The organism is Streptomyces sp. NPDC001410 (assembly GCF_042895235.1).
GTDB lineage: Bacteria > Actinomycetota > Actinomycetes > Streptomycetales > Streptomycetaceae > Streptomyces.
On the sequence record NZ_JBIAWE010000002.1, the window covers coordinates 113,758 to 169,585 of the forward strand.

Here is a 55,828-nt window from a genome sequence, read left to right on the forward strand (position 1 = left end):
CGCTCAGCCACGCCGGCCTGTTGCGGAGGCTGGGCGAATGAGCCGCCACCTCACCGTCGCCGACGTCACCGCCATCGCCGAGATCGCCTTCGGCGGCCGACCGCCCGAGGCACGGGAGCCCGGGCTGCTGGCCTCCGCCGTACACCGGCCGCGCGCCCGGATGTTCGGTACGGCCGCCTACGAGGACCTGCACGAGCAGGCCGCCGCCCTGCTGCACGCCCTCGCCGCCAACCACCCCTTGGTCGACGGCAACAAGCGCACCGCCTGGCTGGCCACGGCCACCTTCCTCGCCCGCAACGGCGTCGATCTCGCCGACGTCGACCAGGACATCGCATACGACCTGGTCATCGACGTGGCCTCCGGCGACCTCAGCGACATCCCGCAGATCGCGGGGCGGCTGCGGGAGTTGTGACGTGGGTCCCACCTACGGGCGACCCGGCCTCGTCCGGGCGTTGACGGGGATGGGGCGCCGGTAGGGTGGCCCGGTTGTCATACGTAGCCGAGCCGCCCGTCCGTCACCCGCCATCGCCCTGGCCGACGCCCTGCGGGCGGCCCCTTCGATCCGACCCCCATCCACGGAGACCGTGACTACCACCGCCGCTTCCTCGACGCACTCCCACCACCTCTCGCCCGCCTTCCCGGGCCGCGCGCCCTGGGGTACCGCCAGCAAGCTGCGTGCCTGGCAGCAGGGGGCGATGGAGAAGTACATCCAGGAGCAGCCGCGTGACTTCCTCGCGGTCGCCACGCCCGGCGCCGGCAAGACGACCTTCGCGCTGACCCTCGCCTCCTGGCTGCTGCACCACCACGTCGTGCAGCAGGTCACCGTGGTCGCACCGACCGAGCACCTGAAGAAGCAGTGGGCCGAGGCCGCGGCACGGATAGGGATCAAGCTCGACCCCGAGTACAGCGCGGGCCCGCTCGGCAAGGACTACGACGGGGTCGCCGTCACGTACGCCGGTGTCGGCGTGCGCCCCATGCTGCACCGCAACCGGGCCGAGCAGCGCAAGACGCTCGTGATCCTCGACGAGATCCACCATGCCGGTGACTCCAAGTCCTGGGGCGAGGCGTGCCTGGAGGCGTTCGAGCCCGCGACCCGCCGGCTCGCGCTGACCGGTACGCCGTTCCGGTCCGACACCAACCCCATCCCCTTCGTCACGTACGAGGAGGACAACGCCGGCATCCGGCGCTCCGCCGCCGACTACACCTACGGGTACGGCAACGCCCTCGCCGACCATGTCGTCCGGCCGGTGATCTTCCTCAGCTACAGCGGCAACATGCGCTGGCGTACGAAGGCCGGTGACGAGATCGCCGCCCGGCTCGGCGAGCCCATGACCAAGGACGCCGTCAGCCAGGCCTGGCGCACCGCCCTCGACCCGCGCGGCGAGTGGATGCCCAGCGTGCTGCGCGCCGCCGACCAGCGGCTGACCGAGGTCAGGAAGGCCATCCCGGACGCGGGCGCGCTCGTCATCGCCTCCGACCAGGAGTCCGCGCGGGCCTACGCCAAGCTGATCCGCGAGATCACGGGGACCAAGGCGACACTCGTGCTGTCCGACGACGCCGGCGCGTCCGGCCGGATCGACGAGTTCAGCGGCAACAACGACCGCTGGATGGTCGCGGTGCGGATGGTGTCCGAGGGCGTCGACGTGCCCCGGCTCGCGGTCGGGGTGTACGCCACCACCATCTCGACTCCGCTGTTCTTCGCGCAGGCCGTCGGGCGTTTCGTACGGTCCCGGCGGCGCGGCGAGACCGCCTCCGTGTTCCTCCCGACCATCCCCGACCTGCTCACCTTCGCCAACGAGATGGAGGTGGAGCGGGACCACGCCCTCGACAAGCCGAAGAAGGAGGGGGAGGAGGACCCGTACGCCGAGTCCGAGAAGGAGATGGACGAGGCGAACAAGGAGCAGGACGAGGACACCGGCGAGCAGGACATGCTGCCCTTCGAGGCGCTGGAGTCCGACGCCGTCTTCGACCGGGTGCTCTACGACGGCGCCGAGTTCGGGATGCAGGCCCACCCCGGGAGCGAGGAGGAGCAGGACTACCTCGGCATCCCCGGACTGCTGGAGCCCGAGCAGGTGCAGCTGCTGCTGCAGAAGCGGCAGGCCAGGCAGATCGCGCACAGCCGCAAGAAGCCGGACGACCAGGCCGACCTGCTCGAACTGCCCGCCGAGCGGCGGCCGGTGGTCAGCCACAAGGAGATGATGGAGCTGCGCAAGCAGCTCAACACGATGGTCAGCGCGTACGTCCACCAGAGCGGCAAGCCGCACGGGGTGATCCACACCGAGCTGCGGCGGGTGTGCGGGGGGCCGCCGAGCGCGGAGGCGACCGCGGGACAGCTGCGGCAACGGATCGCCAAGGTTCAGGAGTGGGCCACCCGTATGAGGTGACCCCACCTCCGTGTGTGTGGTGACCCTCACCTCCGTGTGTGCATCGCGTCCGTGTGTGTATCGCGTCCCGCGTCCGTGCGTGTATGCGGACGAATGCTGGCAGTCCGTCCCCGCCCTTGCCCGGATTCTGGACGGAGGCTTCCGCTCAGCGAACCGGCTTCGCTACTGTCCCGCTACGCACACGCCCCGTGGCAGCGCCGCCGCGGAGCGCAGCCGTGAAGCGACATGGTCCGGAGCCGCCGGGCCGTCCTGCCGATCGGCGGCCTCTGAAGCGCGTCGCCGACGGGACTCGGTCACGCATCTGCCGCTCAGAGGTTGCCGACCTCACCGCCGAAGGAGTGGGCGTCGTGACCGCGGAGACATCCCAGACGCTCGACCGGGGACTACGTGTCCTCAAGTTGCTGGCCGACACGGACCATGGCCTGACCGTCACCGAGCTTTCCAACAAACTGGGCGTGAACCGGACCGTGGTGTACCGGTTGCTCGCCACTCTGGAGCAGCACGCGCTCGTACGCCGTGATCTGGGCGGGCGAGCCCGGGTCGGGCTCGGGGTGCTGCGGCTCGGCCGGCAGGTGCACCCGCTGGTCCGGGAGGCCGCGCTGCCCGCACTGCGCTCGCTCGCCGAGGACATCGGGGCGACGGCGCACCTGACGCTGGTGGACGGGACGGAGGCGCTGGCCGTCGCCGTGGTCGAGCCGTCGTGGACGGACTATCACGTGGCCTACCGCGCCGGTTTCCGGCATCCGCTGGACCGGGGAGCCGCCGGCAAGGCGATTCTCTCCGCGCGCCAGTCGCCGTCCGCCGATCCCGGGTACACGCTGACGCACGGCGAACTGGAGGCCGGTGCCAGCGGGGCCGCCGCGCCGCTCGTCGGTGTGACGGGTGTCGAGGGCAGTGTGGGTGTGGTGATGCTCGCGGACTCCGTCCCGGAGAGGGTGGGGCCGCGGGTGGTCGACGCGGCGCGGGAAGTCGCGGAAGCGTTGCGCTAGCCGCGGGGGGCGTCCGTTTTCGAGTGCCGGTGCGTGGGGGCTGGTCGCGCAGTTCCCCGCGCCCCTTGCTATGCGCACCGCTAGCTGCCAGGGCGCCGTACGCACGGATGCTTTGGCCGTCGCTCCAATCCGTCCCCTTAAGCTTTGGCCGTTCCCCTCACCTCCTGCCGGACCCCCCTCCGCATCATCAAGGGCCATACAAGCCCCAATGCGGAGGGAGCGGCACGGTGGAGAGAGTCGGGACCAGGCCACGGGCCGAGGAACAGACAGGGAAGAGCAGGCTCACGCGGCGGCAAGCCGTGGGCACGCTCGTAGGTGAGGCCGCTGCCAGTCCGCTCAAGCGGACCATGGGAGTCGCCCAGCTCACGCTGCTCAGCGTGGGGGCCACGCTCGGTACCGGGATCTTCGTCGTGCTCGGGGAGGCCGTGCCGGAGGCCGGTCCCGCGATCGTCGTGTCCTTCGTGCTCGCCGGAGTCACCGCCCTGTTCTCGGCGCTCTCCTACGCCGAGCTGGCCGGCATGATCCCCGGGTCGGGATCGTCGTACAGCTACGCCTACGCCACCCTCGGCGAGCTGGTCGCCTGGGTGTGCGGCTGGTGCCTGATCCTCGAGTACGGGGTGTCCGTGGCCGCGGTGGCCGTGGGCTGGGGGCAGTACGTCAACGAGCTGCTCGACCTGGCCTTCGGTGTCACCCTGCCCGACTCGCTCAGCGCCCCGCCCGGTCTCGGCGGCACCCTCAACATCCCGGCCGCCCTCATCGTCGTACTCGCGATGGTGGTCCTGCTGCGCGGGGCCAAGGAGAGTGCCGTCGCCAACACGATCATGGTCGGCGTCAAGATCGCCGCGCTCGTGATGTTCTGCGCCGTCGCCTTCACCGCCTTCCGCGCCGGGAACTTCCACCCCCTCTTCCCGCTCGGCGCCGCCGGCATGAGCGCAGGGGCCGCCTCCCTCTTCTTCTCCTACATCGGCTTCGACGCCGCCTCCACGGCCGGTGAGGAGGCCAGGAACCCTCAGCGGGACCTGCCGCGCGCGATCATTCTCTCCCTCGTCCTGGTCACCGCGCTCTACGTCCTCGTCGCCGTCGCCGCGCTCGGCGCCATGCCGTGGAAGCAGTTCGCGGGGACCGAGGCGACCCTGAGCCAGGTCCTCGTGCGGTCCGTCGGGGGCGGGAACCTGTGGCCGATCCTGCTGTCGATCGGGGCCGTCGTCGCCACCACCAGCGTGGTGCTCACCGTGCAGTACGGGCAGATCCGCATCCTGTTCGCGATGGCCCGGGACGGGCTGGTGCCTCCGCTCTTCGCCAAGGTCCACCCGCGCACCGGGGTGCCGCGTGCCAACACCGTCATCGTCTCCGGCTTCATCGCCGTACTCGCCGCCCTCGTCCCGCTCGGCAGCCTCGCCGACGCCACCAGCATCGGCACACTTTTCGCGTTCATGCTGGTCAACCTGGCCGTCGTGATCCTGCGCCGGCGCAGCCCGGGCGCTCCGCGCTCCTTCCGGGTCCCGCTCTCGCCCCTCACACCCCTGCTCGGCGTCGGCTTCTGCGGCTACATGCTGTTCAGCCTGGGCACCGACACCTGGATCGCCTTCGGGGCGTGGATGGCGGCCGGGCTCGTGATCTACGGCCTCTACGGCATCCGGCACTCCAAGCTCAACGCACCGCACGAGGACCCCGCATGACCGCGCTCGATCTCACCACCGACGTCGTCACGCTCACCCGGGCCCTCGTCGACCTGCCCTCCGAGAGCGGAGGGGAGCAGCGGATCGCGGACGCCGTGGAGACGGCCCTGCGTGACCTGCCCCACCTCACCGTCGACCGGGTCGGCAACTCCGTCGTCGCCCGCACCACCCTCGGCCGGCCCGAACGCGCCCTGCTGGCCGGTCACCTGGACACCGTCCCCGCCGTCGGGAACCTGCCCTCCCGGCTCGACGGCGGGCGCGTCCACGGGCTCGGTGCCTGCGACATGAAGGGCGGGGTGGCGGTGGCGCTGCGGATCGCCGCGACCGTCACCGAGCCCGTCCGCGACCTCACCTACGTCTTCTACGAGTGCGAGGAGGTCGAGGGGGAGCGCAACGGGCTCGCCCGGATCGGCGCCGCGCGGCCGGAGCTGCTGGCGCAGGCCGGTCTGGCGATCCTCATGGAGCCCTCCGACGCCGGTGTCGAGGCCGGCTGCCAGGGCATCCTCACCGCGGACATCGTCGTCAAGGGCGCCCGCGCCCACACGGCCCGCGCCTGGCAGGGCGTCAACGCCGCCCACAAGGCCGCCCGGGTGCTCCAGCGGCTCGACGAGCACACGCCCGAGCGGGTCGTCGTGGACGGGCTGGAGTACCGGGAGGGGCTGAGCGCGGTCGCGGTGCGCGCCGGGGTCGTCGGGAACGTCGTACCGGACGAGTGCGTCGTCACCGTCAACTGCCGTTTTGCGCCCAGTCGTTCGGCCGAGGAGGCGGAGGCGTACGTGCGCGGGCTGTTCCCGGAGTACGAGGTCCGGGTCACCGAGGTCGTCGCGGGCGCCCTGCCCCGGCTGGACCGGGTCGGCGACCTGGTCACCGCGCTCGGCGCCGAGCCCCGGCCCAAGCTCGGCTGGACGGACGTGGCCCGGTTCGCCGCGCTCGGCGTGCCCGCGTTCAACTACGGCCCCGGGGACCCCTCGCTGGCCCACACGGCGGGCGAGTACGTGCCCGTCGAGCACCTGCGGCAGTGCGAGGAGCGGCTCAGGCGGTGGCTCCGCTGAGCCCGGCCAGCGCCCTCAACTGAAGCCACAGCACCAGCCGTTCGTCGGGGTCGTCCAGGTCGACCCCGGCGTGCTGCTGGAGTTGCTTGAGCCGGTAGCGGCAGGTGTTGGGGTGCACGGCGAGGAGCTTGGCCGCGCCCGCCATGTCGCAGCCCGCGTCGAACCAGCACACCAGCGTGCGGGCGTACTCCGTGCCGTTGGCGGCGTCGTACGCCAGCACCCGCCGCCATGCGCCCGCGCTCAACTCCCGTCGCTCGCCCATCACTTCGGCCAGCCGCAGCAGGGTCACGCGCGGGCGCACCTCGTCCACCGTGGCGAGGGGCAGCTCCGCGTCCAGCACCCGCAGCACCAGGTCCGCGTCCGCCCGGGAGTCCGCGAGGCCGGCCGCGTCCGGCACCACCTCGCCCAGCGCCGCCCGCACCGGCACCCGCAGCGCCTGCCCGGCCCGCCCGACGATGTCCTCGGCCAGCGACCTGTGCCGCTCTCCGGGCGCCGGGAGCACGGCGTACACCACCCCGTCCACCAGCACGCACGCGTGCCGGCCGTAGCGCGCCTCGCACTGCAGGCGTACGACGTCCAGCAGGCGCAGCGCGGTCCGTTCGGCGTCCGGGACGCTCGCGGCCGAGTCCAGCACGAACGCGGCCACCCGGGCCGGGCCCGGGACACCGAGCCGCCGGGCGGCCGTCGGCGCGTCCGTCGTGCCCTCCAGCAGGCGGCGCAGCAGGTCGCTGCCCCGGTGCCGGGCCAGTTCGCGGGCCGCGCGGGCCCGGAGCAGGAGCAGGGCGGCCGTGGAGGCGCCCTGCACGAGGGTGTCCTCGGCGTCGGGGGCGAGCGAGCCGCCGTCGATCACCCAGACGGAGCCGAGCGTCTCCCCGCCGGCCCGCACCGGCATCGCGAGCCGGGGCAGGCCCGAGGCGGTCAGCGCGGGCAGCCGCACCGGCCGGTCGGCCGCGAACAGCCGCCGGTACTGCTCGGTGTTCTCCGCGCTGGGCGGCACCTGGAGGCCGAGGATGCCCTGCCGCCGGTCCTCGTCCACCGGCTGCCCGGGGACGGTCGAGTAGGCCAGGATCCGCTGCCGCGGGTCCTCGATCGCCGTGGCCCCGCCGGTCCCCGCCGCGATCGCGTCGGCCAGCGCGAACAGGTCACCGAGGCCGGTGTCGGAGGCGGTGGCGGGCCGTGCGCCGATGGCCGAGGCCAGCAGCAGGTGCACCTGGTGCCAGGCCGCGTCCTCCGCGACCGACAGCAGTGCCACACCGTGCGCCTCCGCCTCCCCGACCGGCCCGTCCGGGCCCCGCACCACCACCCCGGTCAGCCCGGCCTCCGCCGCGGCCCGCACCAGGGGTCCCGCCTGCGCCGCAGGTACCCCGACCGCCAGCAGCAGCCCGCCGGGCAGCCGGGGGAGCGGGGTCCGGCCGTCGTGGAGCAACGCCTCGGTGACCGGTACGCCCTGCCCGGCGGGGGCGGTGTGCAGGTGCAGGGAGGGGCCGCCGACGACGTCCAGGAGGTCGCCGAGGGTGCACGCGTCCATGGGAGTCCTCGCGGGGTCGGCTTGGCTGATGCTGAAACGAACGTACGCATCCCTTGGCCGCTCGCACAACACACGGCTCTGCGCATCCTCCGAGACTCGTCGCATGACAGCAGGAGTCATGACCACAGGAGTCACCGTCCGCAGGGTCCACGACGCCGCCGGGCTCGCGGCCGTGGCCGACCACTTCAGCGACGTCTGGCACACCCCCCGTACCGCCCCGCCCTACCCGGCCGAGGTGCTGCACAGCCTGGTGCACGCCGGTGGCGCCGTGCACGCCGTGTACGACGGGCAGCGGCTGGCCGGGGCCGCCGTGGCCGTGCTCGGGGCGGAGCGCAGCACGTACTCGCTGGTGGCGGCCGCCGAACGGGGCCTCGGGTACGCCGTGAAGCAGGCACAGCGCGACTGGGCCGTCGGGCTCGGCGCCCGCACCATGCGCTGGACCTTCGACCCGCTGGTCGGCCGCAACGCCCGCTTCAACCTGGTCAAGCTGGGCGCCGTCGGCACGGAGTACCTGGTCGACTTCTACGGCGCCATGACGGACGGCGTGAACGACGGCGACGAGAGCGACCGGCTGACGGTCACCTGGGATCTGACGGCGCCGAGACCGCCGTACGACACGGACACGGACACCGACGCCCACGGCCCGGTGACCCGGACCGCCCCCGACGGCGGTCCGCTCGCCCGACGTGACCTCGCCGACCGGTACGTCTGGTGCCGGGTCCCCGGCGACATCGTCAAGCTCCGCGCGGCCGACCCCGCGCTCGCCCTGCGGTGGCGGCACGCCGTGCGCGAGGTGTTCCTGGAGGCCTTCACGGAGGGCTTCCGGGCGACGGGCATGTCCCGCGACGGCTGGTACACGCTCACCCGGACGGAGGCGGCCGCGTGAAGCTGGAGCGCGTGGAGATCGTGCACGTGGCGATCCCGCTGGTCACCCCCTTCCGTACGTCCTTCGGCACGATGACGACGAAGGACACCTTCCTCCTGCACGTCGTCACGGACGCGGCCGAGGGCTGGTCGGAGTTCGCCGCCGACCCCGAGCCGCTGTACTGCTCCGAGTTCGTGGCCGGCGCCGAGATCGTGCTGCGCGACTTCCTGCTGCCCCGCGTGGCCGCCCTGCCGCACCTCACCACGGCAGCGCTGGCCCCGGCCATGGCGAAGATCAAGGGGCACGAGCTGGCGAAGGCGGCCCTGGAGACGGCGGTGCTCGACGCCGAGCTGCGGGCGTACGGCATGCCGCTCGCGACCTACCTCGGCGCCGTACGGGACCGGGTGCCCGCCGGGGTCTCCGTCGGCATCAAGAACTCCGTGCCCGAGCTGCTGGACGACGTCGAGCGCTACCTCGCCGAGGGGTACGTCCGCATCAAGCTGAAGATCGAGCCCGGCTGGGACGTCGAGCCGGTCCGGGCCGTCCGCGAGCGCTTCGGCGCCGGGCTGCCCCTCCAGGTCGACGCCAACACCGCCTACACCCTCGCGGATGCCGAGCACCTGCGCAGGCTGGACGAGTTCGGGCTGCTGCTGATCGAGGAGCCGCTGGAGGAGAACAACCTCCACGCCCACGCGCAGCTCCAGAAGCGCCTGGCGACCCCGGTCTGCCTGGACGAGTCCCTGCACCACGCCCGGGACGCCGCCGCCGCGATCGCCATGGACGCCTGCCGGGTGGTGAACGTCAAGCCCGCCCGGGTCGGCGGCTACCTGGAGGCCCGCCGGGTCCACGACGTGGCCCACGCGCACGGGGTCCCGGTGTGGTGCGGCGGGATGCTGGAGACGGGCATCGGCCGCGCCCCCAACCTGGCCCTGGCCGCCCTCCCCGGCTTCACCCTGCCGGGCGACACCTCGGCCTCCTCGCGCTACTTCGCCGAGGACATCACCGAACCGTTCGTCCTGGCGGACGGCCACCTCCCGGTGCCGACCACGCCCGGCATCGGCGTCGAGCCGCTTCCGGACGCGCTGCGCCGGTTCACCCGGGAGCGCCGGGACCTGTACGCCGCATAGGAGACAGGGGGAGGCGGGTGGCCGTCACGTAGATTGATTACGTGCTCTCACGTCTCACGCGTTCCCAGGCCGTCGCCGTCTGCGCCGTGCCCGTCGTGGCCCTGCTCGCCACGGCGGTCTTCGCGCCGCTGCCGTTCTCGGTGGCGCAGCCCGGGATGACGGCGAACGTGCTCGGGAAGAACCAGGGCACCCCGGTGATCACCGTCTCCGGCGCGCCGACCCGGACGACCGGCGGGCAGCTGCGGATGACGACCATCGAGGCGACAGGCCCGGACGCCCGGGTGTCCCTCAAGGACGTGTTCGGCAACTGGTTCCGCACGGACCGGGCCGTGATGCCCCGCGACTCGGTCTACCCGAGCGGCAACAGCGTCAAGGAGATCGAGAAGCACAACGCGGAGCAGATGCAGCAGTCCCAGGACGCGGCGACCCGGGCGGCGCTGAAGTACCTGGACCTGAGCGCCGACAAGGTCAAGGTCGACCTGAAGCTCGCCGACGTGGGCGGGCCCAGCGCGGGGCTGCTGTTCACTCTGGGGATCATCGACAAGCTGAACGGCGACGGCAGCGGCGGCGACCTCACGGGGGGCCGCACCATCGCCGGTACGGGGACGATCGACGCCGCCGGGCAGGTCGGCGCGGTCGGCGGGGTGGCCCTGAAGACGCAGGCCGCCCGGCGGGACGGGGCCACCGTCTTCCTGGTGCCGAAGGCCGAGTGCGGCGATGCCAAGGCCGAGCTGCCCGAGGGGCTGCGGCTGGTCCCGGTGACCACGCTCAAGAGCGCGGTGGACTCCCTGGTGGCGCTGGAGAAGGGGAAGGGCTCGGTTCCGAGCTGTTAGGCGACGTCCCGGGCTGTTGGGCGACGTCCCGGGTTGCTAGGCGACGGCGGGTGTCGGCTTGGGGGTGGCCGCGAGCCGCAGGCCGACCTCCACGAGGGTCCAGCCGACGCGGGTGCGCAGTTCGACCGGGGGCTTGGCCTCGGTGGCGAGGCGGTGGGCGGCGGCCTGGGCGCGGAGGTCGGCGGCGCGGTGCTGGGCGAGCTGGGTCTCGATGTGCATGGCGTTGCCTCTCAGTCCGTCTCAGTCGGTCTCAGTCGGTCTCGATGGGGAACAGGTGCGTGTGGATGCGTACTTGCTCGGAACCGGGCGTGTCCGTGTCGGTTTCGCGGCTGCGGTAGTCGTTGATCAGGGCGTGCATCTTCGCGACGAGTTCGGCGGCCAGCTCGGGTGTGAGCTGGAACGTCGCATTGCTCATGTCGCTGGAGCGGGACCACTCCTCGGACCAGCGGTCCCGGGTGCTGAGCCAGGTGGACAGCTCGCGGGCGTGGGTGTTCGCGACCTCGTGGAGGTACATCTCGGCCATTCCCCGGACCTCGGGGCCGACGCCCTTGAAATCCTCGGCGTCGAAGACGATCCCCTGGTCCACGGCCCGCCACCAGCGCTCCCGGCCCTTGCCGTGCTCGGGTGCGTCCTCGACGAAGCCGTGGGCGGCGAGCTGGCGCAGGTGGTAGCTGGTCGCGCCGCTGGACTCGCCGAGCCGCTCCGCCAGTTGGGAGGCGGTGGCGGGTCCGCTCCGGCGCAGCGTGTCCAGCAGCTGCATCCGCAGCGGGTGTGCGAGCCCCCGCAGCGAGCGGGGATCCAGCCGACGCTGCTTGCGTTCCTCGTGCTCCGTCATGCGTACAAAGATAGCTATGCAAAGGGTCCTTTGCAAGGACTTCTTTGCATCGAATCCGGTCCGCGCGGCCGCAGCAGCGTCTCCGCCAGCGAGGCCAGCCAGTCGACCAGCAGGGCGAGGGCGAGGGTGAGGACCGAGCCGAGCACCAGCACCGGCATCCGGTGGTCGGCGATGCCCGTGGTGATCAGCACGCCCAGGCCGCCGCCTCCGCCGAACGCCGCCAGGGTGGCCGTACCGACGTTGAGGACCAGGGCCGTACGGACGCCCGCGAGGATCAGCGGGGCGGCGAGGGGGAGTTCGACGCGGGTGAGGACGGCGAGCGGGGACATGCCTCTGCCGCGGGCCGCCTCCAGCAGGGTCGGGTCGTTGGCCCTCAGGCCCGCGACTGTGTGGGCGAGGACGGGCAGGACCGCGTAGACGGCGATACCGATCAGGACCGCCCTCGTGCCCGAACCGAGCGCGATCACCAGCAGGGCGAGCAGGCCGATCGCCGGGGTTGCCCGGCCCAGGCCGGCGATCGTCATCGCCGCCGGGGTGACCCTTAGGAACGCCCGGCGGGTCAGCAGGACGCCCAGGGGGATCGCGACGGCCAGGACGAGCAAGGCCGAGAGCGCCGTCAGCCGCACGTGCTGCCACAGCGCCCCGGAGACCCGCCCACCGGACAGCGCGTCCGCGGAGACGGGGTCGAGGTCGGCCTGCCGGAACCACAGCCAGGTACCGAGCAGCAGGGCGACCAGGAACGCGGGCAGCAGGGTCAGCCGCCGCCAGCTCAGCCGGCGCGCGGGCTGGTCCGGCCGGGACGACGGAGCCTTCTGCTCTGCGGCGCCCGCGTCGCGGCGGGCGGACGTGGCCTTGCGTTTGCCCTCGTCGCGGGGGGTGCACCTGGCCTTGTGTCCGCCCGCGTTGCGAGGGGTGGGCCCGGCCTTGTGCTTGTGCCTGGCCGCGTGCTCGCTCTCGGGGTGGAGGGTGAGGCGGGGCTCGTACTCGCCCTCGTTGCGGCGGGCGATTCCGGCTTCGTGCTCGACCTCGTCGTGCCGGGCGAGCCCGGCCTCACGCTTGCCCTCGTTGCGGTCGGCGATCCTGGCCTCGTGGTCGACCTCGTTGCGGCGGGTGAGCCCGGCCTCATGCTTGCGCTCAGTGCGGCGGGCGAGCCCGGCCCCGCGCCTGCCCCCGACACGCCGGGTCGACCGGATCGCGTGCTCGCCTCCGGGGCGCCGGGCGGTGCTCATGCCCCGTGACGCCCTGTGACCGCGACCCGCCCCGCCCACGCGCTGCGGTACGTGACGATCCCGACGAGCCCCCCCCGACGGCGGCCGCCACGACCAGGCACAGCAGGACCGCACCCGCGTGCTCGTAGGCGTCCGTGAGCAGTTGCCGGCGGCGGCTGCTCAGGTACTCCCAGAGGCTCAAGGGTGCTCCAGGTCGGCTGGCTAGGTCCCTTCCCGACTGTCCTCGGCCGCCTGCTCCACCAGCGGGATGATCCGCAGCGGAACGGGGTTCTCCATGACGATCGCCGTGGAGGCCCGGACGATGCCATCAAAGCCGACGACCCGGTCGATCACCCGCTGAAGATCGGCGTTCGAGCGGGCCACCAGGCGGCACAGCATGTCCCCGCTGCCGGTGGTGGTGAGCAGCTCAAGCACCTCCGGCACGGTCGCCAAGTGCGCCCGGACATCGGGCCCTTGGCCCTGCCGGATCTGCAGCGTGGCGAACGCGGTGACCGGGTAGCCGAGGGCCGCCGGGTCCACCTGGGGCCCGAATCCGCGGATCACTCCATTCGACTGAAGCCGGTCCAGCCGCGCCTGCACCGTCCCTCGGGCGACCCCCAGCCGCCGGGACATCTCCAGCACGCCGATGCGCGGCTCCCGGGCCAGCAGCACGATGATCCGGCCGTCCAGATGATCGATCGCCACGGCGCCTCCTGGGGTGGTCATCCTGTACAGAGGGACTGCAGAAACGGTCACACCACTGAGCAGATTGCCCAGTGAACAAAGAAACTATTGCGCACCTTGCAGGGCGGGGCCACCCTTCCGGCATGACGCAGACCACACACCACACTCCCGACACCGCCCGGCAGGCCGACCCCTTCCCGGTCAAGGGAATGGACGCGGTCGTCTTCGCCGTGGGCAACGCCAAGCAGGCGGCGCACTACTACTCCACCGCCTTCGGCATGAAGCTGGTCGCCTACTCCGGACCGGAGAACGGCAGCCGCGAGACCGCGAGCTACGTGCTCGAGAACGGCTCCGCCCGCTTCGTGTTCACCTCGGTGATCAAGGCGAGCACCGCCTGGGGCGAGTTCCTCGCCCGGCACGTGGCCGAGCACGGCGACGGCGTCATCGACCTGGCCATCGAGGTCCCGGACGCCCGCCGTGCCTACGCCTACGCGATCGAGCACGGCGCCCGCTCGGTCGCCGAGCCGTACGAGCTGAAGGACGAGCACGGCACCGTCGTCCTCGCCTCGATCGCCACCTACGGCGAGACCCGCCACACCCTCGTCGACCGCTCCGGCTACGACGGCCCGTACCTGCCCGGGTTCGCGGCCGCCGCGCCGATCGTCGAGCCGCCCGCCCAGCGCACCTTCCAGGCCATCGACCACTGCGTCGGCAACGTCGAACTCGGCCACATGAACGAGTGGGTCGGCTTCTACAACAAGGTCATGGGCTTCACGAACATGAAGGAGTTCGTGGGCGACGACATCGCCACCGAGTACAGCGCGCTGATGTCGAAGGTCGTCGCGGACGGCACCCTCAAGGTGAAGTTCCCGATCAACGAGCCCGCGATCGCCAAGAAGAAGTCCCAGATCGACGAGTACCTGGAGTTCTACGGCGGTGCCGGCGTCCAGCACATCGCGCTGAACACCAACGACATCGTCGCGACCGTCCGCACCATGCGCGCGGCCGGAGTCCAGTTCCTCGACACCCCGGACTCGTACTACGACACCCTCGGCGAGTGGGTGGGCGACACCCGCGTGCCGATCGAGACCCTGCGCGAACTGAAGATCCTCGCCGACCGCGACGAGGACGGCTACCTGCTGCAGATCTTCACCAAGCCGGTCCAGGACAAGCCGACCGTCTTCTTCGAACTCATCGAGCGGCACGGCTCGATGGGCTTCGGCAAGGGCAACTTCAAGGCCCTGTTCGAGGCGATCGAGCGCGAGCAGGCCAAGCGCGGCAACCTGTGACGCGGCAACCCGCACCGCACCCGGGCAACCCGCACCGCGCCTAGGACAGGTCGGCGGGCAGGGGCTCCTCCGGCAGTTCGTCGAGCCCCTGCAACGCCGCCCGTGCCGCCGGGACCTGCAGCGGCGAGAAGTACGGGTTGATCCGCAGCGCCTCCTCCAGGTGCCGTCGGGCCGGCCCGTACAGGTCCAGCTCGCGCTCGATCATGCCCCGGTGGTACGTGTACAGCGCGCTGCGCACCCCGCCGCCCTTCGTCTTGTCCGTCGCGGTCGTGGCGTATTCCAGCGCCTCCTCGTCGTCGCCGGCCCGGTGCAGCGCCCAGCCGAGGGCGTCGGCCACCTCGATCCCGGGCTGGCGCTGCCACTCCTCCTCCAGGCGCGCCACCGCGTCCTCCGGGTCCTCGTGGTCGGCCTCGAACTGCCCGATCAGCAGCTCCTCGTCGACCCCGCCCGCGGCCGCCTGCCGTACCCGCTCGCGCAGCAGCGCGTACTGCTCCCGGGCCGGTCCGAACTGCCCCAGCGATTCGTACAACTCGCCGAGTTCCAGCGCGACCTGCGGGTCCGCCCGCTTGGCCAGGGCCGCCCGGTACGCGGCGAGCGCCTCGTCGGTGCGGCCCAGCGCCGCCAGCGCCCGCCCCTGCCCGGCGAGCGCCGCCCGCTGGTCCGGGTCGAGGCGTACGGCCGCCCGGAAGTGCCGCAGCGCGTCCTCCCGGTCGCCCCGCTCCCAGGCCAGCTGCCCGACCCCGGTCAGATAGGCGGCCTGCTCGGCGGGGGTGCGGGCGGTCGACGCCGCGTCCGTCAGCTGGGCCACGGCGTCCTCGCGCCAGCCCCGGTCCCGGTAGACCGCCGAGGCCTGCGCCATCACCGCGGGCCGCTCGGCCGCGCCGGTGCGCAGCCCCATCAGCTTGTCCAGGGCGCCGCGGGCCGCCTTGTAGTCGCCGAGCCCGTTGTAGGCCTCGATCAGCGGTGCGTACGACGTCCACTGCTTCGGCGCCAGCTTCAGCGCCTGCTCCCCGTACCGCTTGGCCGCCGGGAAGTCCCGGCGCGCGTTCGCCAGCGCGGCCAGCCCGCCCAGCGCCTGGGCGTTGCCCGTGCCCCGCACCTCCAGCGAGGTCTGCAGCGCCCGCTCGGCCTTCGGATAGTTCGCCGCGTCGGCGCTGTGCCGCCCCTGCTCCAGGTACGCGCTCCCCAGCACCGCCCACGCCCGGGCGTCCCGCGGCTGCGCCCGCACCCGGCTCTCCTGCTGCCCGATCAGCGCCGCCAGCTCCGGCAGCGCGGCCGGCAGCCCGGAGGTGACCGCGGCCAGCGTCTGCGCCTGCGCCCGCGCCTGGGCCTGCGGGCCGGGCGCGGCCGGTGCGGCCCGGTGGTGCGGCTCGGCCGGCAGCAGGATCAGGGTCACGCCCGTGGCGACCCCGCAGACACACGCGGTGACCAGCATGCGCCGCAGCCACCGCCGGGGGCGGCGCGGCGGAGGCGGCTCGCCCACCAAGGGCGTACCGGGGACGGAGTGGTCGTACTGTCGGATCTCCATGCCGCTCACTGTGCGGCAGTACGACCGGCACGTCCGGGTGGCCCAAGGGCGGCACGGACGGGGTTCACACCGATGGCCCCGGGTGCGACGCTGTGATCATGAGCCGTATCGAAGCGCGTCGTGACGAAGACGCAGCACACACCGGTAACCTCACCGACCGGCTCCTGGCCGGCCTGCCCGTCGAGGCCGTCCTCACCGACCCCGACGTCACTTCCTCCTACGCCAACGACATGGCGAGCTTCTGCCCGGCCGGCGCCCCGGCCGTGGTGGTCCTGCCGCGCACCGTCGAAGAGGTCCAGCACGTCATGCGCACCGCCACCGAGCTGCGCGTCCCGGTGGTCCCGCAGGGTGCCCGCTCCGGTCTGTCCGGGGGCGCCAACGCCACGGACGGCTGCATCGTGCTGTCCCTCACCAGGATGGACCGCATCCTGGAGATCAGCCCCGTCGACCGGATCGCCGTCGTCGAACCGGGCGTCATCAACGCCACCCTCTCCCGAGCCGTCGAGGAACACGGCCTGTACTACCCGCCCGACCCCTCCAGCTGGGAGATGTGCACCATCGGCGGCAACATCGGCACGGGGTCGGGCGGCCTGTGCTGTGTGAAGTACGGCGTGACCGCCGAGTACGTCCTCGGCCTGGAGGTCGTCCTCGCCGACGGCCGCCTGATGTCCACCGGCCGGCGCACCGCGAAGGGCGTGGCGGGCTACGACCTCACCCGGCTCTTCGTCGGCTCCGAGGGCTCGCTCGGCATCGTCGTCCGCGCGGTCCTCGGGCTGCGGCCCAAGCCGCCCCAGCAGCTCGTCCTGGCCGCGGAGTTCGGCTCGGCGGCCGCCGCCTGCGAAGCCGTGTGCCGGATCATGGAGGGCGGCCACGTGCCCTCGCTCCTCGAACTGATGGACCGTACGACCGTCAAGGCGGTCAACGACCTTGCCCACATGGGTCTCCCGGAGACCACCGAGGCGCTGCTGCTGGCCGCCTTCGACACCCCGGACCCCACCGCCGACCTCGCCGCCGTCGGCGCGCTGTGCGAGGCCGCCGGCGCCACCCAGGTCGTCCCGGCCGAGGACGCCGCCGAGTCCGAACTCCTCCTCCAGGCGCGGCGGCTCTCGCTGACCGCGCTGGAGGCGGTGAAGGGCACGACGATGATCGACGACGTGTGCGTGCCCCGCTCGAAGCTCGGCGCGATGCTCGTCGGCATCGATCAGATCGCCGCCAAGTACGGGCTCACCATCGGGGTCTGCGCACACGCCGGCGACGGCAACACGCACCCCACCGTCTGCTTCGACGCCCAGGACCCCGACGAGTCCCGGCGGGCCCGCGAGTCCTTCGACGAGATCATGGCCCTCGGCCTGGAACTCGGCGGCACCATCACCGGCGAACACGGGGTGGGCGTCCTGAAGAAGGACTGGCTGGCGCGGGAGATCGGCCCGGTCGGCGTGGAGATGCAGCGGGCGGTGAAGCAGGTCTTCGACCCGCTCGGCATCCTCAACCCCGGCAAACTGTTCTGACCCTGTCTTCTCAGACCCTGCCTTCTCAGACCGTGCCTTCTCAGACCGTGCCTTCTCAGACCGTGCCCTCACTGGGCGAGCAGTTGGTCGAGTGCGTCGTCGATGCCCAGCTGCCCGGCCTCGCTCCCCGGGGGCACCACGCGCAGCGTCCGCTCCAGCCAGGCCGACACCTGGGCGGACGGCGCCTCCAGCAGGGCGTCCCCGTCCGGCGAACTCAGCGCCATCAGCACGACGCTGCGCCCGTCGGTCTTGGTCGGCCACACCCGCACGTCCCCGTGCCCGCACGGCCGGAACACCCCCTCAACCAGCAGTTCCCGGGCGAACGTCCAGTTGACGGGGTGCTCGGAGTTGATGTGGAAGGTGATGTGGATCGCATAGGGGTCGTCGGAGCGGTAGCTGAGCCGGGCCGGGACCGGGATGCTCCGCTCGGGCGACAGGATGAGCCTCAACTCCAGCTCCCGCTCCACCTCGGTGTGCTGCATGACCTGCTTCTCCTCTGTGCCGGGGCCCTTCGGACCGGGCCCGTACCAGGGGAGAGGGGGCAGGGGCACGGGCATTACGCGGGTTCGGGAAACTTTTCGGGCCAGGTGTGGGACCCGTGCACGGCGTTGCCCGGAAAGGGGTGGGTACGGCGGGACTGGCGGTGCGGCGTGCCCCGGTCTGATAGATGTGGGGGACCCGATTCCACCCCCGAGCAGATACGGGACGACGGACATGAGCGCCCCAACCCCGGCCCCCGGTGACGACAGGCCCCGCGAGGGCTACTACCCGGACCCGTCCATCCCCGGCTACGTCCGGTACTGGAACGGCGCCTCCTGGGTGCCGGGCACCAGCCGGCCGGCGCCGAAGGACGGCGAACCGCTCACCCCGCCGCCCGGCGCCCGCCCGGCGGCGCCGTCCGTCGAGGAGACGGGCCCGCACTTCTTCGACGAGGACCCGCAGCCGGAACCCTCCGGGCAGGACCAGCCGTCCGCCTGGGGCACCGACCCCCGCGTCCCCGCGGACAACCCCGCCCAGCCGTCCGGCCACGCCGCCCGCACCGACGGCACGGCGTCGATCCCGCCCGCGGACGACGGCGCTCCCGATCCCGGCACCTTCATCTTCCGCCGCCCGGTCCCGGGTCCCGCGGCGGTCACGGACGACGGCACGATGACGTTCGGACCGGGTCAGGGCCGGCAGCCCGGCGCGGCCGGCTCCTCGGGCCCGGCGGCCTCGGGCTCCCCCGGCACACCCGGCTTCGGCCCACAGGCCTCCGCCCCGGCGGCCGCGGGCGGTCCCGGCGCGGGCGGCTTCGGCCCGGGGTCGGCAGGGCCCGGTGCGGGCGCGGGCGCGGGCTTCGGTGCGCCGGCCTCCGGTCCGGGGGCGGCGTCCGGTGGGTCCGGTACCGCGAGCCCTGCCGCGCAGGCGTCCGGCTCGGCGGCTGCCGGTGGCTTCGCGGCCCAGGGGCCGGTCGGGGCGCCGCACACGGGGCCCGGTGGCCCAAGCGGTGCTGCCGCGGGCGGACTTGGCGGTCCCGGTGCGCAGGGCCCGACCGGGGCGCCCGGCGCAGGGCCGGCGGCGCCCACCGGTCCCGGGTTCGGTGCCGGAAAGGCCGCCGCCGCTCGCGCCGCGGCCGCACAGCCCCCTCAGGCGCCCCAGGCCTCCGCCGCCGTGGCCCCCTCGGTGCCGCAACAGGCCGGCCCCGGCACCCCGGTGACCTCGGGGGCGGGTGGTGGGCAGGCCTCCTGGGCCCAGCAGGTGCACCAGCTGGCCGGGGGCGCGGACGAGCAGGTCGCGCCGTGGAAGCCGCCGGTGGAGGACATCTTCCAGGCGGCCGCCCGCCGGCAGGCCGCGGCCCGTCCGGCCGGCCTTGGCAGACGGTTCGCCGCCCGCCTGATCGACAGCCTGGTCGTCGGCGCCGTGACCGCCGCCGCTGCGGTCCCGCTCGGCGCACCGGCGGTCGACCACGTCCAGCAGAAGATCGACGAGGCCAAGCTGTCCGGCCGTACCGTCACGGTCTGGCTGCTCGACGGCACCACCGGCACCGCCCTCGGCATCGTCCTCGCCGTCCTTCTCCTCTTCGGCGTCCTGTACGAGGTGCTGCCCACCGCCAAGTGGGGCCGCACTCTGGGCAAGAAGCTGTGCGGCCTGGAGGTCCGGGACATAGAGGCGCACGAGCCCCCGACGTTCGGCGCGGCCCTGCGCCGCTGGCTGGTCTACAGCATCCCGGGCCTGCTCGGCATCGGGATCGTCGGCGTGCTGTGGTGCCTGTTCGACCGGCCCTGGCACCAGTGCTGGCACGACAAGGCGGCTCACACCTTCGTCGCGAGCTGACCCGACGGGCGGCCCCGTACCCCGTACGGCCGCCCGCCGGATGCGGAGCCGGGGCGTTCGCGGTCAACTCGGGCCATGAGCAGTGAACCGCCCCCCGGCTCCGGAGAGCAGCCCCCCGAGGACGACCCGTTCAGGAAGCGGCCCCCCGCGGACCAGGGGTCGGGCTCGCCGTACGACACCCCGTCCGGAGCCCAGCAGCCCCCACCGCCCGGCGGCCCGCCCCCGCCCCCGGGCGGTGAGCAACCCCCGCCCGGAGGGCAGCAGCCTCCGCCCTGGGGAGGCCGGCAACCCCCGCCCTACGGCGGCCAGCCACCCCCTTACGGCGGTGGTGGGCCCTACGGTGGCGGTGGCCCGTACGGCGGTCCCGGGGGTCCCGGCGGCCCGGGCTACCCGGCCGACCCGCTCGCCGGCATGCCCCCGCTCGCCGACAGCGTCAAGCGGACCATCGCGCGCATCATCGACATGATCCTCGTGGGCATCGTCGTCTGGCTGGTCACCTGGCCCCTCGGGGTCCACCAGTACTCCATGAACGGAGAGCGGGTCGAGGTCAGCCGGTCCCTGTGGCAGTCCTTCGCCGCCGCCGTGCTCTACGTCGCCTACGACACGATCATGATCGCCAGGACGGGGCAGACCCTCGGCAAGAAGTGGTTCAAGATGCGGGTGGCCAACCTGAACGACGGCGCCACGCCCTCGATGCAGACCTCGCTGATCCGCGCCCTGGTGCTGTGGCTGCCGTTCGCCTTCTGCTGCGCCTGCATCTGGACGGTGATCTGCGGTGGCTGGAGCTACTTCGACAAGCCCTACAAGCAGGGCCTGCACGACAAGGCCGCCAAGACCGTGGAGGTCAGCACCGAGTGAGCACCGCCGTGTGAGACGTGCGGTGTGAGAAGTACGTCGCATCGTGCACACGAGAGCGGCGGGTCCGAACTCCCACGGACCCGCCGCTCTCGTGTGCGTCGTGCGTGCGTGCCGTTCACAACGTGGTCGGGACCCGCTCGCTCTCGGGCGCGGTCTCGGCCGGCGGGGCGATCGTGCGCGGCCTGGGCAGTGGCACCGTCATCGCGACGAGCAGCCCCAGCGCGAGCGCGGCCAGGGCGATGACGGTGACCCCGAGGCCCGAACTCGTCTGGGACAGCAGCAGCATGGCTAGCGTCGAGAAGATCACGGTGCACGAACCGTAGGCGAGCTGTGCGGCGGTCGGACGAGGCATGGCAATCGTGTCCTCGGAAGAAAGGTGGGGGCGCCATTCGACTCTTATCGCGTGCATGCCCGAGCCGGACGCTTGGTAAGCGTGACCTAACCCACGGTACCGTTGCACGGGGGGCGCACGGAGTCATGGGGTCCGGGAAGTGGACGGGCGCACGCGCCCGTTGACCGACAGGCAAGCGCGTTCGTAAAGCGAACGTCGGCTCCGCATAGTGCACTTGTCCTGCTCAAGTCAAGGTCTGTCTTTTCTTCTAAACCTCTAGTCAAATGTCGTCACTTGATTACACGCGTTGATCGTGCGTGCACGGACCCCTTCCCATGACCGAGGACCCCCCTGTCCGTGTGCGCGGCGCGGGGGAGGAACTCAAGTGACCAGCAGACCCTGGACGTTCAGAGCTGCCGCCATCGGTGTGACGCTCGCCACGGCCTCTGCCACCTTCGCGACGTTCGCCGTCGCCGAGGCGAGCACCACGGCCCGCCCGGCTGCCGCGAACCGGCACGACCCGGCCCCGGTGAAGCAGCAGAAGCACGACCTCGACGGCCCCATGAGCAAGACGCAGAAGGCCCAGCGTCAGGAGGCCCTGAACCAGCTCATATCGGGCAAGGCCAAGGCCAAGGACCGCAACGGCTCGAAGGTCGTCCAGCTCAAGAGCAAGAAGGGCGACAGCAAGTACGTCGAGCTGAGCCGCGAGAAGACCGACAAGATCTTCACCATCCTGGTGGAGTTCGGGGACCAGACCGACCCCAAGTTCGGTGGCACCGCGGGCCCGCTGCACAACAAGATCGCCCAGCCGGACCGTAAGAAGGACAACTCGACGGCCTGGCAGAAGGACTACAACCGGAAGCACTACCAGGACCTCTACTTCGGCACCGGCAAGAACGTCGAGTCGATGAAGAAGTTCTACGAGAAGCAGTCCTCGGGCCGCTACTCCGTCAACGGCGAGGTCTCGGACTGGGTCAAGGTCCCCTACAACGAGGCCCGTTACGGCAACAACGCCTGCGGCTCCACCAACTGCCCGAGCGTGTGGAACGTCGTCAGCGACGGCCTGACGTCCTGGGTGGCCAAGCAGAAGGCGGCCGGCCGGACGGACGCGCAGATCAAGGCGGACGTGGCCAAGTACGACCAGTGGGACCGCTACGACTTCGACGGCGACGGCAACTTCAACGAGCCGGACGGCTACATCGACCACTTCCAGATCGTGCACGCCGGCGAGGACGAGTCCGCGGGCGGCGGTGCGCAGGGCAAGGACGCGATCTGGGCGCACCGCTGGTACGCCTTCGGCACCGACGCCGGCGCCACGGGCCCCGCGAACAACAAGCTGGGTGGCGCGCAGATCGGCGGCACCGGCATCTGGGTCGGCGACTACACCATCCAGCCGGAGAACGGCGGCCTCGGCGTCTTCGCGCACGAGTACGGCCACGACCTCGGCCTGCCGGACCACTACGACACCACCGGCAACGGTGACAACTCCACCGGCTTCTGGACGCTGATGTCCTCCGGCTCCTGGCTCGGCCGGGGCAAGGACACCATCGGCGACCTGCCGGGCGACTTCAGCGCCTGGGACAAGCTGCAGCTCGGCTGGCTGAACTACGACACGGCCAAGGCCGGCAAGCAGTCCACGCACAAGCTGGGTGTCGCCGAGTACAACACCTGGGACAAGCAGGCCCTCGTGGTCAACCTGCCGGAGAAGGCGGTCACCACCACGCTCGTCACCCCGGCGCAGGGCGCGACCCAGTGGTGGAGCGGCAGCGGCGACAACCTCAAGAACACGCTGACCCGTTCTGTGGATCTGACCGGCAAGTCCTCGGCCGCGCTGAGCCTGGACGGCTGGTACGACATCGAGGCCAATTACGACTACCTCTACGCCGAGGTGTCGACGGACGGCGGCGCCAACTGGACCGCGCTCGACGGCACGGTGGACGGCCAGGCCATCCCGCGTGACGCCAGCGGTGCACCGGCTCTGACCGGCACGGTCGACGCGTACAAGAAGCTGTCGTACTCGCTGGACGCCTACGCGGGCAAGAAGATCGACGTCCGCTTCCGCTACCAGACCGACGGCGGTGTGGCGCAGAAGGGCTTCGCGGCGGACGAGATCACGCTGACCGCGGACGGCGCGACGGTGTTCTCCGACAACGCGGAGAGCGTGGACGCCGGTTGGACCGCGAACGGCTTCTCCCGGGTCGGCGCGTCCTTCACCAAGGACTACGCGCAGTACTACATCGCCGAGAACCGCCAGTACGTGTCGTACGACAAGACCCTCAAGGTCGGCCCGTACAACTTCGGCTTCTCGAACACCAAGTCTTCCTGGGTCGAGCACTACCCGTACCAGAACGGCCTGTTGATCTGGAAGTGGGACACCTCGCAGGCGGACAACAACACCAGCGTCCACCCGGGTGTCGGCCTGGTCCTGCCGGTCGACTCGCACCCGAAGGCGCTGAAGTGGTCCGACGGCACGCCGCTGCGCAACCGCATCCAGGCCTACGACTCGCCCTTCAGCCTGTACCGCACGGACGGCATCACGCTGCACAACGCGGGCGTCGAGCTGAAGATCCCGTCGTCGAAGGGCGTGTCGGTCTTCAACGACCACACCAGCACCTACTACGACGCGGCGACCCCGACCGCCGGTGTCAAGATCACTGACACCAACACCAAGATCAAGATCGCCAAGGAGGCCAAGGATGGCTCGACGATCCTGCTCAAGGTCGGCCCCGCGGTGAAGTAGCGGATATTTCCGCAGGTCAGAAGCGTATCGGCGGTGACCCCCTGGCGGGTCGCCGCCGATCGTGTTTAGGTGCGTCCTGTGGCTCGCTTATTGACACCGACCGAAACGGGGATGTGACCGCATGGCCGCAGGAGGCTTCTGCAAGTTGCCGAACGGCACAGTGGTGGTGGCACTGAATCTGCCCAGCCCAGGGCATGCCGGCGGCTCGACCGGGGTGCGCGTGCTGGTCCACGCCCAGAACCGCGCCCGGGCCCTGACCCGCCTGCGCAACCTGGGTCTGCGCGCCGTGTACCTCCGGGGCAACGCCGCGCCCCCGACCCCGGACGAGATCACCGCGGTCCTGCACCATCCCGACGGCCTGATATGGCGCACGGCACCCGACAACGGTGTCATCGTGACGGAGCTGTGGCATCCCATCCGGGCGCTGCTTCGCAGGTCGGCGGTGGTGCAGCAGGGCTGAGGGCGGCTCCGCCGGGGCGGCTGCCCGGCCCGGCGTCATCCGTGGCCCGGCAGCCCGGCCTGCTAGCCGCTGACGACCGGCTTGCCCGTGAGTTCCACGCCTGCCTCGCGCAGCTCCTCCAGGGCCCGGTCGGTCGTCTCCCGGGACACTCCTGCGGTCAGGTCCAGGAGCACCTGGGTGCGGAAGCCCTCTCTGGCCGCGTCCAGGGCCGTGGCGCGGACGCAGTGGTCCGTCGCTATGCCGACCACGTCGACCTCGTCGATGTGGCGCTCCCGGAGCCACTCGGCGAGGCTGAGTCCGTTCTCGTCGGTGCCCTCGAAGCCGCTGTAGGCCGCCGAGTACGCGCCCTTCTCGAAGACCGCGTCCACCGCCCCGGAGGCGACCGCCGGGGCGAAGTTCGGGTGGAAGCCCACCCCCTCCGTGCCCGCGACACAGTGCGCGGGCCAGGAGCGGACGAAGTCGGGATTGTCCGCGAAGTGGCCGCCGGGCGCGATGTGGTGGTCCCGGGTGGCGACCACGTGGCGGTAGCAGGTACCCGCCGCCTGGCCGATCAGCTCGGTGATCGCGGCGGCCACGTCGGCGCCCCCGGAGACGGCGAGGCTGCCCCCTTCGCAGAAGTCGTTCTGCACATCTACGACGATCAACGCGCGACGCATGATGGGTGTCCTTCGACTGAGGGTTAAGTAACTGAGCCTAGAGACTTTGCAGCCCGTTCGGGAGGGGGCATTGACAGGGGGGCGGACGGCGGTCGCGGTCTAGCTACCCGAGCGCCCCTGGACGTACTCCGTCGGAATCACGGGTTCCCCGCGGGAGAGCTGTGTAGCGGACAGCGGCAGGTTGGCCCGCGCCGCGATGTGCCGCGCACGGGGCACGTCGAGCGGCTCGCGGGCGACGACCTCGCCGCCCTTGACCAGCTGCACCAGCAGCTGCCGGTCGGCCAGCTCGGCCGGCACCGGTCCGGTGCCGACCACCTCGGCCTCGGCCACCCCCGCTTCGTCCAGACGCCGCGCCGCCCACTTGCGCCCGCCGATGGAGGTCTTGCCCCCGCTGGACTTCTTCGCGACCGGCACCAGCGGTGCCGCCGGGTCGGCGGACTCGGCGCGGGCGACCAGCTTGTAGACCATCGAGCAGGTCGGATGCCCGGAGCCGGTCACCAGCTGGGTGCCGACGCCGTACGCGTCCACCGGCGCCGCGGCCAGCGAGGCGATGGCGTACTCGTCCAGGTCGGAGGTCACGACGATCTTCGTGGCGGTCGCCCCCAGCTCGTCCAGCTGATGCCGGACCCGGTGGGCCACCAGGAGCAGGTCGCCGGAGTCGATGCGCACCGCGCCCAGACCGGGCCCGGCCACCTCCACCGCCGTACGGACCGCCTCGGCGACGTCGTAGGTGTCGACCAGCAGCGTGGTGCCCCGGCCGAGCGTGGCCACCTGGGCCTGGAAGGCGTCCCGCTCGTGGTCGTGCAGCAGGGTGAAGGCGTGCGCGGAGGTGCCGACGGTCGGGATGCCGTACCGGAAGCCGGCCGCGAGGTCGGAGGTGGTGGTGAAGCCGCCGACGTACGACGCCCGGGCCGCGGCCACCGCCGCCAGCTCATGGGTGCGGCGGGCGCCCATCTCGATCAGCGGGCGGTCGCCCGCGGCGGAGGCCATCCGGGAGGCCGCGGCCGCGATCGCCGAGTCGTGGTTGAGGATGGAGAGGATCACGGTCTCCAGCAGCACACACTCGGCGAAGGTGCCCTCGACCCGCACGATCGGCGAGCCGGGGAAGTACACCTCGCCCTCGGGGTAGCCCCAGATGTCACCGCTGAAGCGGTAGTCGGCGAGCCACTTCAGGGTCTCCTCGTCCACGATGTTCCGCTCCCGCAGGAAGCCGAGGACACCCTCGTCGAAGCGGAAGTTCTCGACCGTGTCCAGGACCCGCCCGGTGCCCGCCACCACGCCGTAGCGGCGGCCGTCCGGCAGCCGCCGGGTGAAGACCTCGAACACGCTGCGCCGCTCGGCCGTACCGGCCCGCAGCGCGGCCTGCAGCATCGTCAGCTCGTACTGGTCCGTGAAGAGCGCCGTAGAGGGAACGTCCACCGGCAGCCCAAGGTCCGCTGTGTTCATGGCAAGGGATCGTACCCCCATTTCGTCAGTGTGACGATTTATCAAGCGCGTGGCAGCATGGGGGGTGTGACGTCACCCGCGCCCGTAGAGATCGAACGCACCGAATCGGCGGAGGAGGTCTTCGCCGTACCCGAGCCCGACGTCCCCTGGGTCACGATCGTCCACAACGACCCGGTCAACCTCATGAGCTATGTGACGTACGTCTTCCAGGCGTACTTCGGCTATCCGAAGGACAAGGCCACCAAGCTCATGCTCGACGTCCACCACAAGGGCCGGGCGGTCGTCTCCAGCGGCACTCGCGAGGAGATGGAACGCGACGTGCAGGCGATGCACGGCTACGGACTGTGGGCCACCCTCCAGCAGGACCGGAAGTAGCGAATCCTCTTCATGTCCGGACACTTCGAACACATCCCCGGCGGCGGCGCGGCTGTCGCACTCGACGACGTCGAGATCTCCATCATCCGGTCGCTGGCCGTCCAGCTCCTGGAGCTGATCGGCCCGGGACCCGCCGCGGACGCCCCCGCCGACCCCCTGGCCGAGCTGTTCGCCGAGGGTCCGAGCGAGCCGCCCACCGACCCCGTCCTGCGCAGGCTCTTCCCGGACGCCTACAGCGACCCGGAGCAGGCGCCCGACTCCCCGGCCGACGCCGAGGAGCGCCTGGCGCACTCGGCCGAGTTCCGCCGCTACACCGAGAACGACCTCAGGGCCGGCAAGCGGGAGAACGCCCTCGCGGTGATCCGCAGCCTGGACGCGCTGTCCCCGGTGGACGAGGGCGGGGCCGTCCTCAAGCTGTCCCCGGAGGAGTCGAGGTACTGGCTCGGTGCCCTCAACGACCTGCGCCTGGCGATCGGCGCCCGGCTGGAGATCACCGACGAGGACGACACCGATCTGCTCTACCGGCTCCCGGACGAGGACCCGCGTAAGCCGATGGTGATGGCGTATCTGTGGCTGGGTGGCCTCCAGGAGACGCTCGTCACCACTCTTATGTCGTAACTTGTCCCGATTTCGGGTGCACTTGGTGTTCGCTCAGAGGACGCTCAAATCCGGATAACGATCATGTCACCGTTGCGGCCTGGTTTGCCGCTTTAGGGCGTTCTTTGTCCCCTTCTTCCTGTGCGGTGCATCACATCGTGCTTCAGTGATCAATGTTGCGGCCGTGATAAATCTTCACGACCGCCCGGCCAACACCACCCATGTTCGGCCGGGTGCGCCACCGAGCCGGCGACCGCCGGCCAGGCACGAGCGGGCTCGCGAAACCCGCTCAGCTCCATCAATCCGGGGGGATCGAAACCCGATCCGAGGCCGACGAAAGGCCCGGGTCGGCATGGAGAAAGGCGCACCACGACATGACCTCTGAGAGGGTCACCGAAGCCCCTGAGGAGGGCTACGAGCGCGGGCTCGGCAGCCGCCAGGTCCAGATGATCGCGATCGGCGGCGCCATCGGCGTCGGTCTGTTCCTCAAGGCCGGGGCCAACATCGAGAAGGCGGGCCCCAGCCTCATCCTGATGTACGCCCTCGCGGGCGTGATCATCTTCTTCATCATGCGAGCCCTGGGCGAGCTGCTGCTCTACCGCCCGGTCTCCGGCTCCTTCGCGGACTACTCCCGCGAGTTCCTCGGCCCGTTCTTCGGCTATTTCACGGCCTGGACGTACTGGCTGATGTGGGTCGTCACCGGCATGGCCGAGCTGACGGCCGCCGCGATCTACATCAACTACTGGTTCCCGGCCGTACCGCAGTGGGTGACGGCACTCGTCTTCCTGGTGATCCTCTTCGGGGTCAACCTGATCTCCGTGAAGCTCTTCGGCGAGCTGGAGTTCTGGTTCTCGATGGTCAAGGTCACCGCCCTGATCGGCATGATCGTGATCGGTCTCGGTGTGCTCACCTTCGGCTTCAGCGCCGCCGGTGACACCGCGTCCGTCTCCAACCTGTGGCAGTTCGACGGCTTCTTCCCCAAGGGCATCGGCTCCTCGCTGATGACCCTGCAGGGCGTCATGTTCGCCTACCTCGCCGTCGAGCTGGTCGGCGTCACCGCGGGCGAGTCCGAGAACCCGGAGAAGACCCTCCCGAAGGCCATCAACACGCTGCCCTGGCGCATCGGCCTGTTCTACGTCGGTGCCCTCACCGTCATCCTGTGCGTGGTGAAGTGGACCGAGTTCACCGAGGGCGTCAGCCCCTTCGTGAAGGCCTTCGCCATGATCGGCATCCCGGCCGGCGCCGGCATCGTCAACTTCGTGGTGCTCACCGCGGCCCTGTCGTCCTGCAACTCGGGCATGTACTCCACCGGCCGCATGCTGCGCACCCTGGCCGACAACGGCGAGGCCCCGCGGGCCTTCTCGAAGCTGTCGGCGTCCAAGACCCCGGCGCTCGGCATCACCGTCTCGGTGCTGTTCATGGGCATCGGCGTGGTCCTGAACTACGTCGTCCCGGAGAAGGCGTTCGGCTACGTCACCTCCGTCGCCACCGCGGCCGGCATCTGGACCTGGCTGATGATCCTGGTCAGCCACGTCCTGTACCGCCGCGCGGTCGACGCGGGTCGGCTGCCCGCCTCGTCCTTCCCGGCGCCGGGCGGTGCGCTGTGCTCGTACATCGCCATCGCGTTCCTGCTCTTCGTCACCGGCCTGATCGCCTACGATGCCGACTCCCGTGTCTGCCTGTACGTGATGGCGGTCTGGGCGGTCGCGCTCGGCATCGGCTGGCTGTTCCTGAAGAAGCGCACGCCGGAGATCGCCGACCGGCGTGAGCCGGAGCTGGAGCGGGTGGGCTGACCACCGGGGAGACCATCCCCAGGACGTCCGGCCGCCGGGAGTACTCGTGGCACCCCCGGAGGCTGCCGCTCAGGACGTCCGACATATGGGCCGCCCCGTACCATCCCTCGGTACGGGGCGGCCCGTCTGCTTATCCTGACGGACATGCTGACCATCACCCAGGCCCTCGTCGACCAGATCGTCGCGCACGCGCGCAAGGACCACCCCGACGAGGCGTGCGGCGTCGTCGCGGGCCCGGCCGGTTCGGACCGCCCCGAGCGCTTCGTCCCGATGCTGAACGCGGCCATGTCGCCCACGTTCTACGAGTTCGACTCCGGCGACCTCCTCAAGCTCTACCGCGAGCTGGACGACCGGGACGAGGAGCCGGTGGTCATCTACCACTCGCACACGGCGACCGAGGCGTACCCCTCGCGCACCGACATCTCGTACGCGAACGAGCCCGGCGCCCACTACGTCCTGGTGTCCACCGCCGACACCGACGGCCTCGGCGACTTCCAGTTCCGCTCCTACCGCATCGTGGAAGGCGAGGTCACGGAGGAGGAGGTCAAGGTCGTGGAGGCCTACTGATCCCGCGATTCGGTCAGAATGCATCCACCATGCGAGATCACACTCCGGGAGCGGGACCGGGAATCGATACGATGAGCCCATGGTTCTGAACGACGTGAGCGAGAAGACGCCGGGCATCCTGCTCGTGGCGCGGCTGCACGTCGACCTGTGCAGGCTGAACAGCGCCATCTGTTGACGTTCCCCGCCGCCGTACGGCCGTGCCGCGGCGCTCACCCGGTGCCGAAAGCCCGGGGGGACCCAGGCGCGCCCACACCGATTCGACGAACCAACCCTTTCCGACAGGAGCCCTGAGCCATGGCCATCGAGGTCCGCATCCCGACCATCCTCCGCCAGTACACCGACGGCCAGAAGGCGGTGGAGGGCAGCGGTGAGACCCTCGCCGACCTGTTCACCGACCTCGAGACCCGGCACGCGGGCATCCTGGCCCGCATCGTGGACAACGGCCAGCTGCGCCGCTTCGTCAACGTGTACCTGAACGACGAGGACGTCCGCTTCGTCGACGGCATCGACACCAAGCTGTCCGACGGCGACACCGTGACGATCCTGCCGGCCGTGGCCGGCGGCATGGCCTGAGACCGGCATGCGCTACGACTCCCCGCTGGCCGCGGTGGGCAACACCCCCCTGGTGCGCCTGCCGCGGTTGTCGCCGTCCCCGGACGTCCGCATCTGGGCCAAGCTGGAGGACCGCAACCCGACCGGCTCGGTCAAGGACCGCCCGGCCCTGCACATGATCGAGCAGGCGGAGAAGGACGGCCGGCTCACCCCGGGCTGCACGATCCTGGAGCCGACCTCCGGCAACACGGGCATCTCCCTGGCCATGGCGGCGAAGCTCAAGGGCTACCGCATGGTGTGCGTGATGCCCGAGAACACCTCGCAGGAGCGCCGGGACCTGCTCGGCATGTGGGGCGCCGAGATCATCTCCTCGCCTGCCGCGGGCGGCTCCAACACCGCCGTGCGCGTGGCCAAGGAGCTGGCCGCCGAGCACCCCGACTGGGTGATGCTCTACCAGTACGGCAACCCGGACAACGCGGGCGCCCACTACGCGACGACCGGCCCGGAGATCCTCGCCGACCTCCCCTCCATCACCCACTTCGTCGCGGGCCTCGGCACCACCGGCACCCTGATGGGCGTCGGCCGCTACCTGCGCGAGCACAAGCCGGACGTGAAGATCGTCGCCGCCGAACCGCGCTACGACGACCTGGTCTACGGCCTGCGCAACCTCGACGAGGGCTTCGTGCCGGAGCTGTACGACGCCTCCGTGCTCACCACCCGCTTCTCGGTCGGCTCCGCCGACGCGGTCACCCGCACCCGTGAACTCCTGCAGCAGGAGGGCATCTTCGCGGGCGTCTCCACCGGTGCCGCCCTGCACGCGGCGATCGGCGTCGGCAGGAAGGCGGTGAAGGCCGGCGAGAGCGCCGACATCGTCTTCATCGTGGCCGACGGCGGCTGGAAGTACCTCTCCACCGGCGTCTACACGGCGGCCACCACCGAGGAGGCCATCGAGACGCTCCAGGGCCAGCTCTGGGCATAGCCCGCCTCAAGCGCACGCCAGCCCCCTCCTATGAGGGGGCCAATCCCCTCCTATGGAGGGGCAAAGAATGCCCTCCGGTACTGCCGGTGACGCTCGGGCCAGGGCTACGGTCCTCCCGCACCCTGTCATGTCACGCTCATCCGGCATACGGGGCGTCTGAAGTGTCATGCTCATGATTGCGCGGTACTGCCGCCGCTACGCGCGTCACGGGCCTGCCCACCCAGAGCGAGAAACCCCACTTCCCCATGGAGGCAGTACCCATGCGTGAGTCACGCCCGAGCGGGCGGAGACGGAGTCTGCGAAGACTCGTCTCCGTCGCCCTCCCCGCCCTCGCCCTGACCGTCGCCGGACTGGCGGCGGCACCGACGGCCGGGGCCCAGGCCGCCGCCGCTCCCGCGCCCCACATCTCCCGGGCCGCGCAGAACGCCAAGGCTCTGACCGCCCCCGAGCACCAGATCTTCCACTCGACCGGCAAGGCCGGGCAGAAGGTCCCGACGACCCGTCTGTGCGCCACCGCCAAGCCGGGCCACGCGTCCTGCTTCGCCCAGCGCCGCACCGACATCAAGCAGCGGCTCGCCTCGGCGCTCGCCGCCGCCGCGCCCTCCGGCCTCTCCCCGGCCAACCTGCACAGCGCCTACAACCTGCCCTCGACGGGCGGCTCCGGCCTGACCGTCGCCATCGTCGACGCCTACAACGACCCCAACGCCGAAGCGGACCTGGCCACTTACCGCTCCACCTACGGCCTGTCCGCGTGCACCAAGGCCAACGGCTGCTTCAAGCAGGTCAGCCAGACCGGCTCCACCACCTCGCTGCCGACCAACGACACCGGCTGGGCCGGTGAGGAGGCGCTCGACCTCGACATGGTCAGCGCGGTCTGCCCGAACTGCAACATCGTCCTGGTCGAGGCGAACTCGGCGAACGACACCGACCTCGGCATCGCCGAGAACGAGGCCGTCACCCTCGGCGCCAAGGTCGTCTCCAACAGCTGGGGCGGCTCCGAGTCCTCCTCCCAGACCACCGAGGACACCCAGTACTTCAAGCACCCGGGCGTCGCCATCACCGTCTCCTCCGGTGACTCCGCCTACGGCGCCGAGTACCCGGCGACCTCCCAGTACGTGACCGCCGTCGGCGGCACCGCGCTCACCACCGCCTCCAACTCCCGTGGCTGGAGCGAGTCGGTGTGGCACACCAGCTCCACCGAGGGCACCGGCTCCGGCTGCTCGGCGTACGACCCGAAGCCGAGCTGGCAGACCGACACCGGCTGCTCCAAGCGCATGGAGGCCGACGTCTCCGCGGTCGCCGACCCGGCCACCGGTGTGGCGGTCTACGACACCTACGGCGGCTCCGGCTGGGCGGTCTACGGCGGCACCAGCGCCTCCGCCCCGATCGTCGCCGGCGTCTACGCCCTCGCGGGCACCCCGGGCTCCAGTGACTACCCGGCGAAGTACCCGTACTCCCACACGAGCAACCTGTACGACGTGACCAGCGGCAGCAACGGCTCCTGCTCCACCTCGTACTTCTGCACCGCGGGCACCGGTTACGACGGCCCGACCGGCTGGGGCACCCCGAACGGCACCACCGCCTTCACCGCCGGCACCAGCACCGGCAACACGGTGACCGTCACCAACCCGGGCAGCCAGTCGACCACCACCGGCGGCTCGGCCAGCCTGCAGATCCACGCCACCGACAGCGCGGGCGCGACCCTGACCTACAGCGCCTCCGGCCTGCCGACCGGCCTGTCCATCAGCAGCTCCTCCGGCCTGATCTCCGGTACGGCGTCCACCGCGGGCACCTACCAGGTCACGGTCACCGCGACCGACTCCACCGGCGCCTCCGGCTCGACCTCCTTCACCTGGACGGTCGGCTCCTCCGGCGGCACCTGCACCTCGGCCCAGCTGCTCGGCAACGCGGGCTTCGAGTCGGGCAACACCACCTGGACCGCGAGCAGCGGCGTCATCACCAACGACTCCGGTGAGGCCGCGCACGGCGGTTCCTACAAGGCCTGGCTCGACGGGTACGGCTCCTCGCACACCGACACGCTGTCCCAGTCGGTGACCGTCCCGTCCGGCTGCAAGGCCAGCTTCACCTTCTACCTGCACATCGACACCGCCGAGACCACCAGCAGCACCGCGTACGACAAGCTGACGGTGACCGCCGGTTCGACGACCCTGGCGACCTACTCGAACCTCAACGCCGCCTCCGGGTACGCGCAGAAGACCTTCGACCTGTCCTCGTTCGCGGGTCAGACGGTCACCCTGAAGTTCAGCGGGGTGGAGGACTCCTCCCTCCAGACCAGCTTCGTCGTGGACGACACCGCCCTGACGACCGGCTGAGCCGTACGGCAACCGGATCCCGCACCCGGAAGAAAGCCTTCCGGGTGCGGGATCCGTCCGTGCCGGTGGTACGTCTCATCTGCACCAGGAGACCGGCAGGCCGGCCGGCCACGGCAGAAAGGCGGACCCCCATGCGCCGTACGACGACCGTCGCCCTCGCGGCGGCAGCGCTGCTGCTCGCGGGCTGCGGCTCCCAGAGCGGCGGGGACAACGGCAGCGGCAGCGGCGACAACGGCAAGGTGTCGCCCTCGGCGTCCGCCCCGTCGTCCGGCGGCCACTGCGTCACCCACGTGGAGCTGACCGCCGCCGACAACGGCCGTACCGTCTGCCTGTCCAAGGGCGGCGAGCTGCGGCTCACCCTCGACGGGACCAGGAGCCGCCCCTGGAAGCCGGTCGCGGCGAGCGGCACCGCCCTGAAGGCGATCAACGCGGGCTTCGTCCTCCAGCCGGGCGACGCGAGCGCCGCCTACCAGGCGGTGGCGGCCGGAAAGGCCGAGCTGACGTCCTCCCGCCCCTTGTGCCCCGAGCCCACGGCCCCCGGCCAGGTCTCCTGCAAGGGCATCGAGGAGTGGAAGGTCACCGTGACGGTGAACTAGCCGGCGGCTAGCCGGCGAGGTGCCTGACCTGGTCCCACAGGACCGGGTCGACCACGCCCACCCGGCGGCGGAAATCGCCGAACGGCACCTCCCGCAGCTCGTCCGTCTGCAGGAAGCTGGGCCGGCCGTGGGCGTCGCCGACCGAGCCGGGCGGCAGCGGGATCACCCCGGCGCGCTCGTCGTGGTACTTGCTGGTGATCTTCGCGACCGTGGCCCGGTTGCCGCGTACGGACAGCACCAGACAGGGCCGGTCCTTTACGTCGGCGCGGTCCTCGTAGGGCACGTTGGCCCACCAGATGTCCCCCGGGTGCGGACGTGTCGTCACCCGGGCCCGGCCGCCGGGGCGCTCGGGCGGACGCAGCCGGCGCCCGCCGGGCCGGCGGCCCCGGCCCCAGCCGTCGACGAGCGTGGCGACCAGCGCGAGCAGTACCACCGCCGCGAGCGCCAGCCACCATGACGTGTCCATACGGACGACGTTACCGGCGTGCGCTCGGCGGCGCGCGCCCTCTTGTGAGCTACCTGCGCCCCCGGTCCAGCCGATCCGGTGACACCACAGGTGAGTTCGCCCACAACGGCCCCTGGCGGAGGAGCGACCGGCCCTTTTGCGCCTTACGCTCAACAAACCGCACGACCCCCGTCTGCCCCCTTCCCGACCCCTCTCCTCGCATCCCGCCCATCGGTTTCCGCCAACGGAGGTTTCTGCTTCATGAAGCTCACCGTCGTCGGCTGCTCGGGGTCGTTCCCGTCCGCGGAATCGGCCTGCTCGAGCTACCTCGTCGAGGCCGACGGCTTCCGGCTGCTCCTCGACATGGGCAACGGCGCCCTCGGCGAGTTGCAGCGCCACTGCGGTCTCTACGACCTCGACGCCATCTTCCTGAGTCATCTGCACGCCGATCACTGCATCGACATGCTCGGGTACTTCGTCGCGCGCTACTACCGTCACGAAGGCGGCCGCTGCGACCCGGTCCCGGTCTACGGCCCTGAAGGCACCGAACACCGTCTGACCACGGCCTACGCCGACACCCCCTCCGCCTCCTCCATGAGCGAGGTCTTCGACTTCCACACGGTCAAGCCGTCCACGTTCGAGATCGGCCCGTTCACCGTGCACACCGAGCGGGTCAGGCACCCCGTGGAGGCGTACGCCATCCGCATCGAGCACGGCGGAAAGTCCCTGACGTACTCCGGCGACACGGGCGTCAGCGAGGCGCTGGACGAGCTGGCCCGCGGCACCGACCTGTTCCTGTGCGAGGCGGCGTTCACGCACGGCAAGGAGAACATCCCCGACCTGCACCTCAACGGCCGTGAGGCGGGCGAGGCGGCGGCCCGCGCGGGCGCCCGCCGGCTGGTCCTCACCCACATCCCGCCGTGGACGGACCCGCAGGTCAACCTCGCGGACGCGCGCGAGGTCTTCGCGGGGCCGGTGGAGCTGGCCGCGCCGCGGGTCACGTACGAGATCTGACCCCACCCCAAGGCACGAGAAGGCCCCCGGAGCCGTACCGGCTCCGGGGGCCTTCGGGGTGTGCGGGGCCGGCCTACTTGGCCTCGGCCTTCTGCAGTTCGGCGAGTTCCTCGTCGGACTCGCGGCCCGGCGTGGGCAGGTTGAACTTGATGATCGCGAAGCGGAAGACCGCGTAGTAGACCACCGCGAAGCACAGGCCGACCACGACCAGCCCCAGGGGGTTGCTCGCGATGCCGAAGTTCAGACCGAAGTCGACCGCGCCGGCCGAGAAGCCGAAGCCGTCCCGCATGCCCAGCGACCAGGTCAGCGCCAGGGAGATGCCGGTGAGGACCGCGTGGATGGCGTACAGGACCGGCGCGATGAACATGAAGGTGAACTCGATCGGCTCGGTGACGCCGGTGACGAAGCTGGTCAGCGCGAGCGAGAACATCATGCCGCCGACCACCTTGCGGCGCTCCGGGCGGGCGCAGTGCACGATGGCGAGGCAGGCGGCCGGGAGGCCGAACATCATGATCGGGAAGAAGCCGGTCATGAACTGGCCCGCGTGCGGGTCGCCGGCCAGGAAGCGCGCGATGTCGCCGCTCTTGCCGTGGTAGTCGCCCGCCTGGAACCACGGGAAGGAGTTCAGCAGGTGGTGCATGCCGATCGGGATCAGTGCACGGTTGGCGACGCCGAAGATGCCCGCGCCGACGGCCCCCGAGCCCACCAGCCACTCGCCGAAGTTGTGCAGGCCCGTGCCGAGGACCGGCCAGATGTAGCCGAAGACGATGCCGATGAGCAGGCCCGCGAAGGCGGACAGGATCGGGACGAGGCGGCGGCCGCCGAAGAAGCCCGCCCAGTCGGGCAGCTTGGTGCGGTAGAAGCGCTGGTAGAGCAGGGCCACGACGATGCCCATCACCACGCCGCCGAGGACCTTGGCGTCCACAGCCTGCTCCACCATGGCGACCTTGCCGTCGACGACGGCTTCCTTCTTCGGCAGGCTCGGGTCGGTGAACGTGCCGAGCACGTTCTTGAAGACCAGGTAGCCGACCACCGCGGCGAGCGCCGTCGAGCCGTCCGACTTCTTCGCGAAGCCGATCGCGATGCCCACGGCGAACAGCAGCGCCATGTTGTCGAGGATCGCGTTGCCGCCGGCCGCCATGAAGGAGGCGATCTTCGTGAGGAACGCCGGGTAGTTCGGGTCACCCAGCATGTCCGTGTTGCCCAGACGCACCAGGAGGGCGGCGGCGGGCAGCACCGCCACCGGCAGCATCAGGGAGCGGCCGATGCGCTGCAGTACAGCCATCGCCCCGGCACCCTTCTTCTTCTCCGCCGCGGGAGCGGCGCTGGCCGTGGTCACAAGTTCCTCCAGGGGGGCAAGGCGCCGCCCGGGAACCATGAAGGGGACGGCAGCGTCTCTGGTCTACACCACTCAGTGGTGTAGACCTGTTGTAGCACGGTGAAGGCGGTATAAGGAACCCGTCAATCCGCTGTCGTGGGGTTACGCGCTGTGCTGGTCACAGAGCCCGCCGGCGGGGACGCCGAAAGGCCCCCGGACCGGCTGTTCCGGGGGCCCAACTCGGACGGGGTGTCAGACCTTTGTGACGTCCTCGACCTGATCCTCGGGTTCGCGGCCGGGTGTTCGGAGGTCGAACTTCGTGATGGCGAACCGGAAGATGACGTAGTAGACGGCCGCGAAGCACAGGCCGATCGGGATGATCAGCCACGGTTTGGTGGCCAGGTTCCAGTTGATGATGTAGTCGATGAGACCGGCCGAGAAGCTGAAGCCGTCGTGCACCCCGAGCCCCCAGGTCACCGCCATCGACACCCCGGTGAGCACCGCGTGGACCGCGTACAGCAGGGGCGCGATGAACAGGAACGAGTACTCGATCGGCTCGGTGATGCCGGTCACGAACGAGGTCAGTGCCACCGAGAGCATCAGGCCGCCCACCTCCTTGCGGCGGTTCGGCCGCGCGCAGTGGGTCATCGCCAGCGCGGCCGCCGGCAGCGCGAACATCATGATCGGGAAGAAGCCCGAGGTGAACTGGCCCGCGTTCGGGTCGCCCGCCAGGAACATGTTGATGTCGCCGTGCACGACCTTGCCGTCGGGCGTCGTGTAACTGCCGAACTGGAACCAGATGGGCACGTTCAGGAACTGGTGCAGGCCGATGACGAGCAGCCCCCGGTTCGCGACGCCGAAGATGCCCGCGCCCCACGGCCCGGCGTCCCGAAGCCAGTGACTGAAGCTCTCAAGAGCGTCGCCGACCGGTGGCCAGATCCACAGGCACACCGCCGCGAAGACGATGGCGACGAACGACATGATGATCGGGACCAGCCGGCGGCCGTTGAAGAAGCCCAGCCAGTCCACCAGCTTGGTGCGGTGGAAGCGGGCCCAGAAGAACGCGGCCAGCAGACCCAGGACGATGCCGCCGAAGACACCCGGGTTCTGGAAGGTGAAGGTGCTCACCGCCCCTGCCTCGACCTGGCAGCCGACGTCCGGGATCGTCTTCGAGCCGACCGGGCACTGCTCCGGGAACTGGTGCAGCACGCCGTAGTAGACGAGGAAGCCCGCCACCGCCGCGAGCGCCGTCGAGCCGTCCGACTTGCGGGCCATGCCGATCGCGACGCCCACACAGAACAGCAGCGGAAGGCCGATCGAGCCGTCGAGCAGCGCGCCGCCCGCCCCCTTCATCACCTTCGAGACGTTCGTCCAGCCCAGGCCGTCGACCCCGAACACGTCCGGCTGTCCCAGCCGGTTCAGGATGCCCGCCGCCGGCAGCACCGCGATCGGCAGCTGGAGGCTGCGGCCCATCTTCTGCAGGCCCTGGAAGAGGGTGTTCCAGCGGGCGCGCGCGGGGCTGACCGTGCTGTCGGCGCTCATGGACGTCCTCCTGGGCCGCTCGACTCGGACGCGGTTTGGCGACCGTACCGACTGTGGTGTAGACCAGTTGGCGGACGGTTCCGCTGTCGTGATCGCCATCATTCGGCACGCACGGCATGACCGCTCGCAAAGATGGGCCAACTGTGGGTTACTGCGACAAAGCGGTTCGGATCAGGGAGAAGGAACATGGCCAGCAAGGCTGAGAAGATCGTCGCCGGCCTCGGCGGGATCGACAACATCGAGGAGATCGAGGGCTGCATCACCCGGCTGCGCACCGAGGTCTCGGACCCCTCGCTGGTCGACGACGCCGCCCTGAAGGCCGCCGGCGCCCACGGCGTCGTCAAGATGGGCACCGCCATCCAGGTCGTCATCGGCACCGACGCCGACCCGATCGCCGCGGAGATCGAAGACATGATGTGAGACCCCGTTCGAGCCGGGGTCACCTGTAAGGGGCTCTTCCCACCGCGGGAGGAGCCCCTTGTGTCACTCCGGATAGGCTCGTGGCCATGTCTCGAATCGACGGCCGCACCCCCGAACAGCTCCGCCCGGTCACCATCGAACGCGGCTGGAGCAAGCACGCCGAGGGCTCCGTCCTCGTCTCCTTCGGCGACACCAAGGTCTTCTGCACCGCCTCGGTCACCGAAGGCGTCCCGCGCTGGCGCAAGGGCAGCGGGGAGGGCTGGGTCACCGCGGAGTACGCCATGCTGCCCCGCGCCACCAACACCCGCGGCGACCGAGAGTCCGTCAAGGGCAAGATCGGCGGCCGTACCCACGAGATCTCCCGGCTCATCGGCCGCTCCCTGCGCGCCGTCATCGACTACAAGGCGCTCGGCGAGAACACCATCGTCCTCGACTGCGACGTCCTCCAGGCCGACGGCGGCACGCGCACGGCGGCCATCACCGGCGCGTACGTCGCCCTCGCCGACGCCATCTCCTGGGCCCAGGGCAGGAAGCTCATCAGGGCCGGCCGCCAGCCGCTGACCGGCACGGTGTCGGCGGTCTCGGTCGGCATCGTCGGCGGCGTGCCGCTCCTCGACCTCTGCTACGAGGAGGACGTGCGCGCCGAGACCGACATGAACGTCGTCTGCACCGGCGACGGCCGCTTCGTCGAGGTCCAGGGCACCGCCGAGGCCGAGCCCTTCGCCCGCGAGGAACTGAACGCCCTGCTCGACCTCGCCGTCACCGGCTGCACCGAGCTGACCGCGATCCAGAAGACCGCGCTGGCCGCCACGCTCGAAAAGTAAAGGACGCGCCAACACTCGGGGTGCGGGAGGGCAACCCCCACCCGCTCCCCGACGTCCCTATGGGTACGGGCGTACGACCACCAGCGTGCGCCCGGTCAGCCACACCAGGGGAGGGAACACCACCATGGCCGCCAGCCGACGCCGAGGCCGTCTCACCGCCGTCGCCGCCGTCATAGCGACCGCCGCGCTCACCGCCGGCCTCACCACCGGCTGCGACGCCGTGAACAAGGCTCTGGACTGCATGCAGACCGCCGAGTCCATCGCCGACAGTGTCACCGAACTCCAGACGGCCGTGGAGAAGGCCTCGGACGACCCGACGCAGCTCGACCAGGCCCTCGCCTCGATCGACAAGAACCTCGAAAAGATCGGCGACAAGACCGACGACGCCGACGTCAACAAGGCGGTCGACAACCTGAACAAGGCCGTGGACAACGTCCGTACGGCCATCAAGAACGGCGACAACACGCCGGACGTCAGCCCGGTGACGGACGCGGCGGGCGAACTGACCAAGGTCTGCACGTCGTAGCCTTCTCAGCCGACCGAGTCGGGTGGTGGGTGGGCATGGGCCGGGGTCTGGGGCGGAGCCCCAGGGACCTCAGCCCCCACCCACGGGGCGTATTACTTGCCGAGCCTGCGCCGCTGCTTGCGCTCGACGCCGACCCCGCCCCAGAAGGCGAAGCCGCCGATGACGACCCGCGGTGCGCCCAGTTCGGCCGTCTCGTCGCCCTTGGGGTGTTCGAAGCCGCCCATGATGCCGAGCCCGCGTACGACGACCTCGACGCCCGGCGGCACGATCACCTGCATCCCGCCCATGATCGCCACACAGTTGATGTGGACCTCGGCGGCCGCGAAGTCCGCCTCCCGCAGATCGATCTCGCCGCCGCCCCAGAAGGCGAAGGCGGTGAACTTCCTCGGCACCGTCCAGCGGCCCTTGCGCTGGAAGCCGGACATGATGGCGACCGCCCCCGTGGACGACCCCTCACCCCCGACGATCCGGCCCGCCCAACTCCCGTCCTTCCGCACCGGTTCCTTGGTGAAGGAGACCGGAGCGTGCGCCACGGCCCCGCTGGTCGGCAGGTCACGGGTGATCGGCGTCAGCTCGGCGTACGTACGCGCCTTGTACGTCGCCTCCAGCCGCTCCTCGAACTCCGCCATGTCCAGCCGCCCCTCGGCGACGGCGTCCCGCAGGACCTCGGCGACCCGCTCACGGTCGGCGTCGGAGGCACGGAGTTCCGGCACTGCGTCGTCGGTCATGGCAGAAGCCTACGAGAAGATGCCCGCGAAGAGATGCCCAAGAGATGCCCGCGAGAAGCCACCTGCGAAGACACCTACGAGACCGCCTTCTCGGCGTACATCTTCGCGATGACGGCCTCGATGTCCGGCTCCCGCACCGACAGGTCCACCAGCGGATACTCGGCCGCGACGGCCGCCACCAGCGGCGCCGCCGACTGCCCCGCCGGGAACGCCAGCCACTGCCGCGGCCCCTCCACCCGCACCACCCGGCACGACGGCACCTCGATCGGCGGCAGCTCCCGCTCCAGATCCACCACCAGCGTCCGCTCGCCCTCCCCGGCCTCGTGCAGCCCCGCGAGCGGACCGTCGTACATCAGCCGCCCATGGTCGATCACCATCACCCGCGAGCACACCTGCTCGATGTCCTGCAGATCGTGTGTCGTCAGCAGCACCGTCGTCCCGCGCTCGGCGTTCAACTCCCGCAGGAAACCCCGCACCTTCGCCTTCGACACCACATCCAGGCCGATCGTCGGCTCGTCCAGGTACAGCACCTCCGGATCGTGCAGCAGGGCCGCCGCGATGTCCCCGCGCATCCGCTGGCCCAGCGACAGCTGCCGCACCGGCACGTCCAACAGGGCCTCCAGCTCCAGCAGTTCCACGCAGCGGTCCAGGTTGTGCCGGTAACGGGCGTCCGGGATGCGGTACATGCGGTGCGCCAGCCGGTAGGAGTCGATCAGCGGCAGGTCCCACCACAGCGTCGTCCGCTGCCCGAACACCACCCCGATCCGGTGCGCCAGCCGCGTCCGCTCCCGCGAGGGATCGATCCCCGCCACCCGCAGCCGGCCCGCGCTCGGCGTCAGGATGCCGGTCAGCATCTTGATCGTCGTCGACTTCCCGGCCCCGTTCGGACCGATGTAGCCGACCATCTCACCGCGCGCCACGCTGAAGGAGATCGAGTCCACCGCCCGCACCTGCCGCCGCTCCCGCTTCAGGAACCCGGTCCTCCTGCGCACCTCGAAGACCTTCTCGACCCGGTCCACCTCGATGAACGCGTCCACCGCTAACTCCCTGTACTCCGATACGACCGAAGGCCCACCCGCCACGCCAGCCCCGCCGCCGCGCAGCACACCACCGCCACCAGCGGCGGCGCGAACGCCGCCCACTCCGGCACGCCGTCCAGCGGATACGGCTGCCCCAGCACATAGGCCGCCGGCACCCAGTTGACGAAGGCCAGCGGGAGCATGAACGTCACCCCGCGCACCAACTCCTTGCCGAACACGGTCGGCGGGTACTGCAACAGCGTCTGGCCGCCGTACGTGAACGCGTTCTGCACCTCGGACGCGTCCTGCGCCACGAACTGGAAGGCCGCCCCCGCCACGAACACCGCCGAGAAGATCACCCCGCCGCAGACCAGCATCCCCGGCACCATCAGCACCTTGACCGGCGTCCAGCCGATGTCCGACGCGACCAGCGCGTAGCCCAGCACCAGCGACCCCTGCATGATCCGGCTGATCCGGCGCAGCGCGAACCGGTCGGCGGCGACCTGCGCCAGCACCGGCGCGGGCCGCACCAGCAGGGTGTCGAGCGTGCCGTCGCGCACCCGGGTGCCCAGCCGGCCCGCCGAGCCGATCGCCAGGTCCGCGAACCCGAACGAGGTCGCCGACAGCCCGTACAGGAACGCGACCTCGGGCAGCGACCAGCCGCCGAGGACGTCGACCCGGGAGAACATCAGCAGGATCGAGACGAAGTCGAGACCGGTCACCAGCAGACCACCGACCACGGTCATCGCGAAGGACACCCGGTAGGTCAGCGTGGAGCGGATCCACATCCCGGAGATCAACCGGTAGGCGCGCAGCCCCTCAGCCAGGGCGTTGTACTCAGCCACCCTGCACCACCACCCGCCGCGCCGCCGCCGTCTGCACCAGCCGCCCGGCCGCCAGCAGCACCACCGCCCACGCCGCCTGGAAGACGAAGGCGGGCAGCGGGTCGGCCTCGCCCATCAGCACGTCCGCGGGCACCTGGAGCTGCGCCGCCCACGGCAGCACCCGTACGACCTCACCGAGCGTCCCCGGGAAGGCGTTCAGCGGCAGGACCATCCCCGAACAGAAGATGCCCGTGATCATCAGCGTCTGCAGCGCCCCCGTGCCGTCCAGCAGCCAGAACCCGCTCAGCGCCACCAGGTAGCGGATGCCGAAGCTGACGATCATCGCGAGCGCGACAGAAATCAGGAAGGCCAGCCACCTGCCCGGATCGTCCGGGAGCGCCGTCGGGAACACCAGCGCCCCGAAGGCGAACGGGATCACTCCACGCCCGAGCAGCTGGAACAGCGCGCGTCCCAAATCGTTCGCGAGCCACCACACTTGGAGATCCGCCGGCCGATACAGATCGATCGCGACCTCACCCGTACGGATGCGTTCCATGAACTCGGTCTCGAAGCCGCCCCCCTGAATCGACAAAGTCGCGTACAGTGCCTGCCCCAGCCACACGAAGGTGACCGCCTGCGCCTGGTCATAGCCTCCGAGGTGCGGTTTCTGGTCCCACAGCGCCAGGTAGGTGTAGACGAGAATCAGCCCGAAGACCGTGTTGGTGAACACCCCTGCCGCAGTGGCCGCCCGATACGTCGCGTACCGTCTGAATCCACCCGCCGCGACGGCCGCGTACAACCGTCCCGCGCCCACGCCAGTCGACCTCCCTGGACCGCTCGACACCGAAGCGCAGGAGCCTAGTCCGGAGGACCGGCGACCGGCCACGCATTTTCCGCCCCGGAAGCGTGCCGGAATCCGGGAACGGAACGCCAGGTGCGACAGTCTTCAAACCGGGGGCGCTAGTAAGGCGTACGAGGCGTACGGGAAACGTACGACGCGAAACAGGAGTCCGTGCACGAGATGAGCGACGAGCCGCAGCCGCAGCAGCACACCCAGGGTGGGGCCCCAGAAGAACCGCTGCCGGCTGAAGGGCCCGGAGAGCCGGGGTCCACTGCCCGGAGCCGCGAGGAGCGGACTCCGAAGACGCCCGCCGGCGAAACCGCCGCCGAGAAGGACGGGTCCGGGGACCGGAAGGGCCAGCACGGGGGCCGAGAGCAGGGCAGCTCGCAGCAGGACCGTCCGGGTTCGGCCGCCGGGTCGGCTCGGGGTGCCCAGGGACAGGCGGGTGCGGCGGACCGGACGTCCGGCGGTCAGTCGCTTCCGGGTGCCGGTGCCGACCAGGCCGCGCGGGCTCGTCGGGCGGCTCAGGCGAGCCGTGCGGGGAGGACGGAAGGCCGGGGCATCCAGGTGGGCACGGACGCCGAAGAGTCCCAGAAGTCCCAGAAGTTCGAGTCGTCCGTGGAGTCGCAGGGGTCTGAGAAGTCCCAGGCATCCGGGAACGCTCAGGGGCCCGAGAAGCCCCAGGGGTCTGCCGGGTTCCGTCCGTTCGACAAGGCCCCGGCGTCGTCCGACAGGCCTCAGGCGTCCGGCAAGGCCCAGGGTGCTGAGAAGCCCCGGGCAGCGGGGAGCGCCCAGGGGTCCGAGAAGCCCCAGGGCTCTGCCGAGTTCCGTCCGTTCGAGAAGTCCCAGGGCTCCCAGCCATCGGTGGGGTCCCGGCTCCCCGGGCAGTCGCAGGGCTCGGCGAAGTCCGACGAGTCCCAGAAGCAGGCCGACTCGGCCACGACGTCGCAGCGGGCCGGAGTGCCCCAGCAGTCCGGGCGGGCCCAGGCGGACGACAGGTCGCACGAGTCCGAGCAGCCCAACGCGGCGGAGAGCACCCAGGTCCTCCGGCGTATCAAGGCGCCCCGGGCTTCCCAGGAGGGGAACCAGGGAGCCGCCGCCTCCCAGGCCTCCGGCGAGGCTCCGGCACCCGCCGAGTCCACGCAGGTCCTCCGCCGGATCAAGGCTCCTGGCCAGGCCGAGTCGGCGCAGCCGAATCGGCCGAGCCAGTCCGCCCAGCCGGGCCAGCCGAACCGGCCGAACCGGCCCGGCAAGGGGAGCGCCGCCGCTCAGGCCGCCGCGGCCGGCGGTGCTGCGGCGAGCGCCGCCGCCATGGCCGCCGGGGCCTCTGCCTCCGCCGCCCCGAAGTCCCCGGCCGCCTCCGCGGCCGGTGCCGGTGCTGCAGCTGCGGGCGGCCCCGCTGCCGCCCACGGCGCCCGCGCCACCTCCACCTCCACCACCTCCACGACCCAGACCCCCGACGGGCCCCCCGCCCACCTCGCGGACAGCGGCGGTCCCGGCGGTCCCGACGGCCCTGGTGGCCCCGACGGCCCCGGCGGCGGCAAGGGCAAGAAGCCCAAGCGGCCCAAGCGGACCGGGTGGCGGCGGATCATCCCCACCTGGCGGATGGTGCTGAGCACGTTCGTGATCGGCGTCCTGCTGGTGATCGGCCTGTTCTTCCTCGGCTACTCGCTCGTGAAGATCCCGCCCGCCAACGCCCTCGCCACCAAGCAGAGCAACGTCTACCTCTACGCCGACGGCTCCCAGCTCGCCCGCGACGGCCAGATCAACCGCGAGAACGTCGACCTCGCCCAGGTCTCCAAGGCCGCCCAGCACGCCGTCCTGGCCGCCGAGGACCGCGACTTCTACACCGAGTCCGCCATCGACCCCAAGGCCATGCTCCGCGCCGGCTGGAACACCGCCACCGGCAAGGGCAAGCAGTCCGGCTCGACGATCACCCAGCAGTACGTGAAGAACTACTACCTGGCCCAGGAACAGACGGTCACCCGTAAGGCCAAGGAGTTCTTCATCTCGATCAAGCTGGACCGCAACAAGTCCAAGGCCGAGATCCTCGAGGGCTACCTCAACACGAGCTACTTCGGCCGCAACGCCTACGGCATCCAGGCCGCCGCCCAGGCCTACTACGGCGTGGACGCCGCCGACCTCGACCCGGCCCGCGCCGCCTACCTCGCCGCCCTCGTCAACGCACCGAGCGAGTACGACGTCGTAGCCCACCCCGAGAACAAGCCCGCCGCCCTCGCCCGCTGGAACTACGTCCTGGACGGCATGGTCACGAAGGGCTGGCTCAGCGAGACCAAGCGCGCCGGCATGAAGTTCCCCATGCCGAAGGAGCAGACCATCTCCACCGGTCTCTCCGGCCAGCGCGGCTACCTCGTCGAGGCGGTCAAGCACTACCTGACCACCAACAACATCATCGACCCCGACAAGCTGGCCCTCGGCGGCTACCGCATCACCACCACCATCCAGAAGGACAAGCAGGACGCCTTCGTCAAGGCCGTCGACGACCAGCTGATGTCCAAGCTGGACAAGAAGAACAACAAGGTCGACAACGCCGTCCGCGCCGGCGGCGCCTCCGTCGACCCCAAGACCGGCAAGGTCGTCGCCATGTACGGCGGCGTCGACTACGTGAAGCAGTACACCAACGGCGCCACCCGCGGTGACTTCCAGGTCGGTTCCACCTTCAAGCCGTTCGTGTTCACCTCGGCGGTCCAGAACGGCTCGACCACCCAGGCCGGCCAGACCATCACCCCGAACACCTACTACGACGGCACCAACAAGCGGACCGTCCAGGGCTGGAGCGGCGGCCCCTACGCCCCCGAGAACGAGGACTCCAAGTCCTACGGCAACATCACCGTCCGCAAGGCCACCGACCTGTCGGTGAACTCCGTGTACGCGCAGATGGCCGTCGACGTCGGCCCGTCCAAGGTCAAGCAGACCGCCGTGGCCCTCGGTGTCCCCGCCGACACCAAGGACCTCCAGCCCTACCCGTCCATCGCCCTCGGCACCGCCACCGCCAGCGTCCTGGACATGGCGGAGTCGTACGCGACCCTCGCCAACCACGGCAAGCACGGCACGTACACGATGATCGAGAAGATCACCAAGGCCGGCGCAGAGGAGATCAAGCTCCCCGACGAGCCCGTCAAGCAGGCCGTCAGCCGCGAGGCCGCCGACACCACCACCTCCATCCTGCAGAGCGTGGTCCAGTCCGGCACCGCCACCGCCGCCCAGGCCGCCGGCCGCCCCGCCGCCGGCAAGACCGGCACCGCCGAGGAGGACACCGCCGCCTGGTTCGCCGGCTACACCCCCGACCTCGCCACCGTCGTCTCCGTCATGGGCCAGGACCCGGTCACCGCGGCCCACAAGCCGCTGTACGGCGCGATGGGCCTGCCGCGCATCAACGGCGGCGGCGCGCCCACCCAGATCTGGGCCCAGTTCACCAAGGACGCCCTCAAGGGCAAGCCGGTCACCGACTTCGACCTCCAGCTGCAGCAGGGCGCCGAGGTCCAGGCACCCGGCACGCAGGCCCCGACCGACGCCCCGACCGACGGCGCCACCACCGACGGCGGCCAGGACACCGGCGGCGCCACCACCACCGGCGGCCAGGACAACGGCGGCCCGACGGGCACCCCGACCGACGGCACCACCACCGGCGGCGCCACCACCGGCGGCACCACCACCGGGGGCACGACGGACGGCGGTACGACCACCACCACCGGCGGCACCACCGGGGGCGACACGGCCGGCGGCACCACGGCCGGCGGCACGACCACCGGCGGAGACACCACCGGCGGTGGCACGACCACCGGCGGCGGCACCCCCGGCGGAGGCACAGGCACCACCGGCGGCGACGCCGGAGGCCTACCTTAGGAAGGGTCAGTGACCGCTGGTCGCCTTAAGCCCCACCACGGCGACCAGCAGCAGACAGACGAAGAAGATCCGGGCGGCGGTGACCGGCTCACCCAGCACCACCATGCCGAGCACCGCCGCCCCGGCCGCCCCGATCCCCACCCACACGCCGTAGGCGGTACCGATCGGCAGCGACCTGGCGGCGTACGACAGCAGCACCATGCTGGCGACGATCCCGGCACCGGTGAGCACACTGGGCACGACCCGCGTGAACCCGTCGGTGTACTTCATCCCGATCGACCAGCCGACCTCGAGCAGACCGGCCACGACAAGCAGCACCCAGGCCACGACACACACCTCCGAGACGAACGGACGACTCTCTGCGGTGCGTCGTCTTTGCCTGCATCCCGGTACGGCGCGTCTCGTCGGGCTCCTTCGAACATAGCAAGGGAACGACAAAGGGGCTGGTGACAACCGTCACCAGCCCCTCCTCACCTTCTCAGCTTCTGATCAGAGACAAAGAGATAAAGATCAGAGATAAAGACCCGTGGAGTCCTCGCCGCCCTCGAACCGGTCGGCGGCCACCGCGTGCAGATCACGCTCCCGCATGAGCACGTACGCCACGCCCCGCACCTCGACCTCGGCCCGGTCCTCCGGATCGAACAGAACCCGGTCACCCGGCTCCACGGTCCGTACGTTCTGCCCCACCGCGACGACCTCGGCCCAGGCCAGCCGCCGCCCGACCGCCGCGGTCGCGGGAATCAGGATGCCGCCGCCCGACCTCCGCTCGCCCTCACCGGCGTCCTGCCGCACGAGAACCCGGTCGTGCAGCATCCGGATGGGCAGCTTGTCGTGCTGAGGGTTGCTGTTTCTGTTGGCGCTCACGCCTCGAACCTACCTGCCTAGGACGGGCTCGTACGACCTCGGGCCACTACTCGTCTCCGCCCTGGTCAGCGCTTACGCCGCCGCGACCCCACCGCGAGCAGGCCCACGACCCCGACGACGACCAGCGCGACCGGCACGACCCGCTCCAGCCGCGGCGCGCCCTCCTCGTCCACGAACTGCGCCCGCACCTCACTGACCACCCGGTTGACCTGGACGTAGGCCCGCCCGACCGTGTGATCGATATTGGCGACGACCTTGGCCTTGGCGTCCGCGACGATCGTCTGCGGATGCACCCGCACCCCGATCTCGTCGAGCGTCTCGGCCAGCACTTCGCGACGGCGCCTGATGTCCGCCTCGATCTGCGCCGGGGTTCTGGTGTCCGACGTGTCCGCCACCGTACGGCCTCCGAAGTCTCCTGATGCTGTCCCGGACAGTCTGTCAGCTCCAGCCTCCACCGCGCCGCAACGCCCCCCGTTACGCTGGACCGATGAGCGAGCGACTCCAGCCCGGGGATGTGGCCCCCGCCTTCACCCTGCCCGACGCCGACGGCAACGAGGTGTCCCTGTCGGACCACAAGGGCCGCAAGGTCATCGTCTACTTCTACCCCGCGGCCCTGACTCCCGGCTGCACCAAGCAGGCCTGCGACTTCACGGACAACCTCCAGGTCCTGGCCTCCGCCGGCTACGACGTCATCGGCGTCTCCCCGGACAAGCCGGAGAAGCTGGCGAAGTTCCGCGAGAAGGAGTCCCTGAAGGTCACGCTGGTGGCCGACCCCGACAAGAAGGTCCTGGAGGCATACGGCGCCTTCGGCGAGAAGAAGCTCTACGGCAAGACCGTCGTCGGAGTCATCCGCTCCACGGTGATCGTCGACGAGGAGGGCAAGGTCGAACGAGCCCTCTACAACGTCAAGGCAACCGGCCACGTGGCCAAGATCATCAAGGATCTGGGTATCTGAGCCCCAGTCGGCATCTTTCAGCTGCTCGACGGCCCGCACCGAGGTGACTGGTGCGGGCCGTTCTGCATTCCGGGCGTGACTGTCCGATAAACGGTTCGTTACTCCGTACGGGCCGCGAATGCGCGCTCGGAACGGAGGGGATCGATGGGGGTCAGTGCGTACACCAGGGAGCGGCTGGAGGAGGCGGCTCGGGGGGGCGCGGACGTTGTCGGAGGCGCTGGAGAGGTTGGGGGTGGATCCGAAGAGTTCGACGCGGCGGTACGTGCTCGGGCGGATGAGGAAGCTGGGGGTGGATGTCTCGCATTTCGAGCGGGAGGGAGTCAAGTGGACGAGGGAGGTCCTTGAGTGCGCGGTCGCGGCATCGACCAACATGTGCGAGGTACTGCGCCACCTCGGGCTGGAGGTCGTCGGCGGCCACCACACCCACATCAGTCGCCGGATCAAGGTGTACGGGATTGACACCTCGCATTTCCGGGTGCCGACACAGCGGGGGAAGCCTTGGCGCGCCCGAACGCCGGAGACCTTGCTCGTCGAGCAGCCGGTCGCCCACGCCCGGCGCATTCCTAGTGACCGGCTCAAGTGGGCGATGACAGCCGTAGGTGTTCCGGAGCGATGCGCTCTGTGTGGCACCGAAGCGGTCTGGCTGGGAGAACCGTTACCGCTTGAGGTCGACCACAGGGACGGGAACTGGCAGAACAATCGGATCGAGAACCTTCGCTTGCTCTGCCCCAACTGCCACTCCACGACGGATAGTTACCGCGGTCGCGGCAAGGGGCGTGCCGAGGGTCGCCTCTCATGAACGGTGGCGCGCAGTACACCCGCGAGCGACTGACCGAAGCTGCCGCCCATTGCTCCGACATCGACGAGGTCATCGCCTTCTTCGGCACACGCCCCTATGGCTACCTCCGGGGATACCTTGCCCAGCGATTCGCTCACTTCGACATCGATGTCTCGCACTTTCGGCCCTGCGGTCGGAAGCCGCGGCCCACACCTGATGAGTTGCGAACGGCAGTCGCCGAGTCGATGTCCATCGCAGAGGTGCTACGCCGCTTGGACAGACCCGTTAACAGCGGGCAGCGCGTGATGCTGAGCAAGTGGATCGCCGAAGAGCAGCTCACAACCGAACACTTTCTGGGGCAGGCGCATCAGCGGGGCAAGCGTGGTGCCAATGCCAAGCGTTCTGAAGAGGTGCTGATCCGGCACGACAGCGAGCGCCGGACAAAGACCTCACAGTTGCGTCGTGCACTTCGCGAGATTGGTGTGCCCGAGGAATGCGCCAAGTGCGGTGTCGGCCCCGAGTGGCTCGGTAAGCCCATGACCCTGGAGGTCGATCACATCAACGGGGACTGGAGCGACGATCGACGCGAGAACTTACGGTTGCTTTGTCCGAACTGTCATGCGACCACCAGCACCTGGTGCAGAGGTGGGCGTGGACGTTCCTCGCAAGTAAGCACCACCTGACCGGTAGCATGGCGGCGTACGCGGCCGTGGCGAAATAGGCAGCACGCGCGGGCCTTAGAAGCCCGTGGGCGAAAGCCCGTGTGGGTTCGAATCCCACCGGCCGCACGCACACCGAGGGGCCGTCCGTCTGGACGGCCCCTCGGCGCGTCTCAGCCCAGCAACTCCCGCACAACCGGCACCAACGCCCGAAACGCCTTCCCCCGATGGCTGATCGCGTTCTTCTCCTCCGGGCTCAGCTCGGCGCAAGTCCGCGTCTCGCCCTCCGGCTGCAGGATCGGGTCGTAGCCGAAGCCGTTCGTGCCGGACGGAGCATGCCGCAGCACACCCCGCAGCTGTCCCTCGACCACCCGCTCCCTCCCGTCCGGCAACGCCAGCGCTGCCGCGCAAGCGAAGTGTGCCCCGCGGTGCTCCTCCGTGATGTCGGCCAGCTGGGCCAGCAGCAGCTCCAGGTTGGCGCGATCGTCCCCATGTCGTCCCGCCCAGCGGGCGGAGAAGATGCCAGGGGCGCCGTTCAGGACGTCGACGCAGAGGCCGGAGTCGTCGGCGACGGCGGGCAGGCCGGTGGCCTGGGCCAGGGCGTGTGCCTTCAGCAAGGCGTTCTCCGCGAACGTCACGCCGGTTTCCTTGACGTCGGGGATGTCGGGGTAGGCGTCGGCGCCTACCAGTTCGTGCTGCAAGCCTGCTTCGGCGAGGATGGCCCTCAGCTCGGTGATCTTTCCGGCGTTGCGGGTGGCGAGGATCAGGCGGGTCATGGGGTCAGTATTCCTGGGCGGTCGGGGTGAGTCGGGGAGAGGGGGCGGGGGTCAGGCTCCGACCCCCCGTGAGATCACGTAGATCAGCAGACCCGCGAGCGAGCCGACCACCGTGCCGTTGATCCGGATGAACTGCAGGTCGCGGCCGATGTGGGCCTCGATCTTGCGGGTGGTGTGCTCGGCGTCCCAGCCGGCCACGGTGTCGGTGATCAGGGAGGTGATCTCCTTGCGGTAGGTCGTGACGATGTGCACGGCCACGCCCTCGACCCAGCTGTCGACCTTCTCCTGCACCTTCGGTTCGGCGGCCATCCGGGAGCCCAGGGAGAGCAGGGCGGCCCGTACCCGCAGCCGCAGCTCGCTGCGTTCGTCCTCGGCCGCGGCGACGATCATGGAGCGTACGGCCGTCCAGGCGGAGGCGATCAGGTCCTGCACCTCGCCGCGGCCCAGCACCTCGCCCTTGAGTCGTTCGACCCGCGCGCGGGTGTCGGTGTCGGACTGGAGGTCGGAGGCGAAGTCGGTGAGGAAGCGGTCGAGGGCGCCGCGTGCGGGGTGGGAGGGCATGTCGCGCATCTCGGTGACGAAGCGCAGCAGCTCCTTGTAGACGCGTTCGCCGACCTTCCGGTCCACGAACCGCGGGGTCCAGCCGGGTGCGCCGCCCTCCACGGCGACCATCACGTCGTCCCGGTGGATGACCAGCCAGTCGTGGGCGCGGGCGACCACGAGGTCGACCACCCGTTTGTGGCCGCCGTCGGCGACGATCTTCTCCAGCATTTTGCCGATGCCGGGTGCGATCTCCTGGGCGTCGGCGCGCCGGGTGATCGCCTCTGCGACGACCGCCTGTACGTCGGAGTCGCGCAGCACGGTCAGGGCGCCTCTGAGGGCGGTGGCCAGTTCCGCGGTGACCCGGTCGGCGTGGTCGGGTTCGGCGAGCCAGGCGCCGAGCCGGCTGCCGATGCCGACGGCGCGCAGCCGCTGTCGTACGACGTCCTGGGAGAGGAAGTTCTCGCCGACGAACTCGCCGAGCGAGACGCCGAGCTGGTCCTTCTTGGTCGGGATGATCGCGGTGTGCGGGATGGGCAGCCCGAGGGGGTGCCGGAAGAGGGCGGTGACCGCGAACCAGTCGGCCAGGGCGCCGACCATGCCGGCCTCGGCGGCGGCGGCCACATAGCCCGCCCAGGGGCCGGCGCCTTCGTGCGAGGCCCAGGTGGCCAGCACGTAGACGACCGCCACGAACAGCAGCAGGCCGGCCGCCGTCAGCTTCATGCGCCGTACCCCGCGCCGGCGCTCCTCGTCGGCCGGGGTGAAGGCGGTCATGGTCCGGTACGACGTGGTCCGGCTCGGTGTTTCCGTCTCCGTATGTTCCATCAGCTCCACCCGTTCAGCTCCACCCGTCCGGTGATCCCGCACACAATTGTCCCTTCCTGACCGACTCCCGGAACGGAACAGGAGTTCCCGGCGTCTGTCCGGAGGGGGGTTTTGGGCAGGGCCCTGTCAGCTCTCCCGGGTCCATGAGCGATCATGGGCTCTTCAGACCGGAGCCTCGGGCTCCCATTGTCCGGGGGAGAACAACAGAACCGTGGCCAAGCGTCGTGGTTATGCAGTGTTGAGTGCGCTTGTCGCGCTCGTCGTGGCCGTGTGCGCCGTCATCTACGTCACCGTGGCGGCCGACGACGGCACCCCTCGCGGCACCTTCGCCGGCGGCCGCCCGCACCACGACTCGTCCGTCGCTCCCGCCTCGACCGGCACCTGGGTCGGCGCCTGGTCCACGGCGCCCGCGGGCGGCGAGCCGGGCACGGAGACGGCGGGCCTGGCCGGCCGCTCGGTGCGGAACGTGGTGCACGCGAGCACCGGAGGGACGAGCGCCCGGATCACGCTGTCGAACCTGTACGGCCAGTCCCCGTTGACCATCACGCACGCCTCCCTCGCCCTCTCGGCGGGTGACGGCACCGCCGCGGCCGACGCGGAAACGATGCGGCGCCTCACCTTCAACGGCAGCGTCGGCGTCGTCATACCGGCCGGCGGCCAGGTGCTCAGCGACGCGGTGCGCCTGACCATCCCGCACGGCACGGACGTCCTGGTCACCACGTACTCACCCACCCCGTCCGGCCCGGTGACGTACCACCCGCACGCGCGGCAGCTGTCGTACGTCGCCCAGGGCGACCGCACCGAGGACGCGACCGGCACCCCGTACACCGAACAGACCCCGTACTGGCGCTATCTGACGGCCCTCGACGTCCTGAGCAACGAGGCCACCGGCACGGTCGTCGTGTTCGGCGACTCCATCACCGACGGCATAACCTCCACCGTCGGCGCCAACCACCGCTGGACCGACGTCCTCTCCGGCCGCCTGCGCACGGCCGTCGAGAGCGGCGAGGCGCTGCCCCGCTACGGCATCGTCAACGAGGGCATCAGCGGCAACCAGGTCCTCGCCGACGGCCTCGGCCGGCCCGCCGAGAACCAGAGCGGCCTGGGCCGCTTCGGCCGGGACGCGCTGTCCCGGACCAACGTCAAGGTCGTCGTCATCGACCTCGGCATCAACGACATCCTGCGCAACCCGAAGCTCGCCGATCCGGACCGGATCGCCGACGGCCTGCGCACCCTGGTCCGCCAGGCCCACGCCCGCGGCCTGAAGGTCGTCGGCGCCACGCTCATGCCGTTCGAGGGCCACCGCGGCTGGACCCCGGCCCGGGAGGCGGTGCGCCAGCAGGTCAACGCGCAGATCCGGGCGGGCCGGGTGTACGACGCCGTCGTCGACTTCGACAAGTCCCTCAGGGACCCCTACGACCCGCGCCGCCTGCGCCCCGAGTACGACTCCGGGGACCATCTGCACCCCAGCGACCTGGGCTTCGGCAAGATGGGCGAGGTCTTCGACCTGAACGCGCTCAAGGGCGCGGGGCAGACGGAGCTGTAGGGGCCGGGACTGCCGTCACTGCCGTCACTGCCGTCACTGTTCCGGGCGCCGGGCGGTCCTGTCCCGTCGCCGGAGCAGCAGCAGCCCGCCGGCCACGGCGGTGACGCTCGCCGCGCCCAGCCAGCCGAGGACGTCGGCGGTGCCGGTCGCGGCGAGGTCGTGGCCGGGCTTGCCGGTCGACTGTGTCTGCGGGCGCGGGTCGGAGGCCCCGGCTGTCGGGCTGTGGCCGGAGGCTGTGGCGGTCGGGCCGGGGGAGGCCGGGGTCTGCGGTCGAGGGCTGCGGTCGCGGGTGAAGGTGAGTGTCCCGAAGCCGAGTTGGTCGTAGCCGCCGCTGTTGGGGCCGTAGTCCCCGCCGCCGCCCTCGGGTGCGGCCTTGGCGGCGATCCGGGTGAGGTAGGTGGCGGACAGGCCGCGGCGCCGGGTGTAGTGGTTGGCGATCATCGCCCAGATCGGGCGGGTCGTGGCCGGGTCGACGGCAGCGGCGGCGGTGGCCGTCTCACTCCCGGACCAGCCGCTGATCGCACCCTTCCTCCGTGTGTTGGGCGTGTACGGCACGGACTCCCCGAGGCTCCACTTGGCCACGTACTGGGCGCCCTTGAGGAAGCGGCTGTCGTCGTAGCCGTAGAGGTCGATGCCCTGGTTCCAGGCCATCTCGCAGATGGTGCCCATGAGGCCCACGCCGAGCAGGGCGTGCCCCTGGTCGCGGCCGGCCTCCAGCCACTCGGCGAGTCCGTCGGCGTGGACGACCGGGATGGCGTGCCGGACGGAGCCGAGACCGGAGCCCTGCTTGAAGTACGCGACGGCCTGGTCGACCCGGCCGCGGTCGTCGCAGAAGGTGCCGGTGGCCAGGACGCAGGCGAGGGCGCTCAGGTCCCAGTTGGGCCAGTAGTTGGTGACGACGGCGTTGTTGTGCCGTTCGAGGAAGGACTCGCTGAGCGCGGAGAAGACGTTCAGCAGGACCTTTCTGGCGGCGGGCAGGTCGAAGTCCGGGTGGTCGCGGACGAGTTCGGCGGCGTTGGCGAACTGGTAGCCGTACAGTCCGGCCGCGAGGAACCGGTCGGCGGACCCGGCGAGTGAGGTGAGCGTGCGCGACCAGCCGTTGAGGATCGCCACGGCCGTGTCGGCGTGGGCCTGTTCTCCGCTCACGTGGTGGCGGAGGGCGTTCTGGTAGGCGGCGTGGATGTCGTTGTAGAGGGTGGCGTAGTTCTGCGGGCTGCCGTCGCCCCGGTAGACGGTCGGCTGCGGGTTGGGCCGCCAGCCGCTCTGCGCATGCCGGTTGGCGGTGAGCCTCGCGTATCCGGCGGTCCAGGGCGCGGCGCCCGCCTTCACCTTGGCCGCCATCCGGGCGAGGTCGGTACGGGTGTGCAGCAGACCGGGGTGTGCGAAGGCGGCGGCAGCGGCGGCGGGTGCCG

At 70.8% G+C, this 55,828-nt stretch carries 53 protein-coding genes, 1 tRNA gene, 3 pseudogenes and 1 riboswitch (2 of these 58 running past the window's edge); of the genes and pseudogenes, 34 read left to right on the forward strand and 23 right to left on the reverse strand.

From position 1 onward, the window contains the following. The 6 genes from ACFY3C_RS03995 to dapE form a co-directional block, all read left to right on the forward strand. Positions 1–41, forward strand: partial view of a hypothetical protein gene (locus ACFY3C_RS03995; RefSeq protein ID WP_390769608.1) — the final stretch only. The gene continues 169 nt to the left of window position 1, outside the view; the window shows 41 of its 210 coding nt (coding positions 170–210); its start codon lies off the left edge, out of view; the stop codon is at positions 39–41. After that, positions 38–412: a type II toxin-antitoxin system death-on-curing family toxin gene (locus ACFY3C_RS04000; protein WP_386580888.1), complete on the forward strand. Its 375-nt coding sequence runs from the start codon at positions 38–40 to the stop codon at positions 410–412. Before ACFY3C_RS03995 ends, ACFY3C_RS04000 begins: the two co-directional genes overlap by 4 nt. Before the next feature lie 172 nt (positions 413–584). After that, on the forward strand, positions 585–2,384 hold the full coding sequence (locus ACFY3C_RS04005; protein WP_390769609.1) for a DEAD/DEAH box helicase: 1,800 nt from the start codon (positions 585–587) through the stop codon (positions 2,382–2,384). A 347-nt stretch (positions 2,385–2,731) separates the two neighbouring features. Beyond that, positions 2,732–3,373 carry an IclR family transcriptional regulator gene (locus tag ACFY3C_RS04010; protein WP_386580891.1) on the forward strand — a complete coding sequence of 214 codons (642 nt, stop codon included), beginning with the start codon at positions 2,732–2,734 and terminating at the stop codon, positions 3,371–3,373. A 227-nt stretch (positions 3,374–3,600) separates the two neighbouring features. After that, positions 3,601–5,052 (forward strand): amino acid permease, encoded by a 1,452-nt coding sequence (locus ACFY3C_RS04015; protein WP_386580892.1) that lies wholly within the window; start codon positions 3,601–3,603, stop codon positions 5,050–5,052. Continuing rightward, complete coding sequence (gene dapE / locus ACFY3C_RS04020; protein ID WP_390769610.1) at positions 5,049–6,104, forward strand: succinyl-diaminopimelate desuccinylase; 1,056 nt, start codon at positions 5,049–5,051, stop codon at positions 6,102–6,104. The genes ACFY3C_RS04015 and dapE overlap by 4 nt, the downstream gene beginning before the upstream one ends. On the opposite strand, the gene ACFY3C_RS04025 is transcribed toward dapE, so the two are convergent. Then, entirely contained in the window at positions 6,085–7,632 is a 1,548-nt protein-coding gene (locus tag ACFY3C_RS04025) for a PucR family transcriptional regulator (RefSeq protein ID WP_390769611.1), read from the reverse strand. The two genes, dapE and ACFY3C_RS04025, sit on opposite strands and share 20 nt — an antisense overlap. A gap of 118 nt (positions 7,633–7,750) precedes the next feature. On the opposite strand from ACFY3C_RS04025, the gene ACFY3C_RS04030 reads away from it, so the two are divergent. From ACFY3C_RS04030 to ACFY3C_RS04040, 3 genes are read left to right on the forward strand one after another with little or no spacing between them, the layout of a single operon-like run. Further along, the gene (locus ACFY3C_RS04030; RefSeq protein WP_390769612.1) at positions 7,751–8,518 is read left to right on the forward strand and encodes a chorismate synthase; all 768 of its coding nucleotides are present in this window, start codon (positions 7,751–7,753) and stop codon (positions 8,516–8,518) included. Continuing rightward, positions 8,515–9,624, forward strand: a complete 1,110-nt coding sequence (gene menC, locus ACFY3C_RS04035) for an o-succinylbenzoate synthase (RefSeq protein ID WP_386580899.1) — start codon at positions 8,515–8,517, stop codon at positions 9,622–9,624. Before ACFY3C_RS04030 ends, menC begins: the two co-directional genes overlap by 4 nt. Positions 9,625–9,665: 41 nt before the next feature. Next, positions 9,666–10,457, forward strand: coding sequence for a S16 family serine protease (locus tag ACFY3C_RS04040; RefSeq protein WP_390769613.1), 792 nt, complete (start codon positions 9,666–9,668; stop codon positions 10,455–10,457). 36 nt (positions 10,458–10,493) lie between these two features. On the opposite strand, the gene ACFY3C_RS04045 is transcribed toward ACFY3C_RS04040, so the two are convergent. The 4 genes and pseudogenes from ACFY3C_RS04045 to ACFY3C_RS04060 form a co-directional block, all read right to left on the reverse strand. After that, positions 10,494–10,676, reverse strand: coding sequence for a hypothetical protein (locus tag ACFY3C_RS04045; RefSeq protein WP_386580903.1), 183 nt, complete (start codon positions 10,674–10,676; stop codon positions 10,494–10,496). Between the two features lie 31 nt (positions 10,677–10,707). Continuing rightward, complete coding sequence (locus ACFY3C_RS04050) at positions 10,708–11,292, reverse strand: ArsR/SmtB family transcription factor (RefSeq protein WP_390769614.1); 585 nt, start codon at positions 11,290–11,292, stop codon at positions 10,708–10,710. A gap of 14 nt (positions 11,293–11,306) precedes the next feature. Further along, positions 11,307–12,080 (reverse strand): annotated as a pseudogene (locus ACFY3C_RS04055) (ABC transporter permease); the annotation flags it as partial. A gap of 642 nt (positions 12,081–12,722) precedes the next feature. Then, complete coding sequence (locus tag ACFY3C_RS04060; RefSeq protein WP_179851671.1) at positions 12,723–13,205, reverse strand: Lrp/AsnC family transcriptional regulator; 483 nt, start codon at positions 13,203–13,205, stop codon at positions 12,723–12,725. A gap of 122 nt (positions 13,206–13,327) precedes the next feature. On the opposite strand from ACFY3C_RS04060, the gene hppD reads away from it, so the two are divergent. Next, positions 13,328–14,473, forward strand: coding sequence for a 4-hydroxyphenylpyruvate dioxygenase (gene hppD / locus ACFY3C_RS04065; RefSeq protein WP_390769615.1), 1,146 nt, complete (start codon positions 13,328–13,330; stop codon positions 14,471–14,473). Positions 14,474–14,513: 40 nt separating this feature from the next. Here the strand turns inward: hppD and ACFY3C_RS04070 are convergent, their stop codons facing one another. After that, positions 14,514–16,001: a tetratricopeptide repeat protein gene (locus ACFY3C_RS04070; RefSeq protein ID WP_390769616.1), complete on the reverse strand. Its 1,488-nt coding sequence runs from the start codon at positions 15,999–16,001 to the stop codon at positions 14,514–14,516. A 92-nt stretch (positions 16,002–16,093) separates the two neighbouring features. Between ACFY3C_RS04070 and ACFY3C_RS04075 the strand changes: the two genes are divergently transcribed. Continuing rightward, positions 16,094–17,509 (forward strand): FAD-binding oxidoreductase, encoded by a 1,416-nt coding sequence (locus ACFY3C_RS04075; RefSeq protein ID WP_390769617.1) that lies wholly within the window; start codon positions 16,094–16,096, stop codon positions 17,507–17,509. A gap of 68 nt (positions 17,510–17,577) precedes the next feature. Here ACFY3C_RS04075 and ACFY3C_RS04080 read toward each other — a convergent pair whose 3' ends face one another. Further along, positions 17,578–17,991, reverse strand: coding sequence for an SsgA family sporulation/cell division regulator (locus ACFY3C_RS04080; protein WP_386580911.1), 414 nt, complete (start codon positions 17,989–17,991; stop codon positions 17,578–17,580). A gap of 232 nt (positions 17,992–18,223) precedes the next feature. On the opposite strand from ACFY3C_RS04080, the gene ACFY3C_RS04085 reads away from it, so the two are divergent. Together ACFY3C_RS04085 and ACFY3C_RS04090 are read left to right on the forward strand one after the other, a co-directional pair. Beyond that, on the forward strand, positions 18,224–19,822 hold the full coding sequence (locus ACFY3C_RS04085) for an RDD family protein (protein ID WP_390769618.1): 1,599 nt from the start codon (positions 18,224–18,226) through the stop codon (positions 19,820–19,822). Between the two features lie 75 nt (positions 19,823–19,897). Then, on the forward strand, positions 19,898–20,680 hold the full coding sequence (locus ACFY3C_RS04090; RefSeq protein WP_386580914.1) for an RDD family protein: 783 nt from the start codon (positions 19,898–19,900) through the stop codon (positions 20,678–20,680). A gap of 115 nt (positions 20,681–20,795) precedes the next feature. On the opposite strand, the gene ACFY3C_RS04095 is transcribed toward ACFY3C_RS04090, so the two are convergent. Further along, complete coding sequence (locus tag ACFY3C_RS04095; protein ID WP_145882537.1) at positions 20,796–21,032, reverse strand: hypothetical protein; 237 nt, start codon at positions 21,030–21,032, stop codon at positions 20,796–20,798. A gap of 364 nt (positions 21,033–21,396) precedes the next feature. Here ACFY3C_RS04095 and ACFY3C_RS04100 point away from each other — a divergent pair, with 364 nt between their 5' ends. Further along, positions 21,397–23,751, forward strand: a complete 2,355-nt coding sequence (locus ACFY3C_RS04100; RefSeq protein ID WP_390769619.1) for an immune inhibitor A domain-containing protein — start codon at positions 21,397–21,399, stop codon at positions 23,749–23,751. Between the two features lie 121 nt (positions 23,752–23,872). Beyond that, entirely contained in the window at positions 23,873–24,211 is a 339-nt protein-coding gene (locus ACFY3C_RS04105) for a hypothetical protein (RefSeq protein ID WP_390769620.1), read from the forward strand. Between the two features lie 62 nt (positions 24,212–24,273). On the opposite strand, the gene ACFY3C_RS04110 is transcribed toward ACFY3C_RS04105, so the two are convergent. Beyond that, positions 24,274–24,867, reverse strand: coding sequence for a nicotinamidase (locus ACFY3C_RS04110; RefSeq protein WP_386580918.1), 594 nt, complete (start codon positions 24,865–24,867; stop codon positions 24,274–24,276). Between the two features lie 99 nt (positions 24,868–24,966). Continuing rightward, positions 24,967–26,313 (reverse strand): nicotinate phosphoribosyltransferase, encoded by a 1,347-nt coding sequence (locus ACFY3C_RS04115; protein ID WP_390769621.1) that lies wholly within the window; start codon positions 26,311–26,313, stop codon positions 24,967–24,969. A 57-nt stretch (positions 26,314–26,370) separates the two neighbouring features. Between ACFY3C_RS04115 and clpS the strand changes: the two genes are divergently transcribed. From clpS to ACFY3C_RS04160, 9 genes are all read left to right on the forward strand, one after another. Beyond that, positions 26,371–26,688, forward strand: coding sequence for an ATP-dependent Clp protease adapter ClpS (clpS, locus tag ACFY3C_RS04120; protein ID WP_386580920.1), 318 nt, complete (start codon positions 26,371–26,373; stop codon positions 26,686–26,688). Between the two features lie 12 nt (positions 26,689–26,700). After that, the gene (locus ACFY3C_RS04125) at positions 26,701–27,306 is read left to right on the forward strand and encodes a DUF2017 domain-containing protein (RefSeq protein ID WP_390769622.1); all 606 of its coding nucleotides are present in this window, start codon (positions 26,701–26,703) and stop codon (positions 27,304–27,306) included. A 353-nt stretch (positions 27,307–27,659) separates the two neighbouring features. Continuing rightward, complete coding sequence (locus ACFY3C_RS04130; protein ID WP_390769623.1) at positions 27,660–29,078, forward strand: amino acid permease; 1,419 nt, start codon at positions 27,660–27,662, stop codon at positions 29,076–29,078. Between the two features lie 144 nt (positions 29,079–29,222). After that, positions 29,223–29,645, forward strand: a complete 423-nt coding sequence (locus ACFY3C_RS04135; RefSeq protein ID WP_386580925.1) for a Mov34/MPN/PAD-1 family protein — start codon at positions 29,223–29,225, stop codon at positions 29,643–29,645. A 79-nt stretch (positions 29,646–29,724) separates the two neighbouring features. Further along, positions 29,725–29,820: a putative leader peptide gene (locus ACFY3C_RS04140; RefSeq protein ID WP_020940333.1), complete on the forward strand. Its 96-nt coding sequence runs from the start codon at positions 29,725–29,727 to the stop codon at positions 29,818–29,820. Positions 29,821–29,939: 119 nt separating this feature from the next. Next, on the forward strand, positions 29,940–30,218 hold the full coding sequence (locus tag ACFY3C_RS04145) for a MoaD/ThiS family protein (RefSeq protein ID WP_386580927.1): 279 nt from the start codon (positions 29,940–29,942) through the stop codon (positions 30,216–30,218). Between the two features lie 7 nt (positions 30,219–30,225). Continuing rightward, positions 30,226–31,176: a PLP-dependent cysteine synthase family protein gene (locus ACFY3C_RS04150; protein WP_386580928.1), complete on the forward strand. Its 951-nt coding sequence runs from the start codon at positions 30,226–30,228 to the stop codon at positions 31,174–31,176. Positions 31,177–31,436: 260 nt separating this feature from the next. Continuing rightward, positions 31,437–33,509 (forward strand): putative Ig domain-containing protein, encoded by a 2,073-nt coding sequence (locus ACFY3C_RS04155; RefSeq protein ID WP_390769624.1) that lies wholly within the window; start codon positions 31,437–31,439, stop codon positions 33,507–33,509. 131 nt (positions 33,510–33,640) lie between these two features. Then, the gene (locus tag ACFY3C_RS04160) at positions 33,641–34,105 is read left to right on the forward strand and encodes a hypothetical protein (RefSeq protein ID WP_390769625.1); all 465 of its coding nucleotides are present in this window, start codon (positions 33,641–33,643) and stop codon (positions 34,103–34,105) included. 7 nt (positions 34,106–34,112) lie between these two features. Here the strand turns inward: ACFY3C_RS04160 and ACFY3C_RS04165 are convergent, their stop codons facing one another. Then, positions 34,113–34,571, reverse strand: coding sequence for a type II toxin-antitoxin system PemK/MazF family toxin (locus tag ACFY3C_RS04165; RefSeq protein ID WP_390769626.1), 459 nt, complete (start codon positions 34,569–34,571; stop codon positions 34,113–34,115). Between the two features lie 240 nt (positions 34,572–34,811). Here ACFY3C_RS04165 and ACFY3C_RS04170 point away from each other — a divergent pair, with 240 nt between their 5' ends. After that, complete coding sequence (locus ACFY3C_RS04170; RefSeq protein ID WP_390769627.1) at positions 34,812–35,564, forward strand: MBL fold metallo-hydrolase; 753 nt, start codon at positions 34,812–34,814, stop codon at positions 35,562–35,564. Between the two features lie 73 nt (positions 35,565–35,637). Here the strand turns inward: ACFY3C_RS04170 and ACFY3C_RS04175 are convergent, their stop codons facing one another. Continuing rightward, entirely contained in the window at positions 35,638–36,903 is a 1,266-nt protein-coding gene (locus tag ACFY3C_RS04175) for a PTS transporter subunit EIIC (RefSeq protein ID WP_386582060.1), read from the reverse strand. Between the two features lie 231 nt (positions 36,904–37,134). After that, positions 37,135–38,424: a PTS transporter subunit EIIC gene (locus tag ACFY3C_RS04180; protein ID WP_390769628.1), complete on the reverse strand. Its 1,290-nt coding sequence runs from the start codon at positions 38,422–38,424 to the stop codon at positions 37,135–37,137. 186 nt (positions 38,425–38,610) lie between these two features. On the opposite strand from ACFY3C_RS04180, the gene ACFY3C_RS04185 reads away from it, so the two are divergent. The 3 genes from ACFY3C_RS04185 to ACFY3C_RS04195 all read left to right on the forward strand — a co-directional run bounded on the left by ACFY3C_RS04185 (position 38,611) and on the right by ACFY3C_RS04195 (position 40,194). Continuing rightward, entirely contained in the window at positions 38,611–38,844 is a 234-nt protein-coding gene (locus tag ACFY3C_RS04185; protein WP_366010034.1) for a PTS glucose/sucrose transporter subunit IIB, read from the forward strand. An 86-nt stretch (positions 38,845–38,930) separates the two neighbouring features. Continuing rightward, on the forward strand, positions 38,931–39,668 hold the full coding sequence (rph, locus tag ACFY3C_RS04190) for a ribonuclease PH (RefSeq protein WP_386581740.1): 738 nt from the start codon (positions 38,931–38,933) through the stop codon (positions 39,666–39,668). Positions 39,669–39,792: 124 nt separating this feature from the next. Next, positions 39,793–40,194 carry a hypothetical protein gene (locus ACFY3C_RS04195; protein ID WP_390769629.1) on the forward strand — a complete coding sequence of 134 codons (402 nt, stop codon included), beginning with the start codon at positions 39,793–39,795 and terminating at the stop codon, positions 40,192–40,194. 107 nt (positions 40,195–40,301) lie between these two features. Here ACFY3C_RS04195 and ACFY3C_RS04200 read toward each other — a convergent pair. From ACFY3C_RS04200 to ACFY3C_RS04215, 4 genes and pseudogenes are all read right to left on the reverse strand, one after another. Continuing rightward, positions 40,302–40,922, reverse strand: a pseudogene (locus ACFY3C_RS04200) (DUF1707 domain-containing protein); the annotation flags it as partial. Positions 40,923–40,996: 74 nt separating this feature from the next. Continuing rightward, the gene (locus tag ACFY3C_RS04205; protein ID WP_390769630.1) at positions 40,997–42,004 is read right to left on the reverse strand and encodes an ATP-binding cassette domain-containing protein; all 1,008 of its coding nucleotides are present in this window, start codon (positions 42,002–42,004) and stop codon (positions 40,997–40,999) included. After that, positions 41,962–42,729, reverse strand: a complete 768-nt coding sequence (locus tag ACFY3C_RS04210; RefSeq protein ID WP_386581772.1) for an ABC transporter permease — start codon at positions 42,727–42,729, stop codon at positions 41,962–41,964. Before ACFY3C_RS04210 ends, ACFY3C_RS04205 begins: the two co-directional genes overlap by 43 nt. A 49-nt stretch (positions 42,730–42,778) precedes the next feature. After that, complete coding sequence (locus tag ACFY3C_RS04215) at positions 42,779–43,579, reverse strand: ABC transporter permease (RefSeq protein WP_386581745.1); 801 nt, start codon at positions 43,577–43,579, stop codon at positions 42,779–42,781. A gap of 1,338 nt (positions 43,580–44,917) precedes the next feature. Here ACFY3C_RS04215 and ACFY3C_RS04220 point away from each other — a divergent pair. Then, positions 44,918–47,473 (forward strand): transglycosylase domain-containing protein, encoded by a 2,556-nt coding sequence (locus ACFY3C_RS04220; protein ID WP_390769927.1) that lies wholly within the window; start codon positions 44,918–44,920, stop codon positions 47,471–47,473. Positions 47,474–47,479: 6 nt separating this feature from the next. Here ACFY3C_RS04220 and ACFY3C_RS04225 read toward each other — a convergent pair whose 3' ends face one another. The 3 genes from ACFY3C_RS04225 to ACFY3C_RS04235 form a co-directional block, all read right to left on the reverse strand. Continuing rightward, positions 47,480–47,800, reverse strand: coding sequence for a multidrug efflux SMR transporter (locus tag ACFY3C_RS04225; RefSeq protein ID WP_336116338.1), 321 nt, complete (start codon positions 47,798–47,800; stop codon positions 47,480–47,482). A 36-nt stretch (positions 47,801–47,836) separates the two neighbouring features. Beyond that, a riboswitch (guanidine-III (ykkC-III) riboswitch) is annotated at positions 47,837–47,907 on the reverse strand. Between the two features lie 76 nt (positions 47,908–47,983). Continuing rightward, positions 47,984–48,286 carry a GroES family chaperonin gene (locus tag ACFY3C_RS04230; RefSeq protein ID WP_385165896.1) on the reverse strand — a complete coding sequence of 101 codons (303 nt, stop codon included), beginning with the start codon at positions 48,284–48,286 and terminating at the stop codon, positions 47,984–47,986. A 116-nt stretch (positions 48,287–48,402) separates the two neighbouring features. Beyond that, complete coding sequence (locus ACFY3C_RS04235) at positions 48,403–48,732, reverse strand: DUF3618 domain-containing protein (protein WP_386581746.1); 330 nt, start codon at positions 48,730–48,732, stop codon at positions 48,403–48,405. Between the two features lie 92 nt (positions 48,733–48,824). Between ACFY3C_RS04235 and bcp the strand changes: the two genes are divergently transcribed. From bcp to ACFY3C_RS04255, 4 genes and pseudogenes are all read left to right on the forward strand, one after another. Then, on the forward strand, positions 48,825–49,292 hold the full coding sequence (gene bcp, locus ACFY3C_RS04240; RefSeq protein WP_386581747.1) for a thioredoxin-dependent thiol peroxidase: 468 nt from the start codon (positions 48,825–48,827) through the stop codon (positions 49,290–49,292). 144 nt (positions 49,293–49,436) lie between these two features. Then, positions 49,437–50,091, forward strand: a pseudogene (locus tag ACFY3C_RS04245) (HNH endonuclease signature motif containing protein). Then, on the forward strand, positions 50,088–50,753 hold the full coding sequence (locus tag ACFY3C_RS04250; protein ID WP_390769631.1) for an HNH endonuclease signature motif containing protein: 666 nt from the start codon (positions 50,088–50,090) through the stop codon (positions 50,751–50,753). Before ACFY3C_RS04245 ends, ACFY3C_RS04250 begins: the two are co-directional and overlap by 4 nt. 20 nt (positions 50,754–50,773) lie before the next feature. Further along, a tRNA-Leu gene (locus tag ACFY3C_RS04255) sits at positions 50,774–50,858 on the forward strand. A 44-nt stretch (positions 50,859–50,902) separates the two neighbouring features. Here the strand turns inward: ACFY3C_RS04255 and rdgB are convergent. Next, positions 50,903–51,505 (reverse strand): RdgB/HAM1 family non-canonical purine NTP pyrophosphatase, encoded by a 603-nt coding sequence (rdgB, locus tag ACFY3C_RS04260; RefSeq protein WP_390769632.1) that lies wholly within the window; start codon positions 51,503–51,505, stop codon positions 50,903–50,905. Between the two features lie 51 nt (positions 51,506–51,556). Beyond that, on the reverse strand, positions 51,557–52,870 hold the full coding sequence (locus ACFY3C_RS04265; protein WP_390769633.1) for a DUF445 domain-containing protein: 1,314 nt from the start codon (positions 52,868–52,870) through the stop codon (positions 51,557–51,559). A gap of 211 nt (positions 52,871–53,081) precedes the next feature. Between ACFY3C_RS04265 and ACFY3C_RS04270 the strand changes: the two genes are divergently transcribed. Then, entirely contained in the window at positions 53,082–54,416 is a 1,335-nt protein-coding gene (locus ACFY3C_RS04270; RefSeq protein WP_390769634.1) for an SGNH/GDSL hydrolase family protein, read from the forward strand. 33 nt (positions 54,417–54,449) lie between these two features. On the opposite strand, the gene ACFY3C_RS04275 is transcribed toward ACFY3C_RS04270, so the two are convergent. Continuing rightward, positions 54,450–55,828, reverse strand: partial view of an alginate lyase family protein gene (locus ACFY3C_RS04275; RefSeq protein WP_390769635.1) — the 3' portion only. It continues 94 nt past the right edge of the window; the window shows 1,379 of its 1,473 coding nt (coding positions 95–1,473); the start codon falls outside the window, past its right edge; it ends in the stop codon at positions 54,450–54,452.

Excerpts from the sequence above, each read along its gene's own strand:
- ACFY3C_RS04150 (WP_386580928.1), top strand. The coding sequence starts at position 30,226 with ATGCGCTACGACTCCCCGCTGGCCGCGGTGGGCAACACCCCCCTGGTG.
- ACFY3C_RS04045 (WP_386580903.1), bottom strand. The coding sequence starts at position 10,676 with ATGCACATCGAGACCCAGCTCGCCCAGCACCGCGCCGCCGACCTCCGC.
- ACFY3C_RS04130 (WP_390769623.1), top strand. The coding sequence starts at position 27,660 with ATGACCTCTGAGAGGGTCACCGAAGCCCCTGAGGAGGGCTACGAGCGC.
- ACFY3C_RS04115 (WP_390769621.1), bottom strand. The coding sequence starts at position 26,313 with ATGAACACAGCGGACCTTGGGCTGCCGGTGGACGTTCCCTCTACGGCG.
- ACFY3C_RS04160 (WP_390769625.1), top strand. The coding sequence starts at position 33,641 with ATGCGCCGTACGACGACCGTCGCCCTCGCGGCGGCAGCGCTGCTGCTC.
- ACFY3C_RS04110 (WP_386580918.1), bottom strand. The coding sequence starts at position 24,867 with ATGCGTCGCGCGTTGATCGTCGTAGATGTGCAGAACGACTTCTGCGAA.
- dapE (WP_390769610.1), top strand. The coding sequence starts at position 5,049 with ATGACCGCGCTCGATCTCACCACCGACGTCGTCACGCTCACCCGGGCC.
- ACFY3C_RS04085 (WP_390769618.1), top strand. The coding sequence starts at position 18,224 with ATGAGCGCCCCAACCCCGGCCCCCGGTGACGACAGGCCCCGCGAGGGC.
- ACFY3C_RS04145 (WP_386580927.1), top strand. The coding sequence starts at position 29,940 with ATGGCCATCGAGGTCCGCATCCCGACCATCCTCCGCCAGTACACCGAC.
- ACFY3C_RS04210 (WP_386581772.1), bottom strand. The coding sequence starts at position 42,729 with ATGTGGATCCGCTCCACGCTGACCTACCGGGTGTCCTTCGCGATGACC.
- rdgB (WP_390769632.1), bottom strand. The coding sequence starts at position 51,505 with ATGACCCGCCTGATCCTCGCCACCCGCAACGCCGGAAAGATCACCGAG.
- ACFY3C_RS04050 (WP_390769614.1), bottom strand. The coding sequence starts at position 11,292 with ATGACGGAGCACGAGGAACGCAAGCAGCGTCGGCTGGATCCCCGCTCG.
- hppD (WP_390769615.1), top strand. The coding sequence starts at position 13,328 with ATGACGCAGACCACACACCACACTCCCGACACCGCCCGGCAGGCCGAC.
- ACFY3C_RS04135 (WP_386580925.1), top strand. The coding sequence starts at position 29,223 with ATGCTGACCATCACCCAGGCCCTCGTCGACCAGATCGTCGCGCACGCG.
- ACFY3C_RS04230 (WP_385165896.1), bottom strand. The coding sequence starts at position 48,286 with ATGCTGCACGACCGGGTTCTCGTGCGGCAGGACGCCGGTGAGGGCGAG.
- ACFY3C_RS04080 (WP_386580911.1), bottom strand. The coding sequence starts at position 17,991 with ATGCAGCACACCGAGGTGGAGCGGGAGCTGGAGTTGAGGCTCATCCTG.
- ACFY3C_RS04220 (WP_390769927.1), top strand. The coding sequence starts at position 44,918 with ATGGCCGCCGGGGCCTCTGCCTCCGCCGCCCCGAAGTCCCCGGCCGCC.
- bcp (WP_386581747.1), top strand. The coding sequence starts at position 48,825 with ATGAGCGAGCGACTCCAGCCCGGGGATGTGGCCCCCGCCTTCACCCTG.
- ACFY3C_RS04195 (WP_390769629.1), top strand. The coding sequence starts at position 39,793 with ATGGCCGCCAGCCGACGCCGAGGCCGTCTCACCGCCGTCGCCGCCGTC.
- ACFY3C_RS04030 (WP_390769612.1), top strand. The coding sequence starts at position 7,751 with ATGACCACAGGAGTCACCGTCCGCAGGGTCCACGACGCCGCCGGGCTC.
- clpS (WP_386580920.1), top strand. The coding sequence starts at position 26,371 with ATGGGGGGTGTGACGTCACCCGCGCCCGTAGAGATCGAACGCACCGAA.
- rph (WP_386581740.1), top strand. The coding sequence starts at position 38,931 with ATGTCTCGAATCGACGGCCGCACCCCCGAACAGCTCCGCCCGGTCACC.
- ACFY3C_RS04070 (WP_390769616.1), bottom strand. The coding sequence starts at position 16,001 with ATGGAGATCCGACAGTACGACCACTCCGTCCCCGGTACGCCCTTGGTG.
- ACFY3C_RS04025 (WP_390769611.1), bottom strand. The coding sequence starts at position 7,632 with ATGGACGCGTGCACCCTCGGCGACCTCCTGGACGTCGTCGGCGGCCCC.
- ACFY3C_RS04265 (WP_390769633.1), bottom strand. The coding sequence starts at position 52,870 with ATGGAACATACGGAGACGGAAACACCGAGCCGGACCACGTCGTACCGG.
- ACFY3C_RS04170 (WP_390769627.1), top strand. The coding sequence starts at position 34,812 with ATGAAGCTCACCGTCGTCGGCTGCTCGGGGTCGTTCCCGTCCGCGGAA.
- ACFY3C_RS04125 (WP_390769622.1), top strand. The coding sequence starts at position 26,701 with ATGTCCGGACACTTCGAACACATCCCCGGCGGCGGCGCGGCTGTCGCA.
- ACFY3C_RS04000 (WP_386580888.1), top strand. The coding sequence starts at position 38 with ATGAGCCGCCACCTCACCGTCGCCGACGTCACCGCCATCGCCGAGATC.
- ACFY3C_RS04165 (WP_390769626.1), bottom strand. The coding sequence starts at position 34,571 with ATGGACACGTCATGGTGGCTGGCGCTCGCGGCGGTGGTACTGCTCGCG.
- ACFY3C_RS04180 (WP_390769628.1), bottom strand. The coding sequence starts at position 38,424 with ATGAGCGCCGACAGCACGGTCAGCCCCGCGCGCGCCCGCTGGAACACC.
- ACFY3C_RS04155 (WP_390769624.1), top strand. The coding sequence starts at position 31,437 with ATGCGTGAGTCACGCCCGAGCGGGCGGAGACGGAGTCTGCGAAGACTC.
- ACFY3C_RS04140 (WP_020940333.1), top strand. The coding sequence starts at position 29,725 with ATGGTTCTGAACGACGTGAGCGAGAAGACGCCGGGCATCCTGCTCGTG.
- ACFY3C_RS04090 (WP_386580914.1), top strand. The coding sequence starts at position 19,898 with ATGAGCAGTGAACCGCCCCCCGGCTCCGGAGAGCAGCCCCCCGAGGAC.
- ACFY3C_RS04185 (WP_366010034.1), top strand. The coding sequence starts at position 38,611 with ATGGCCAGCAAGGCTGAGAAGATCGTCGCCGGCCTCGGCGGGATCGAC.
- ACFY3C_RS04095 (WP_145882537.1), bottom strand. The coding sequence starts at position 21,032 with ATGCCTCGTCCGACCGCCGCACAGCTCGCCTACGGTTCGTGCACCGTG.
- ACFY3C_RS04105 (WP_390769620.1), top strand. The coding sequence starts at position 23,873 with ATGGCCGCAGGAGGCTTCTGCAAGTTGCCGAACGGCACAGTGGTGGTG.
- ACFY3C_RS04250 (WP_390769631.1), top strand. The coding sequence starts at position 50,088 with ATGAACGGTGGCGCGCAGTACACCCGCGAGCGACTGACCGAAGCTGCC.